We start from the raw sequence: 40,572 nt of genomic DNA on the forward strand, positions 1-40,572 counted from the left end.
TTCAATCGTTCATACACCGGACTTGTGTAACGAAACAATAAGTCGCACATCGCGTATGCTTCGCCAGCCAAGGGTCACATTAATGCTCAAGATATGATACGCCTTAGCACATTATTGAGTTCACTTCCTACAAAAGAGAATGAATGCAGTAATTTCCCCACACTGGGTAATCTCTTCATTGTAGCTACTCATGCTGATCCTAGTATCTCTGACAATCAGCTTAAAGAAATTCCTTCTAAAGCTGCAACCCGACTATATAAGCAACTTAATGAAGGGGTATTGAAACATCGTAGAGAGACAACAAATCGTGATATTTCTCAAGAAGATTTGCGAATAAGATTCTTCACGTTCTGGTCAGAAAGACCTGATAGATGTCAACAGCTATTTGATGATTTTACTAAAATACTAAGTGAATTTCTTCCTCAAGTGCATGTGTGCCGTGTTGAACGGGAAATAAATGCAATAAAGGAGTCTAACACAGAAAAGTATGCTAGACAAATTGAATCTTACCAAAGAACTCTTGCTGATATAGATTCACGGCGTAAGCAACTACATGCACTTAAAGATAATGAACCAATTCGTAAACAAGAAACTCAGCAGAAACGCAATAGGGTAAATCAACATATCCATGAGTTACAACGAGATAGCAGAACTTCGCTTCAAAGGTATACAGAACAACTTCTAACTGTCGATGCCGTAGAAAAAAATATTCGCAATCTCTACGATGACAAAAAAGAGGCAAAAGAAAGTATTGCTGGTTATCTTGTCGAGAAACTTCAACACGAGATGAAACAGATTATCAAAATAAATTCTGAGAAATTAACACCTGACATGGAAGCTTTTCTCGGTTCATACCAAGAGGCTTTACTTAAACTACCAAATTTAGATATATCTATGGAGATACCCTTCGATGCTAAAGGGGCTTTTTTAGGTGGTCTTACAGGTCTAACTAGCATCGGGGCTTTGTCTGCTTGGGCGGCAGCACTAGGAAATCTTGGCGGTTATATCCTAGTAGCTAAGTTAGTTAGTCTTTTGTCAGCACTGGGCATTAGTATTGGTGGTGGAACTGCTGCGGTAATTTCTTTTGTAGCAGCTATTGGTGGCCCTATAGTACTTGGTTTAGGTCTAGCTGCTGCATTAGCTTTCAGTGTGTGGAACTTATTTGGAGAATCTTGGCAAAAGCGTTTAGCAAAGGAAACTGTTAAATATTTTGAAAAACACCGTATACCTGAGAAGTTAACAGACGGAATTGATCAGTTTTGGCAAGACACAACTAAGACTTTTGAGATAGGTGCTAACGCAGTAGAAGCTGACTGGAACAAATATATTGAACACCTGCGTGAGATAACTTCACCTACAACAGAATCAAAAGACCGCATTGAGGAAATCATCAAAATATTGGAGGCAGGTAAGGATTTTTTCGGCGGAATTCCTTGGTCAATTAATACTTGACATATTCTGATGCGCGTTAGCGAAGCTCGCCGTAGACATCGCTCGTCCCAATACTCTACAGTTAAGGTAAAAATAAAGTAAGAAATTTCCACACAAAAACGGTAGAGTATTTATTGCTCTACCGTTTTCTAATTTTCTATCTGAGATTTAAATCTCAAACCCTAAATCTTACTCAACACCTTGGGGTAACAATTCCCGACGCTGTTGAGAACTAACTTGGACAATGCCATTTTCATCCACATCAACAAGAGCTGTATCGCCATCTTTGATACGACCAGACAGAATTTCTTCTGCTAGGCTATCTTCTAACAGGCGCATAATTGCCCGACGTAATGGCCTTGCGCCGTAGCTGGGACTGTAACCTTCTTGGATCAAACGATCTTTGAAGCGGTCTGTGACTTCTAAGGTGATACCCTTTTCCGTCAGACGACCAAATACTTCCTTGAGCATAATTTCGGCGATTTGGGTCACTTCCGGCTTGTTCAACTGACGGAAGACGATAATTTCATCGAGTCGGTTGAGGAACTCTGGACGGAAGTACTGCTTGAGTTCTTCGTTGACCAAAGAGCGAATCCGGTTGTAAGTTGACTCGCTGGCATCTTCGGAGAATTCAAAGCCGATACCGCTACCGCCTTTTTCAATTACCTTAGAACCAATATTGGAAGTTAAAATCAGCAAGGTGTTCTTGAAGTCCACCGTGCGACCTTTGGCATCAGTTAACCGACCGTCTTCCAAAATTTGCAGCAGCATGTTGAAGACATCGGGGTGGGCTTTTTCGATTTCGTCGAATAACACCACGGTGTAAGGACGCCGCCGCACGGCTTCGGTCAGCTGACCACCTTCGTTATAGCCAACATAACCTGGAGGGGAACCAATCAGTTTGCTGACGGTGTGACGCTCCATGTATTCGGACATATCTAGGCGGATCATCGCTTCTTCGGAACCGAAGAAGTAAGCAGCTAAGGATTTCGCCAACTCGGTTTTACCTACACCAGTAGGCCCAGAGAAGACAAAGCTAGCTATGGGTCGGTTGGGATTCTTCAAACCAACACGAGCGCGACGAATTGCGCGTGAAACTGCCTTCACAGCTTCATCCTGACCAATTAAACGCTGATGCAAGGTATCTTCCATGTGCAGCAGCTTTTCAGATTCAGATTCGGTGAGTTTGTTCACCGGTACCCCAGTCCAGGAAGCGACAATGTGAGCAATGTCTTCTTCTGTAACTACAGGTTCTTCACCTTCTGTGCCAGTTGCATTGGTCTTGCTTTGAGCGATCGCGCGGATTTCGGCTTTGATTTCCATTTCGCGATCTCGCAATTCCCCAGCTTTGTCAAAGTCTTGGGAGCGCACTGCATCATCTTTTTCTTTTAATATCTGACGCAGTTCTTTGTCTAACTCTTTGGCTGCGGGTGGCAGTTGAGAGTTAATCAAGCGCACTCTAGAACCAGCTTCATCAACTAAGTCGATGGCTTTATCTGGGAGGAAGCGATCGCTAATGTAACGGTCTGATAACTTCGCCGCCGCCACTAATGCTTCGTCGGAGATTTTCAGTTTATGGTGTTGCTCGTAGCGTTCGCGCAAACCATATAAAATTTCAATTGTTTCATCAACTGTAGGTTCACCAACCATTACTGGTTGGAAACGCCGCTCTAGAGCTGCATCTCGCTCGATGTGCTTCCGGTATTCATCTAGGGTTGTAGCTCCGATGCACTGCAACTCACCTCTGGCCAAAGCTGGCTTGAGGATATTCGCTGCGTCAATAGCACCTTCTGCTGCACCCGCACCAATTAAGGTGTGTACCTCATCAATCACGAGAATGACATTACCCGCAGAGCGGATTTCATCCATGATTTTTTTCAAGCGTTCTTCAAATTCACCCCGGTACTTGGTTCCTGCTACGAGCAAACCAATATCCAAGGTGACGACGCGTTTATCTTCGAGGATGTCAGGGACATCTTTGGTGGCAATGCGTGAAGCTAAACCTTCAGCGATCGCAGTTTTACCAACCCCTGGTTCCCCAATCAGCACTGGGTTATTTTTGGTTCGGCGACCCAATATCTGAATCACCCGCTCAATTTCCTTGGCGCGTCCCACCACTGGATCGAGCTTATTGTCTATCGCCATCTGGGTCAGGTTTGAGCCAAATTCATCCAGAGTCGGGGTTTTTGTGCGCCCAGATGAACCACCTGGTGAAACTTCGGCAGTTTCTCCCAACATACGGATGACTTGGGTTCTTACCTTAGATAGATCCACACCGAGGTTTTCTAGCACCCTGGCTGCGACGCCTTCCCCTTCGCGGATTAGGCCCAACAGCAGATGCTCGGTGCCAATGTAGTTATGCCCCAGTTGGCGTGCTTCTTCCAAGGAGAGTTCTAAAACTCGCTTTGCCCGTGGCGTAAACGGAATTTCCACGGCAACAAAGCCTGATCCCCGTCCTATAATTTTTTCAACTTCAATTCGGGCATCTTTGAGATTGACGCCCATTGATTTCAGCACCTTGGCAGCCACCCCAGTGCCTTCACCAATCAGACCCAGGAGGATCTGCTCGGTTCCAACAAAGTTGTGACCTAAACGGCGGGCCTCTTCTTGGGCCAGCATGATTACCTTAATGGCTTTTTCTGTGAAGCGTTCAAACATGGCATTTTTCCCATCACCTGCGGTCGTGCCGGTATGCTGATTTTAGCACAGGCAAAGCTTTTGGATGCCTGTATAACAGATTATAGACATCCTGAAGCTATGACTTGGGTTGATGGGCTAATTGTTAACTCTTGACTACTTTTATGTGGCTAGTGTACTGAGGAGCTTTAGTTCACCAGCGTTTTTGAGATTTACTACAAACAGTTCACTGCTTACATTGAGAGTTGATTTACTTAATCCCAAACATTTATATTTAACATATATATTTTTTAATATCAAGCAAAATTAATTTATATAGTTTTTTCTTATAAAAAGAAGAGTTTACATAAAATATTTATATAAAAAGAGGTGCAGCAAAGTTGCATTTTTTTGCTGAAGCTGATCCAAACTCCGATAATTCAAAATTAATAATTCTCAACTACTTAAAAATCAAGTGCCAAGAGGATTTGTCCAGGCGATCGCTAATCATGGAATGCCACTGGTCTAAAGTTGCTTGAAATTTGGGGTGTTGTAAATCTGGAAGCCAAAGAATGAGCGCGTCCTCATCGTTATCTTGGTAGTAACGCCGACGCCGCCCAGCTGTTTTGAAGCCAAATTTTTGATATAAAGATATGGCTCCCAAGTTGGAAGCTCGGACTTCGAGGGTAGCTCGCTCCATTTGGCGATCGCAAGCTGTCTTAATGAGTGCATATAATAAAGCCTGTCCCAACCCTTGACGGTGATATTGGGGATGAACCGCCAAAATTGTAATGTGGGCTTCGTCTAAAATTGACCAAAAGCAACCCATTCCCAGCAGCATCGAATTAGAGACAGGGGAAAATAAACCCAGCAGATCGCTGTTGGGGCTGTCCAACTCTCGTTGGTAGCCCTCCATTGTCCATAAACCACCAAAACAGGCTTGATCCAGTTCCAACAATGCACTCAGATGCTCTGCTGTTAGTAATTTAATTTCTAAGTCTAATGAGATCACATTTATTGAATAACGTTACAAACCCTTTGTAAACTGGGAATTGGGAGATAAACTCACAGCCCGTAAATTGAACAAGGAAAATTTTTATAGTTATGGTATCGACTCACCCCACTGGGGTTCAACATTCTGGAAGTCAATATTTACCTCAAAGGCACGACACCAACACAAATCCATCGCCCAATCAAGAACTTTTACCCTTGACTGCCAGAGTTCATAATCATGACCTCCTGGAAATTGGTGGGTGTGATGTCACAACCCTAGTTGAACAATTTGGTTCACCTTTATATATTTTAGATGAAGAAACCCTGCGTTCGGCTTGTCAGCAATACCGAGATGCTTTCAAGCAATACTACAAGGGTGAATCTCAAGTATTGTACGCCTCAAAAGCTTGGAATTGTTTAGCAGTTTGCGCGATCGCAGCTTCAGAAGGTTTAGGAATTGATGTTGCATCAGGCGGCGAACTATACACTGCGCTGCAAGCAGGCGTCAATCCTGAGAAAATCTATCTTCATAGCAACAATAAATCTCGTGAAGAACTGATTTTTGCCACAGAAGTCGGTTGCACTATTGTGGTGGATAACTGGCACGAGTTACGCACTTTGGTAGAAATTGTTGAGAGGGCAAATTCCCCCTCCGTACAGCCTCGATTCTTGTTGCGCTTGACTCCTGGTATTGAATGTCACACACATGAATATATTCGCACGGGGCAACTAGATAGTAAATTTGGCTTTGATCCGAATGAGTTAGAGGAATTATTTACTTTCGTCAGCAAACAGTCTTTCCTTAACTGCTTAGGGTTACATGCTCATATCGGCTCCCAAATTTTTGAGCGCCAACCGCATCGAGATTTAGCGGCTCTGATGGTACAGTGGTTACGTGATGCGGCGAAGTATGGGTTAAATTTTACAGAGTTAAATGTCGGTGGTGGTTTAGGGATTAAGTATATAGAATCAGACGATCCCCCCAGCATTGAAGAGTGGGTGAAACCAATTTGTGAGGTAATTCAAGAAGCTTGTGCAGCCGAAAATTTACCTTTACCAAAATTACTGTGTGAACCAGGGCGATCGCTAATTGCCACAGCTTGCGTCACTGCCTATACTATTGGTTCATCCAAAGTTATCCCAGAAATTCGTACCTACGTAGCGATCGACGGAGGAATGTCTGATAATCCCCGCCCGATTACTTACCAATCAGTTTATCGGGCAGTCGTTGCTAATAAAATGTCTTCTCCCTTAACCGAAACAGTCACAATTGCTGGTAAACATTGTGAATCAGGAGATATTCTGATTCATAACGCTCTACTCCCAAAGACTGAACCAGGGGATATTCTCGTAGTTATGGGAACTGGTGCGTACAATTACAGTATGGCATCTAACTATAACCGCTTGCCCCGATCGGCAGCTGTTGTTGTGGCGAATGGCGAAGCAAATTTAATTTTGCAACGTGAAACTTATCAAGACTTAATTCGACAAGATCGCCTACCAGAAAGATTAAAGAAATAGTCATTTGTCATTAGTCATTGGTCATTAGTCATTTGCAAATGACAAAGGACAAAGGACAAATGACTAATGACCAACCGTAAATTAGAGGCAAAAGTGTAATCCAGATGTCATGAGAGATTGGTGGAAGCAATGGCTGACAAACCTAGGATGGTCACAGTCCTTGCTACTTGGGACTCTGGATATTGTGTTGGTGCTGGCGCTGACTTACATGATACTAGTTATCATTAGTGAGCGGCGGACACTGTGGATGGTGCGGGGATTCATTATCTTAATGCTAGCCTCGGCACTAAGTGGCAGATTAGGACTACCTCTGCTAAGTTTTGTATTAGAAAAATTGGTAATTGGTTGTGCTGTAGCGATGGCAGTTGCTCTACAGTCAGAGTTTCGGCGATTTTTGGAGCAATTGGGGCGTGGCGAATTCCGCCAGCTATTTCAACCCGATCGGCTGGCAATCCCTAAATCTGATAGTGTAATTGATGAAATTGTTGAGGCTGTTAAAGAATTGTCAAAAAACCGCATTGGAGCTTTACTAATTGTGGAAACCACAGGGCCAATTGATGAGCGAGACTTTTCTGTGCCAGGAGTAAAGCTAAATGCGGAAGTTTCTAAAGAACTGATCCAGACAATTTTCCAGCCGAAAACTTTGTTACACGATGGGGCGACACTGATTCGTGGATCACGGATAGTGTCATCGGGTATAATTTTACCACTTTCGGGACGCACAGCCTCGCGCCAGTTGGGAACACGCCATCGGGCGGCAATGGGAATTACTGAGCGGGTCGAAAATTGCATTTGTGTCGTTGTATCTGAAGAAACGGGTTCTATTTCCTTAGCGGAACGGGGAACCCTAAATAGACCGCTGACGATTAGAAAGCTGAAAGAGTCATTAGAGGCTCTTTTGTCCCCAACCGTGGATCGGGAAGCTGTTGCTCCTGGTGTGTTGAGTTTTGTTCGTCGGACAGGTGGGAAGACACTAGCACTGGTTTCACGTTTACTCGGATTACCATCGACCGCTTCTCGAGATAAAAAATGACAGCACAACAAACTAAACTGCAAGATTTGCCTACTGACTTAAAACGAGAACTATTGCCGCAGCACGTTGCAGTGATTATGGATGGCAATGGTCGATGGGCTAAACGTCAGGGTCTACCCCGGATTATGGGTCATAAGCGAGGAGTAGATGCTCTCAAGGATTTACTTCGCTGTTGTCAGGATTGGGGAATTCAAGCGCTGACAGCTTATGCTTTTTCAACGGAGAACTGGAAAAGACCGCAGGAAGAAGTGGATTTTTTGATGACTCTTTTTCAAAGAGTTTTGCGGCAAGAACTGCGGGAAATGGTCGAAGAGAATGTTCAAATTAAGTTTGTCGGAAATTTGCAAGACCTGCCGCGATCGCTTCAACAAGAAATATCCCGTTCAATGGAAGAAACTAAGGATAATCGCGGTATCCGGTTTTCGGTAGCAACTAATTATGGTGGACGACAGGAAATTTTACAAGCTTGTCAGGCGATCGCCAAACAAGTCCAGCAAGGTCTGCTACAACCCAATGAAATTAATGAACAGGTGTTTGAAAGCCACTTGTACACAGCCGGAATTAGTGACCCAGATTTGTTAATTCGCACCAGTGGAGAAATGCGCCTCTCAAATTTTCTTCTCTGGCAAATGGCTTATGGAGAAATTTATATTACCGATGCTCTCTGGCCAGATTTTGACCGGGCCGAGTTTCACCGCGCCTTGTGCGCCTACCAACAACGCGAACGGCGATTTGGGAAAGTTTAAGGGAGGGGCATGGGGCATTGGGCATGGGGCATTGGGCATGGGGCATTGGTTATTCTCCTCATCTCCCTCATCTCCCCGCATTCTTGCGGGTCATGCTTTGTCTAAAACACCATAGCGCGAGCGCACATTGGTGCGAATTTGAGCCATTGCAGTCGAGCCATCAACAACTTCACCCCGCTCGGATGCTTCCCATCCAATCCGCGCTTCTTGTTGCAAGTCTTGTAGTCGTCCTTGATAGATGTCTTCTTGCTGTTCCAGGAGTTTTATGCCTGCAAGAATAACTGCGATCGCGTTCTGATACTTACCGCTAGTGAGTTGGCGTTGAACTAGGGCTTCTACTTCAGGTGGCAGAACGATTTGCATGGGTTTTTGTCAAAGTAGGAGTAACTTTAATTGTAAGCGATCGCTTTGGATGGGCGTTTTTTGTCTGATGGCAGTTGCTATGAAGCAGAAAGATCCAAGAAGTGATTTTTGGAATCCCCACGCCTTGAGGCTGGGGAGGATGTCAAATAGGAGTCTATATCAGTGAAACCAATTTTAGGTTTAGCGATCAGTTCCATATTTATTTCTTCACCAGCTTTTGCACAGGTACAATTACCACCCTTATCTGGGATCAAGATTTTAGTTAACCCAGGACATGGAGGGCAAGAAACTGGCGCGGCTGGGCCAACAGGATATTTAGCTAAAGATGTCAGCTTGACAGTATCTAAGTTGCTGCGTGATGAACTGGTCTTAAGAGGCGCGTTAGTAGTGATGACGCGAGAAGATGACAGAGAAATAGCTTTATCTACTCGCCAAGCCATGATCGAGCAACAACAACCAGCGATCGCTCTCACTATACATTACACAGCAGTACCCGATGACGGAGATGCAGAGAATAGCAAAGGCATTAGAACTTTTTGGTATCATTCCCAAGCCCATAGCCTAGCCGTTTTTCTCCACAATTATCTAGTTAAGCAGCTAGGACGTTCATCAATGGGGGTGTTTTGGAATAACTTGGCGCTAACTCGTCCCTCTACAGCACCATCAGTGGTAATGGAACTAGGTTTTATGACCAACCCCGAAGAATTTGAATGGATAGCCAACGCCGATGAACAAAAAAAATTAGCGCGAGTCTTGGCAGATGGTGTTGTTGAGTGGTTTCAGGGTGCAATCACTCTGCGATCACCTAAATAGCTCTATGCAAATCAATTCAGAAGTCAGAATACAGAATTCAGAATTCAGAATACTCTATCCCTTTATGGGTAGAGTTTTAAGGTGAGAATATTTTAATTTTTTTCGCCCACCATTCCACTGGCTTTTAACGAATATTCAGACGCGACTCGAAAATACTCGCTAACGCTGCGCTATCACTGACTCGCATTCCGCAAGCTATCACCCACTCGTACAGAATTCATACTGAATACTGAATTCTGACTCCTGAATTCTTCTTATAAAGTTAATTGGAGAGGATCGTACTCAGCAATTCCTTATGGCCCAGAAAACACTGCTTGTTCTACATCATCTCGACTCAGAGAATACTTGAATGAACGTTGAATATCCTGCCCATTTTCCCCAGATTGGACATATCGCACTACGATTTGCTCAACGTCGAGCCATAATTCAGCTTGCCAACTAGGCCGCTGCACATGCCAGCAATGCCTCTGTGTGTCATCTTGTTGACAGCCTTGGTCTTTTAGCCACTGTTCAATTTGTGGCAGGGGATGATTATATAGGGGGGTATCAGAGGGAAGAAGAGGCATAGGAATTTTAGATTTTGGATTAGGAAATTTTTTAATTTTTAATTATTTCAGATGGGTAGTTAGTTGCGACATATAGGTAATCTGCTGTTGTACAAATGCAGTTGGTTGCAGCAAATGGTAATGGATAGCAGCCTCGCCACGAGTTAAGGCAATGGCAACTGCTAATAATAGACAACCTACAAATGTTAACACCAGCATAAATAAGGCAAAGATTTCGCCAGATGATAAGGGGCGATCGCTCGCATCAAGGTATGCTGATTTTGAAAAATCATAGGAACGTGAGACGGGATGATTCAAATCAGGGGGTGGTTGAATCACTCCAAAGCGGGAATAGCCAATTTTTAGATCATAGCTTAACCGACGTTCTGGATGGCTAAGGGTGGCGTAGGCTTCGTTGATTTGCTGGAATTTGGGAGTGGCGATCGCAGTCGGCAAGTCTGTAGTATCAGGATGATAGAGTTTGCTCAGTTGCCGATAAGCGCGACGAATATCGATTACCGATGCCCAGGGATGCAGTCCTAGCAGGGAGTAATAAGTTGGTTCACTGCTTTGTGGCATTGCCCTGTTGTGATTCACGGCTGTTTGAGTCACTTTGCTCAAAGATATTTTTTATATTTTAAATCCTTTGTGAATTCGAGAAGACAGAAGAAGACACAACAGGTATAGCATCTGATAAAATATTTTATAAAGCATTTAATTAGATGCGATGCACATCAAAATTAATCTCGAAAATATTCAAACTCTTACCGACTTCAAGCGCAATGCCAAGGATTACGTAGAACGGATCAAGGCTACAAAGTCCCCGCTTGTACTAACTGTGAATGGTAAAGCTGAGGTTGTGGTACATGAAGCACAAGCGTTTCAGCAGATGATAGATCAACTTCAGCGCCTTGAAGAAGAACTGCAAAAATTTAAGCTAGAAGCGTTACGCAGTCAGATTGACATTGGTATTAAGCAACTTGAAAGCGGTCATTATACTGAATATAATGAGGAGTCAATTTCAGCTTTTTTTGCCAATATTAAAGGGCGAGTACAGCAAAATTCTGCTGATAGCGATTCTCTATGAATCGATTTCGGATTTCTACTCAAGCAGCGCGAGATATTGAGGATATATGGGAATATCTCGCGCCAAGTAACTTAAAAGCTGCTGACACACTTTTTGATACTCTGCGAGAAAATTTTCCGAAACTGGCTAAATTTCCCCAAATGGGCAGACTACGAGATGAGTTGGCTCCTTTTTTGCGAAGTTTCCCAGTGAAAAATTATTTAATTTTTTATCGTCCAATAGACGAAGGTATAGAAATTGTACGTATCTTGCATGGCTCACAAGATATAGAAACTATTTTTCAAGATGAAGACTGAAGTCCAAAATAATTACGAATTATTCATTATTTTGGTCAATAGCTTTATATACAGATGATTTCAAGTTATTAAAGTACACAAACTAAGTCTAAAAACCAGATATAGAGCCTGTTTTACTTCTGACTCCTGAATTCTGAATTCTGAATTCTGAATTCTGCTGTATTATCCCTAACGGATTAAATCAGCACGGGGTTTAAAGGTTTCAATTTGCCGTAACTTTTCGTAAAGTTCCCGTTCTTCTTGACTAATATTTTTCGGTGTAACTATTTGAATTTCTACTAATTGATCCCCACGTTTACCGTCATCACTGGGATAGCCTTTATTACCTAGTCGAAATTTTTGACCAGACCTAACTCCGGGAGGAGTAGTCATTTTTACAGGGCCATCAAGAGTAGGTGCTTCTACCTGTCCTCCTAAAACTGCCTCGCTGGGAGTAACTGGTACTTGGCAGAGGATATTTGCACCTTCTAGTTTAAATAACGGATGAGGCTCAACGGTAATTTTTAAATAGAGATCGCCACCACCAACGCCTTGATTCCGCAAACGAATGGTTTGACCTGATACCATACCTGGAGGCATATTAACCTCTAGCGATCGCCCATCTTCTAAGCGAATGCGTTCATTACCACCTTGATAAGCTTTTTCTAGTGGCAGCGTTAATCTGGCTTCTATATCCCGGCGGGTTGTGCGAGGTGGGGGAGTATTAACGGTATAAGCAACTTTTGTTCTGGGGGAACGAAAGGGATCGCTATTGTTACCATTACTAGAATTACTGGCCCCACTCTTATTTTTGACGCCGATAACTTGATTAATAAAGCTTTCAAAATCAGAGAATTGGCTGGGATCTACATCCTGATTGCCGTTGCGATCGCTAGTGCTACTCTGCCAAGTTTTAGCCTTTGGCGTCTGTTTATTGCCGGCAAAGCCTTTTTGCTTCCAGTAGCGGCTAAACTGGTCGTACTGCGATCGCTTGGCTGAGTCCGAAAGGACTTCATAAGCCTCGCCAATATCCTTAAATTTTTCCTCAGATTCTTTGTTACCCGGATTTAAATCGGGGTGATATTGCCTTGCTAACCGCCGATAAACCTTTTTAATTTCCTCGCCAGAGGCATCTTTAGACACTCCTAAAATCTCGTAGTAATCGCGAAAGTTCGGCAAATTTTGCATAGTTCAGTTATTTAAATTTTAGGTTTTAGATTTTGGATTAATCATGAGTTAGGAGTGAAGAGTTAGGAGTTGAAAGATTTAATTTTTAACTTCTACTCTTAACTCTTATCAGAAGTACTAATTAGGTAGACATAATTAAACATAAAATGCTAGCCAGTGAAATCATTTTCCTGAACAGCTTTTACCTCTTGCCTCCTGCCTTCTGCCTCCTGCCTCCTGCCTTCTACTTATAACCAATCATTGTCTTCTTCATCATCCCAGTTATCTTGGTAGCTGGGACGGGATTTGCTGCGTGGAGGACGGCTTTCGTAAGAGGGAGAACGACTGTCTCGGCTATAGTCTTTGCCGTAATCTTTGCCGTAATCTCTGCCATAGTCTTGACTGTATGAGTCGCGTTCCCGATATGTATCTCTGGGAAATTCGCGTTCTCGTTCCTTATCACCGCCAGTAAAGATGTCACGGATGGTACCAAACAAGTCGTCATCTTCATCTTCAGCATAAGTCTGGCGGACTTCCCGATTTAGCTCATAGAGAGCATCTTGTAAATCGGCGTAGGCTTGATCAATACCGCGATCGCTATTTTCCTTAAGACTCTCTTTTAAGTCTCGACAAATATTATCAATTCTTTGGCGGCGGTTGCGGGCAAACTGCATACCAAATTCTAAAGCTACTTCTCTAAGTTGCCGTTCTGCTTGGAAAATCAACGCTTCAGAACGAGTCCGCTTTTCTACTCTTTCTTTACGTTCGCGATCGACATCAGCATATTTTTGAGCATCTTGAATCATCCGATTCACTTCCGACTCGTTCAAAGTGGAAGCACCTTGAATGGTGATACTCTGTTCTCGCCCAGTGGTTCTATCTAAGGCTGTTACCTGTAAAATACCGTTAGCATCAATATCAAATGACACCTGAACTTGGGGAATTCCTCGTGGCGCTGGCGGGATGCCATACAGCTTGAAACGTCCTAAAGACTTATTGTTTGCTGCCATTTCCCGTTCGCCTTGGACTACGTGAATTTCCACAGTATTTTGGTTATTTTCAGACGTAGAAAAAATGTCAGAACGCCGGACTGGTATGGTGGTGTTGCGGGGAATGAGTTTTTTCATTACGCCGCCGATGGTTTCCAATCCCATAGAAAGGGGTGTGACATCTAAAAGCAGCACATCTTTGAGTTCGCCGGCGAGAATTCCTGCTTGAATTGCTGCACCCACTCCCACAACTTCATCGGGGTTGACGTTTTCGTTGGGTTCCGTACCAATCAAGTCCCGCACTAGCTGCTTCACCATTGGCATCCGTGTAGAACCGCCAACTAACACAACTTCTTCAATATCTCTAGGTGAGAGTCCGGCATCTTTTAGGGCGCGTTTCACTGGTATCCGCAAACGCCCTACCAAATCACCACACAAACCTTCAAACTGGGAACGCGTTAGACGAGTTTCCAGATGTTTGGGGCCTTCCTGATCGGCAGCTATAAAAGGTAAGTTAATATCGGTAACGCTAACAGAGGAAAGTTCAATTTTTGCCTTTTCCGCAGCTTCCATTAGGCGTTGTAAAGATTGTCTCTCGCGTCTTAAATCTATGCCTTCGACTTCCAGAAATTGCTCTGCTAACCAATCTACTATTATTTTGTCAAAGTCATTACCACCAAGTTGCGTATCTCCACTGGTAGCTTTGACTTCAAATATCCCATCGCCAACTTCTAAAATTGACACGTCAAAGGTGCCACCACCCAAGTCAAATACTAAAATGGTTTCCGTGTCACCCCGATCTAATCCATAAGCCAAAGATGCAGCAGTCGGTTCATTAAGAATTCGCAACACCTCTAAGCCAGCAATTCTACCAGCATCGCGGGTTGCCTGCCGCTGAGAGTCATTAAAATAAGCGGGTACTGTAATCACTGCCCCTGTGACTGGTTCACCCAAATAGCGACTAGCATCGTCTGCCAATTTCTTCAGCACCATTGCCGAAATTTCTTCTGGGGCGAAATCTTTATTGAGACGGGGACAAGCAATTTTAATATTACCTACTTCGTCTTTGCGGATGGTGTATGGTACACGCTTGGAATCTGGATTAAGTTCGCCATACTTCCGCCCAATGAAACGTTTAACTGCAAAAAAGGTATTTTGTGGATTGAGGACGGTTTGTCGCCGTGCCATTTGCCCAACCACCCTTTCGCCATCTTTGCTGAAGCCAACTACGGAGGGGGTTGTTCGCATTCCTTCTGCATTGGCAATCACCACCGGCTTGCCACCCTCCATAACGGCGACTACTGAGTTGGTTGTACCCAAGTCGATGCCGACTACCTTGCCCATGCGTTACTCTTCTCCTAAAGTGTCTTATACATTTATTATGATTGGGCGGAACTACCTTTAGCTTTGTGCTACAGGATGAAACACCTCAATGGTATAATAGTCATCATTAAGGCAGTAAGCTAAGAAGTGTAGCTAGAGGAGATAGTTGCAAGACTAGGATAGCATTGAGATGGTTGGTGTGCCCAAGCAGCCTCAATTCTTGTTATCTGCCTACTTCTGTTTACGGTATCTGCAAGTTGGGTAAATGCACCTTAGTAATGCTTGCTCTGCTCTTTTGAGTGCCTGAAAAGTCTAATATTGCCACTAGTTAAAAGATTTGAATTTAACAGAGCGATTAAAAAGTTCCCTGAGTGCGATCGCGCGAGAACGCGATCCTTACATGGCAACGGCTGGGCATTTTTTTGTCCAAGAATACATCCGCCAGCAATTTTCCCAATGGGGGAGTGTGGAAATCCACACCTTTGAAGTCAGAGGTAAAGCTTGTAATAACTTGATATTAAATTTACCTTCCCAAAGGAGAGGGCAAAAAAAGGATTTGCTACCAATTTTAATTGGCGCTCACTATGATGGTGTTCCGGGAACATCGGCGGCTGATGATAATGCTACAGGTGTGGCGGTGTTGCTGGAATTAGCTAGAAAGTTTGCTGCCCAAGCTGTTAGATATCCCTTAAGGCTAGTTGCTTTCGATATGGAAGAATATGGCTTACTGGGTAGTGCTGACTATGCAGCCTTGTTGCATCAACAAAAGCAACGGCTACGCTTAATGATTTCCCTAGAAATGCTGGGTTATAAGGATTCTACACCTGGCTCCCAAAGTTACCCTCCTCCTCTGGAACGCTTCTACCCAGACAGAGGTGATTTTATTGCTTTAATTGGGAATTTGCGGACATTGCCTGACTTAATTGGGATGAGCCGTAATATTCGCAAAGCTGGCGTACCTAGTCAATGGCTACCCGTGCCGAATCGAGGTTTAATAGTCCCCCAAACCAGACTTAGTGATCATGCACCTTTCTGGGATTTGGGTTATCCGGCAATGATGGTGACAGATACGGCATTCTTGCGGAATCCACATTATCACAAACCTAGTGATGCGATCGCTACTTTGGATTTAGATTTTCTTACTGGTGTATGCGAAGGTTTAGAGATGGCAATTCGGCAGTTATAAAAAGATTATATTTTATATTTTTTTGTTAATCAATATTCTGAAATTTTTTCAATTGACTATACTATTATCTTTACGCGATCGCACATTGGGAGTCAAAGTAATTAAATCGTCAATATTGCGTTTCATTGTCTCACAAATTGCATCTAATGGTAAATCGTTGGCGTCATAACCAAAGGGGTTTTCTATCTCTAAGCCAATAGCTTCAATGCCAAACACAGTAAACCCAACCAAAGCAGAAACTAAACCTGTCCACCAACCGAGTTCTTTTACTATTTGAAATGGTAGCAGGAAGCAATATAGTATTAGCAATTGCTTCAAATGAAAAGCATAAGCAAGGGGCATAGGCGTTTTTAAAATACGTTCGCAAGCACCTAAATTATCCACAAGATTATTCAACAATTCTTGCATAGAGGTTAGCTGGTAGCTATTAATGCAATTACGTTTATACTGTTCCTGTAAATAATCTCCTATCCAAAAGGCAACCTCTATAGGAGGATTATTCATAATTTTCAGTTTTATATACTTAGTAGATGGCACTAATTCTTCTAACTCGCTATTGACAACTTCTCCTCGCAAATGTAGTTTAGTTGTTATAGCAAAAGCTGCCAATAAGTTTAATGTCGTGATTTTATTGTCTTTATCTTCTGGTGAAATTTCATCAACTGATACCCAAATTTGCCGAGCTAGATTTCGGACGTTATTTACTATAGAACCCCAGCATTTTCTCCCTTCCCAAAATCGTTCATAAGCCGTATTTGTACGAAAGACAAGTAACAAACCTAAAACAATACTAGGGATAACACTTCCTAAAATAGGCTGGGATACAGGTTTGTCAAAATGGTAAAGCAGAGAAATCAAAAATCCGAAAGCTCCACACCATAAAATATGTTTGGAAATTGCTTTCATTACTGAACCTTTAGGTTGTAATGCTGTGCTTACCCACTTGAGTTTTTCGGCTATCATTTAGTTTCCTTAATAAAATATTTATTGAACCGATATAGAAATTAGTCAGACATTATATAAAAGTCAAAAGCGACGCCTACGCAACAATTGTAAAGAAATGTAGAGATTTCGCCGTGACTGCATAAATTCCGCATTCCATCTTGATAAATCTATAGAAGAAAAGATACATGCTTGTCGATGATGGTCATACAGCATTGTGTATCCCAGTAAATCAAAAAGTTCTAATCTGTACAAATCCTGCCCTGTCAATTAAACGTTTAGACATAACTTATTTAGTTATGTCTTTTTTTTGTCGTTAGTCTCGAAACGTTGAATTTCAATCAAATAACCATCAGGATCGCGGAAAAAACAGTGGTAAATGTTATATTTTTCGTTTAGCATGGGTGGCTTTTCAAATTCTATGCCACGTTCTTTGAGATATTCAAACCACTCATCCACCTGCTGTGTTACCAGGGTAAAAATGACACTTGATTGCTTGTCGGCTGGAGGAGTCAATATTTCGCTTGCTTGACACAATCCTAAGTATCCAGAGCCACTAATAGTATAAATACGACAAGTTCCTTGGTCAAGCCATAACTCCAAGCCCAGTTTTTGTTCGTAGAATTCTGTAGATATATTCAGGTTAGAGGTAGAAAAAAAGGTAACTTGTTGTTCGATTTGCGGATGAGTAGACATAAAACACATTTGAGTATATACCCTAACGACATTAGGCGATCGCATAGGTAAAAATTAATTGATGTTAGAAACCTGTTACTGCTCCAGAATGCCTTAAGGGCATCTGGAGTTTCTTTTTGGAAAAAACCATTAAAATTTTCCCAATCATCCTGATATGCCAAAACGTGACTGAATAAGGATGCATACTGAATTATCTATATTTAACACGGGCATCACTAATTGATGTACCCTTCCTGCCAAACAACTCTCGCAAAACAGCCTCAGTTAATCTGGGGCTATTTTGTGTGACTTTCAACAGAGAAGGTGTGTAAACGAGAATCTTCAAACACTTTTATCTGTATTTGAGTGTATACCCTGATGACGTAGGATTTTCTCAGGGTGAAAATTTGGTATAGGTAAATGCGTATCTTTCCTGACTCCAGAGTTGTCACAAACATTTCTGGAGTTTTTTCATTATTTAATTAAGCGATCGCACTCCTAATTTTGAATAAATAAAAGTGCGACACACTTAATATAAAAGCTTATTTCGTTGTATATGTCACAAAAATATCCTTTTTCATCTCTACTTCTGCTGGAGCATCTGGATCATAAGCTGGTGATAATAAAAAACTAGCAAATGACGGTAAAGGAACTCCAGTTTTAGAACTACATGAGGGATAAAGTAATGTGTAAAATGGCTCGGCGACGGAAGGAGTACTAAGTTTAACTTCCATAGCAGTTGCTAAAGCCTGAGCGCGGCTTTGAGCATCTTTCATCGCTGATTGATAAACTGAACTCTGCAAAGCTTGACAGTCATTGACTGCGTACTCAACACCGACACTCTTGACAGAAAGGTTTTCAATTTGGCTTGTGGACTTGTTCGCTGTAGCAACAATTTCCTGGACACGATCGCGTGTTGGTTTTTCCAGTCTCACCAATATTTTGGCGTTATTTTCACTGGAATTAGTGCTAATTTGCACTTGGATTTTATCAGCCCTAATTCCTTTGGCAACTAGACTATTAACTACAGGCTGGAGAGTTGCTTTCGTTAGGGATTTTGTGTTTGGTAAAGATTCTGCTGCTGTTTTGTAATTTAAGAGTAGAGTCCGTGAGGACAAGCGACGGGCTTCAGGGATGGCTGATGGTTGAGTTTCTAACTCATTATTGCTACCTCCGCTACTGAATACCAATTCAATATCAGCTGTATCTGCTGGCACTCTCACTACCCCTTGACCGATTACCATTAATGAATGGCGATCGCTTGCTGGTGGATAAAATAATTGGGCATTAGTGACTTTTGGTGTTATTACTCCCACCCCGACAGTCGCAGTAATACTTACCAACATTAGAGCAGCTATTTTTCTCATATCCTGGGAATGTCCTTTGAACCTGGTAATTGTCAAAGTTTACACCTCAAGAGCAGGATACTTAAAAAATATTGAGCTAATCCCACGAAGGCTATAGGATTAGCTCAAAAATTCAAAATTCACTGCGAACTATTAACCAAACCAGTGAGAGGGTTCACAAGCTGGTTGAACTGTTTCACAAACATGATGGCTAATCCAATCTGACTTTTCTTGAACGATTAAACAAATGCCTTGGTGAATCAAATTCTGTAAATGTAGTTGCTGTTCCAAAGGTTTCCGAGGCAATTTGTAATAAGCCAAGCTTCCTTCTTCAGCCTCCGCTAAGGGAATCTGTCTATCAGACATCGCGGTGTAAAAGGAAGGAATACGATTGAGGACGAAAGCAATTAGCTCTTGGCGTAAGTCAGGAATCGCAAAGGCTTCTTGATATGGATGGTATGGATATGTATCCAAAACGCTTTCAATCTCTCCTACTATTGATTGTTGTGTTAAATTAACTACCGTTTTCATGATTTTTAAACTCCTTTTTTAATCCAGTCAATGATTGATGGAGAAAACAACTTTTTTAGATGGCGATGTCGTCATGATAATCATTTAAAACTGATTCAACTGACGGATGTAATAGACACTGAAACTAGCCTTTTATCTTAGTAGAATATTAGACATTTGGCTCTGCTTGTTTTAGTTAAAATTTATACTGTTTTACAGCATGAATTATTAAAGCAGCGTCCAATATCTGGTAAGTTTGCGACATTTTATATTTATAATCCTAATTATTTCAAATTTCTGCCAAAAAGGCAGAAATCTACATAAAACGCAGCACGAAGGCTAGGGGATCAAGATTAACGGCAATAAAACAACTTGAATTAGGAACAAGTTTTTAATGAAGTTAAGCTTTGTTGGTAATTTACATCACATTTTGCATTTGCTGCAAAATTTGCTGTTTCATCTAAAAAACTTATTTGTTGCACTTTGATTTAGCAAGTCATAAAAATAGCGACTCGCTATAGTGCAAAATCAGTCTAGCGACAGATGAAGGGATCAGACAAAAACGTTTAGAAAGTTCACATTATCTAAAGGGAGATGACGCAACTGATGATTAATTTCATCAGCCGCAGCTAATCCAGAAAGCATCGCACCTTCGGCAAGATTGCCGCCACACCAATCACCACAACAAACTAAAGGTAGGGGAGTTCCGGCAGACAAAAAAGCTTCATGCCAAGGACGGCTAGGAAAGGCATAACGCCAACGATGTACTTGCATCCATTCGGGAATATTTAGCCAAGGGAGGGACAGAGATTCAGATGCTTGTTGCAACATAAGCTGTCCGACAGGTTGTAAATCTTGGGATTCTAGATGACGTTGGGCAAAACCAGCGCTACTTTGAACTACAAAATGTGGCTGCTGAGGGTTGGAACGCTTGCTACTGTCCAAGCCAATCCAGGCTAAATCGATATCATCCACAAAAGTTAGAGCTTTCCACTGAGGGAGGGGTTGGGATGTGAGAGGATATCCAGCGATCGCACTAATTGAGGGATAAAATTCTACAGAACGCAAGTTATCAAGGAAGACTGCATCCAGTACAGTTTCGCCCAAAGGTTCTAACAGCATCACAGCTTGGGGTGCAGGAATGGCGACAACTAAAGCTTTTGCAGTTAATTCTTCGTTACTAGATTCGAGAGTCAAACGCCAACTATTTTCGGGAATTGGGGTAATAGCGATGACACGCTGATTCAGTAATATTTCTAAACCTGGGGCGAGGGATTTAGCGATCGCACTCATTCCCTCAGGTGCAATATATCGGGGACTGCGGTTTTTCGGTTCAGATAAAGGAATACCTGCTGTGAGTTCGTAAACCTCCTCCGTCCAAACTTCCAGGATATGACGCGATCGCAATATCTCCACAAAACGTCTAAATAATTCACCCTTTGGCTTCAGATAACAAGCCCCATGATCCGCGCAAGTTCCATGCAAGCGGCGTGTAGCTAGTCTTCCTCCCAAACCACGGGACTTTTCCACCACTACCACCGAATATCCAGCTTGACTTAACTGCTGGGCGCAAACTAAACCGGCGATTCCAGCACCAATTACTGCAATATCAGTCATGAGTCAATATTCCCTAGTAGTTTTTGGTCATTAGTTAGTTATTATCAAAGGACAAAATTACTACTAATGACTGCTGAAAGCTAATAGTAGAATAAGGTACAGAAAGCTGCATGGAAGGGAGGATGGGAAATTGGATGAAATGAGGGCGGCGCTAGAGTTAGCGACCGAAGAGGAATTGCAAGACTTAACGGCAATTCTGTTTAGTCGTAAGTTCAATCCCTTAGACTATGTACAAACACCCGAACCCATCGAAGTGCAAAGCCAAGACCGAAAAGCTTGGTTAGATTCACTAGAGGGTCGCTTTCGCTTTTTGGCGGCAGATGGGATGACTGTATTACGGGGACGCACAGGCCAGGTAACTTACCGACAAGCCTTAGTTCAAGTATGTAAGTATCTAAAAATTCCCTATTCTAATCAGCTGGCAACTATTGATTTAGAAGCAGAAGTATTTTTACATCTGCTAGGACAGGTGTGGAAAAAATTGCCGGAACAGGAAAAACAAAAATTGACTGTACGGGTACAGCGTCAGCTGCTCAAGTCAGAACTCAAACAACCGCTACCACTTTTATTGCAACGTGATCCCTTGGGGTTACTTTTCAAAGGCGGTAGTGCGATCGCAGTTACTTCTCTTCTCCAGCCACTTGTACTGAAGCAAATTGCCCGTCAATTTGCCATCCACTTTGCTACTTATGAAGTAGCAAAACAAGCGGCGATTAAAGGCTCAGAAGCAGCTACGAAGCAATTCCAAAGCTATGTAGCTATGCAAATGGCGCAACGGGGTATGACAGTAAATGCAGCTCGTTATGGAGCAGCCCGCACTATGTTTGCCGTGATTGGGCCGATGATGTGGACTTGGTTTTTTGCAGATTTAGGGTGGAGAGCGATCGCCACTAACTATGGTCGAATCATTCCTACCATCTTCGCCTTAGCTCAAATTCGCCTCACTCGTGAGGAATGTTGGGAGCCAGCTTGAACAAGGTTTTTAACTATTTCAAATCTCGTTGGCAATCTTCTTGGAACTACTCTCTATGGGCACTATTCATCTTCCCATTGAGTCCCTTAGTGGGGGCTGTGACTTTAGGAATTGTATCATTAATAACTTGGCTGAAACAATCCCGCAAAATTAGTCGCCGCCCCCTCAACTGGGGATTTGCCCTTTTGAGTCTCTTGCTAATCGTGAGTGCTGGGTTTGCCCAAGACAAGACAACAGCTTTCCTCGGCTTATTTAATTTATTACCATTCTTTTTACTTTTCGCAGCTCATAGCGATTTGATTCAAACATTTGCTCAATTGCGGCAAATGGCTTGGATTTTGGTGATCGGTTCTATGCCAGTGGTAATTATCGGCTTGGGACAGTTATTTTTAGGCTGGAGTTTGAAATTCGAGATTTTGTGGATTGTCTTAGCTTGGACAATCAGACCAGGAGGAAATCCGCCAGGTCGCATCGCTTCACTTTTCTTGCACGCTAACACCTTCGCAGCTTATCTAGCAATAATTTTCATCCTTGCTCTAGGGTTGTGGCTAGAACAATGGCGATTGGGTATTGGGTATTGGAGATTGGGTATTAGTAAGAATTCAGTCCCCAATCGCCAGTCCCCAGTCACCAGTCCCCAGTCCCCACTCCCCTTCCTCTTCCTAACCGTGGCGGTGATTACAAATTTCATTGCCTTGATTTTCACTAACTCGCGTAATGGATGGGCGATCGCTATTTTTGCCTGTTTAGCTTATGCACTTTACCAAGGTTGGCGCATTCTTGTGGGTGGTGTTGCTGCGATCGTTTCTAGTGTGCTTTTGGCAGCTTTTGCTCCCTTACCAGTCGCTCAAGTTTTTCGTCGGGTAGTTCCTGCATTCTTTTGGGCAAGGTTAAATGATGATATGTATCCAGATAGACCAGTCGCTTTAATGCGAAAAACTCAGTGGGAGTTTGCCTGGTCTTTAGCTCAACAACATCCTTGGACTGGCTGGGGATTACGCAGTTTTAGTCAAATCTACAAAGCCCAGATGCAGATTCCTTTAGGTCATCCCCATAACTTGTTTTTGATGTTATCTGCTGAAACTGGTTTTCCTAGTGCTTTTTTATTTTGTGGTTTACTTGCTTGGATTTTGATTACAGGTATCCAATTACTGCAAAAGTCAAAATATATAAATACAAAGGACAGATTGATATTTTTCAGTTATCTTTTAGCTTTTGTTGGCTGGATTTTATTGAACATGGTAGATGTAACTCTCTTCGATTTCCGTTTGAATGCGCTTTCATGGTTAATTTTGGCTGCCATTTGTGGAGTAGTACATCATTATCATGAACAAGAAAGGTTTGTATCTCGTTAATAATTAGTTAGTGAATGACAAACAGTAAGTATGTACATGATAAAAAGCTAAATTCATCTAAGTATTAAAGGATCAAACGATGTCTACCACGGGCTATGCCTGAGCAGGCATAGTAACTTATAATTGCAATGATTAGTTTTCAGTGTATGCACTGGGGACATTTAGAGTTTTAAGTTAATAAGATTACTATATTCACGTCTGTGACTGTGAGTGTGACTAATACCTAATTAGTCACTGTTGCTGATTGTTGGGAAGGTGTAGGAATAACCCTTTGGGATTTTCCTGCATGACGGGCATCTCTTGTAGATGCCCTTTTGTATATTTATTATTTTCCTCAGTTAAACATAATTTAAATAAAGATTTAGCTTCATAAAAAAACGGAATTTATTCATGAAATTATCCTTACAAGGCTTTGTATTTATAACTTCTTCATTAGGATTATCTACAATAAATTTTGCTTTTACTCTGCCTGCTAAAGCAGCAATTGAGTGTGAAGCAGGAAATATAATTTATTATCCCAATGGTTCACTGTTAACTTGTATACTTGAACAAAATATTACTGTGCAAGTTTCCAGTTCTCTTTCAGGGATATCTAATTTTCCCTGCCGAGGAAAAAGTTATATATCTTTCGATGAAAAAGGACAATTTCACACTTGTGAGCTTGCCGATGACATCCAAATCACAACAGGTAATTCATTTGAAACATGTTCGGCAGAATATAGGATATATGTTTCAACTTCAGATGATGGAAATAAATCTATTATTTGTCGGCAATACTAAATAATTCGTAATTCGTAATTCGTAATTCGCAATTTGTAATCAGTGGTTGCTATAAAACCTCCACGGTTTTGTTGTTGCTCACTAAAATATTTATCACTTTTTCTAATACACTCGCATCAAGCAATGGTTATGAGAACCCTTATGGTGTAAGCTCTCCGGTAAAATGGGTGTGTCGGTAACGAAAAAAAGACGCATCCATAACCAACCTTATGCTCACAACAGCTAACTTTCTTCAGTACACCCAATGGTCAGGTATAGCTACCTTGGTATTTGCTGCCTTAACAGTTTTGGCTTTTATTCTCAAATGGGGCATCCGCTTTCGACTAGTGGGTACGACTGGCTTTATGCTGGTGCTGACTGGTGGTTTATTTGCACTCTCAATAGTCCCCTTGAGTCGGACTGTGATTCCAGGAGCAGCCAGGTATACTTTAGTTTATGACAATGGGTCAACCCAAGCAGTGATTGCTACATCAACTCAAATTACACCCACACAATTAGAAGCAACTTTACGTCAAGCAGCTAGTAATTTGTTTTCTTATGGTCGTTCAGGTACGCGGGAAGACGACAAGTTGACAGTTCGCGCCCGTACCATTATCCACCCGGAACCAGGGACTTCTGTACCAGTTTACTTGGGTGAGGCCAAGCGATCGCTCGTTTCTCATCAAAATTCTCCAGTAACAGTCGAAATTTACACAGACAATTTTGCCCAATTGCCAAAACCCAACGCTTAAGGAGCAGTGGAGCCGGGGGAGATGAGGAAGACAAGAGAAAATTATTGAACAAGTTTCTTCCTTGTCTCTTCCCAATCCCCAATCCCAGAAAACAAAATTTATTTACCTGTTATCAGGATGACAAAATTTATTTTGTATTTACTGATACATTAATAGTTATTTTTAGATTAAGATATTCACACTTTAGTGGTTTCACTGTGGTAAAAGGTTAATCAGAGTGTGGGTAATTGGTACTGACAGTTGTGATTTGTCAGTTGTTTTCCTAATTACCATTGTTGCCATTTTCACAAGTCTTTGCAGTAAAGGAATCAGTTGTAGGGGCGTATAGTTACACACCCCTAAGTATGTATCTGTAGCTAAGGATTGGATGAAATAGCATGATCGCCATGATCGCCTACACATTATCGATTCTCAATTGCTTTTCTTGAGAATCTGACAATGGTAATGTTAATTAGTTATACGGTTATTCAAAACTTTGATAGTTCGGAATTTCAGGTCAATGGGCATTATAGATTCAAGCAACGTCGTCAAACTACTCAATCAGTCGGCTATAGGCTTTGTCTATTTCATTACTTAGCTCAAATCTAGATGAGTCAGGTGTCAGGTTGGAGTCATTCTAAAACCAGCTTGGCAACAAGTATCCTTGATCACTAGTCTATTTGATTAAGAAATATCAAAGTTTTGGCAAACTAGATTATATGCACAATAATTCTACTACTCAACCTTCTTTGTCTACTCAAAACTCTAGTTCATTATTGACACTCACAGTTGCCCCAGCAAAAGTAATTCGTGGTTCTGAGGTGTTGCAAGCAGCCGCAGCCGAAATCGCCCGTTTGGGAAGTCGTCCCTTAATTGTGGCAGGTGAGTCTACTCTCGCCATCAGCCAACAAAATTTGCAACCAGTTTTAGAAAGGCAACAGTTAAAAACTGTCCAAGCTACATACGGTGCAGATTGCTGTGAAGCTAGCCTGAAGTCTTTACAAAAGGCGGCAAAAGAACATACAGCTGATGTGATTATTGGTTTTGGTGGGGGGAAAGCCCTAGATACAGCGAAATTACTCGCGCAGCAGTTACAGTTGCCTGTGGTGACAATTCCGACATCAGGGGCTACCTGTGCAGCCTGGAGTGCCTTGTCGAATGTTTATTCGGAAGAAGGGGCGTTTCTCTACGATGTGGGGCTATCTCGTTGTCCCGATTTATTGATACTTGATTATGACTTGATTAAAACTGCACCACAACGGACTTTAGTCGCTGGAATTGGTGATGCGATCGCTAAATGGTACGAAGCCTCTGTTAGTAGTGGACACTTGCAAGACACTTTAACAATTGCTGCGGTGCAACAAGCACGAGTTTTGCGAGATATCCTTTTGCAAAAGTCAACCGCCGCCCTGAAAGAACCAGGTAGTGAAGTTTGGCGAGAAGTTGTAGACGCCAGTGTTTTACTCGCCGGGGTAGTTGGCGGACTTGGCGGGGCGCAGTGTCGCACAGTTGCCGCCCATGCCGTGCATAATGGTTTAACTCATATTTCGGGACATGGCAGTATTCATGGCGAAAAAGTTGCTTTTGGAATTTTGGTGCAACTGCGTTTAGAAGAAATGCTACAAGGCAATCAACTAGCAGCATCGTCACGACAACAGTTGTTAAAGTTCTATACAGAAATTGGACTGCCCCAAAAATTGAGTGATTTGGGATTGGGCAATATTACATTAGGCGAGTTGCAAACAGCCGCTGAAATTGCTCTAGTTCCTAATTCTGACATTCATAGACTACCGTTTAAAGTCGCGCCAGAACAGTTGATGGCGGCAATGGTTTCTACTACTGCACCTATAGATAGTAGAGACATTACAAATCGAGTTTCGCCCAAGGGAATGAGTGACGAGGTTTTATGAGTTTAAATTGGATTGTCCCAGCAGAACGCATACAAAAACTGCCACCTTATGTATTTGCCCGTTTAGATGAACTGAAAGCTAAAGCACGGGAACAAGGGTTGGATTTAATTGATTTGGGCATGGGAAACCCCGATGGTGCAACACCAGCACCAGTTGTAGAAGCGGCGATCGCAGCCTTGAAAGATCCCGCCAATCACGGTTATCCGCCTTTTGAGGGCACAGCTAGTTTCCGCCGCGCGATCACCAACTGGTATCATCGCCGTTATGGTGTGGTTCTCGATCCTGATAGCGAAGCTTTGCCACTGCTGGGTTCTAAAGAAGGATTAACCCATTTAGCGATCGCCTACGTTAATCCTGGCGATTTAGTTCTCGTTCCTTCCCCGGCTTATCCCGCGCATTTTCGCGGCCCTGCGATCGCAGGTGGGAAAATCCACAGCTTGATTCTTAAACCAGAGAATGATTGGTTAATTGATTTAGCTGCCATTCCTGACGAGGTTGCAAGACAAGCCAAAATTCTTTATTTCAACTATCCCAGCAATCCCACCGCCGCCACCGCACCCCGCGAATTCTTTGAAGAAATCGTCGCCTTCGCCCGCAAATATGAAATTTTGCTGGTGCATGATTTGTGTTACGCCGAGTTAGCTTTTGATGGTTATCAACCCACTAGCTTGCTAGAAATTCCTGGCGCAAAAGATATTGGTGTAGAATTTCACACCTTATCTAAAACCTACAATATGGCTGGTTGGCGCGTTGGGTTTGTGGTGGGGAACCGCCATGTAATTCAAGGTTTGCGGACACTGAAAACTAATTTGGATTACGGCATTTTTTCCGCCTTGCAAAAAGCAGCCGAAACCGCTTTGCAACTGCCAGATGTGTATTTGCACGAAGTACAACAACGCTACCGTACCCGCCGCGATTTCCTGATTGATGGGTTAGGAGAGTTGGGTTGGGATATTCCCAAAACTAAGGCGACAATGTATCTTTGGGTGAAATGTCCTGTCGGCGTTGGTTCCACGGATTTTGCCCTGAATGTGTTGCAGCAAACTGGCGTTGTTCTTACCCCAGGTAATGCTTTTGGGGTTGCAGGTGAGGGTTATGTAAGGATCAGTTTGATTGCAGACTGCGATCGCTTGGGTGAAGTTTTACATCGCTTCAAGCAAGCCGGCATCCGCTATCAACCTGAAGCTGTAGTCTCTGCTTCACAATAGAGATAGATAGCATCCCCTTATCGAAATCTGATTCATGCAAACCCCCTCTGCTACTATTCCTCATTTAATTGCTGCTGGCTTTCATGCTCTTTCTGATCCACTCAGGATTAGTGTGCTAGAACTCTTACGACAGCGAGAATTATGTGTATGTGATTTGTGCGAAGCCTTGGGGGTAAATCAGTCCAAACTATCTTTTCACCTGAAAACCCTCAAGGAAGCTGGCTTAGTTAACTCCCGTCAGGAAGGACGCTGGATTTATTACAGTTTAAATTTGCCCCAATTTAGTATTTTAGAGGAATATCTGGCAGATTTTAGCCACAATCGTGTAATTTTATCTGCCCGTTCTTGCTGCGATTAAGAATAAATTTATCTATGCTTGGGACTGATTTTCTCAAGTGATAAGGTGGCAATACGGTTCGGTTAAAGGGGAAAGGGGAAAGGTTTTAAATACATCCTTTACCCCTTTCCCTTTTCCCAGACCACAAGGAAAGTCAAGAGTGCTTATCCAAACCTTATTGGCTTATAGGACGGTTGTTTTCCACAACCTTGATAAATGCATCAACTTTTTTTGATGAATTTTTATGTATAGTGCTATGCTTTATATTGACACATCAAGTTTTTTTGAAATGATATAAACATACTTTCAAAATTACCCCTAAAGGTGAGGTCAATGAACGCAATAGCAAAGAATTTGGCTCTTGTATTTGGAGTGTTGGCTTTTGCGACAAGTTGCACAGCCACGCCTAATTCATCTACTCAAACTCAGTCTTTGCCAAAGGTTGCAGAAGTCAGTGATGCGACAAAAGTGAGGGCAATAAAGATTGATGGTTCTAGCACAGTGTATCCAATCACCGAAGCGATCGCTAACCAGTTTCAACAAAACAAGCAGCAGTACAAAGGACAAGTTCTCCTAAGCTTTTCCGGTACTAGTGCGGGATTTAAGAAATTCTGTAACAAAGAGACAGACATCAGCAATGCCTCGCGTCCCATTCTGAAAGCAGAGATAGAAGCTTGCAACAAAAATGGTGTCAAGTTTATCGAGCTTCCCGTTGCCTTTGATGCGCTGACTGTTGCGGTGAATTCCCAAAATACCTGGGCAAAAGATATTACCGTAGCCGAATTGAAAAAGCTTTGGGAGCCAGAAGCCCAAGGAAAAATCACTCGCTGGAACCAAGTGCGATCGTCTTGGCCGGATCAACCAATTAACCTGTATGGTGCTGGCGGTCAGTCTGGTACTTTTGATTACTTTACAGAAGCTATTGTTGGTAAGACCAGAGTCAGCCGCACTGATTATATCTCCAGTGAAGATGATCTCGTCTTAGTACGCGGAGTCGGCACAGATCCTAATGCCTTGGGTTATTTCGGGCTTGCTTATTACGAAGACAACAAAAGTCGGTTAAAGCCTCTTGCAATTGATAGCGGCAAAGGGGCAGTATTGCCATCACCTGAAACTGTTGAAAAAGCTGAATATCAGCCATTAGCTCGACCTTTGCTGATTTATGTTAATGCTCAGTCTTTACAAAATCAGCCAGAACTCAAAGAATTTGTAGATTATTACCTCAAGTACGCACCGATAACAACCAGTTCGGTTGGGTATGTGCCTTTACCTAGTGAAGCTTATGAAGTGGCAGAAAAAAACTTTCAAGCTGGTAAAGAAGGAACAGTATTTGCAGGTAAGGAGCAGATCAACTTCCAAATTAGTGATTTGTTGAAGACACAACAAAAGTAGTAATTTTACTCAAAAAAACTGACTTTTCAAAAGTAATAGTGGTCTATCGAAAAAGTTCTGAGAAGTTCGTAGTAAGCACTTTAGTGCTTAAAAAATTAAGGACTGAAGTCCTTACTACAAACACACTATGGAATCAGTTTACTGCTACCCATTAATTTAAATAAACTTAGGAAAACTGATGAGAATACGTGTTGGCATCAACGGATTTGGCAGAATCGGACGGCTAGCTTTGCGGGCTGCCTGGGGTTGGTCAGAACTTGAGTTTGTTCATATCAATGAGATTAAAGGTGGGGCAGTAACAGCCGCTCATTTGCTCAAATTTGATTCTGTCCACGGGCGTTGGGCATCAGAAGTAGAAACAGAAGGCGATGAACGCATCCTCATTGATGGTATACCCCTAAGCTTTAGCGAACATTCCCAACCTGGTGAAGTCCCTTGGGAAGAGTTGGGTGTTGATATTGTGCTGGAATGCTCCGGTAAATTTAGGACTCCCGCCACCTTAGACCCGTATTTTAAGCGGGGAGTACAGAAGGTAATTGTGGCTGCTCCGGTGAAGGAAGAAGCCTTGAATATTGTCATGGGAGTTAATGACCAACTTTATGAGCCGGAAAAGCATCATTTACTAACTGCTGCTTCTTGTACAACTAACTGTTTGGCTCCAGTCGTGAAGGTGATCCATGAAGGTTTGGGCATTAAGCATGGAATCATTACCACAATCCATGACAACACCAATACTCAGACCATCGTAGATGCCCCTCACAAGGATTTACGCCGCGCACGGGCTACCAGTCTGTCTCTGATTCCTACCACAACTGGATCTGCAACTGCGATCGGGTTAATTTATCCCGAACTCAATGGCAAACTCAACGGTTTGGCAGTACGAGTACCGCTGCTCAACGCTTCTTTAACAGACTGCGTGTTTGAAGTTGTGCGACCCACAACCGTAGAAGAAATTAATAGCTTATTAAAAACAGCTTCAGAACAAGCACCGCTCAAAGGAATTCTGGGATATGAAGAACGTCCTTTAGTCTCTATCGACTACAAAGACGATCCTCGGTCTTCCATCATTGATGCCCTCTCCACAATGGTGGTAAACGAGACGCAAGTGAAAATACTCGCTTGGTATGACAACGAATGGGGCTATGCCAACCGGATGGTTGAACTCGCCCGTAAAGTAGCTCTGAGTCTGAAAAAGTAATGGGCATGGGGCATTTGTCAAACAGCTTATTCTTTCTCCCTCTGCTCCCCCTGCCTCCCCTGCTCCCACTGCCCATCATCTCCCCACTCCCTCATGGTTTCTACTACAGCTCATAGCGCCAATTTTAAGAACTATATCCTAGTCACCCTCGCCTACTGGGGTTTCACACTCACCGATGGTGCCTTGCGAATGCTGGTGTTGCTATATTTCAACCAAATTGGCTATACACCGATTCAAATTGCCTTTCTGTTTTTGTTCTACGAAGTCTTTGGAGTTGTCACAAACTTTTTAGGCGGTTGGATTGGTTCTCAGTTCGGATTGAAGGTAACACTTTATAGCGGCATCGGATTACAGATTTTTTCTCTAGTCATGCTGTCATTCCTTAATCCAAATTGGGCACAGTGGATTGCAGTCAGTTATGTGATGGTGGCACAGGCATTTTCTGGGATTGCCAAAGACTTAACCAAGATGAGTTCTAAAAGTGCCATTCGGTTAGTGGTGCCTCAAGATGCTCAATCATCTTTGTTTAAATGGGTGGCGGTGCTGACGGGTTCTAAGAATGCTCTCAAAGGAGTTGGCTTTTTTATTGGTAGCGCTCTTTTGGCTGCGGTTGGCTTCATCAATTCCCTGTGGATTATGGCAGGGGGACTTTCCCTGATTATGTTTTCTGGGCTGATGCTGCCTAAAGGTATGGGCAAAATCAAGAAGAAGATCAAGTTTAGCCAGCTGTTTTCTAAGAGCGAAGAGATTAATATTCTCTCAGCGGCTCGATTTTTTCTCTTTGGTTCTAGGGATGTATGGTTTGTTGTGGGATTGCCAGTATTCTTACGTGGAACCTTGGGCTGGTCATTTTATCAGGTTGGTGGATTCTTGGCTTGTTGGGTAATTGGCTATGGCGTTATTCAGTTCTTAGCACCAACACTGATTCAGCGATTTGGTTCTGGTCGTCCACCGCAATCAAAGACCATCCAGTTTTGGACATTTACTTTAACAGTAGTTCCAGCCGCGATCGCTCTTGCTCTCCAATTAGGTATACCTGCAAACATTGCGATCGTTGGTGGACTCCTGGTTTTTGGCGTCGTGTTTGCCTTCAACTCAGCAGTTCACTCTTATTTAGTGTTGGCATTTACTGACGATGACAAAGTAGCGCTAAACGTTGGTTTTTACTACATGGCAAACTCAGGTGGTCGATTAGCTGGAACTGTTTTGTCAGGTTTGGTATACCAGTTTTTCGGGTTAGTGGGCTGTCTGTGGACATCCATGTTCTTTGTACTAGCAGCAGCATTAATTACTCTGAAGCTACCCGATCCTCAACCTAGTAAAGCGATCGCTTGGAAAGCGGGAGATGGGGATTAGGTCATTTGTCATTTGTCATTTGTCATTGGTCATTCCCCTCATCTCCACAACAATATTTCAGGCTTCACATCAATGAGTACGAATCCGCAAGCGAATAAAGCCCCAGTACAAGCAGGGAGTAATTTGAGTTTTTTTGAAAAATACCTTACTGTTTGGGTGTTTCTGTGCATCTTGGCGGGAATTGGACTAGGAAGATTATTTCCAGGTGTGGCGGTGACGCTGGATGCGTTGAGTGTTTATCAAGTGTCAATTCCCATTGCAGTTTGTCTCTTTTTCATGATGTATCCCATCATGGTGAAAATTGACTTCACCCAAGCTGCAAATGCTATCCGCGCTCCAAAACCTGTAATTCTCACTTTGGTTGTCAACTGGTTAATTAAACCATTCACGATGGTGGTATTTTCTCAGTTTTTCTTAGGTTGGTTATTTCGCCCGTTAATTACAGGCACAGAATTAATTCGCGGTGACGAAGTTGCGATCGCTAATTCCTACATTGCAGGTACGATTTTACTGGGAATTGCTCCTTGTACTGCAATGGTGCTGTTGTGGGGTTATCTTTCCTACGGCAATCAGGGGCACACCTTGGTGATGGTGGCGGTTAATTCTCTGACAATGTTGTTTTTATATGCACCTTTAGGTAGGTGGTTACTGGCGGCAAATGATTTAACAGTGCCGTGGCAAACGATTGTTTTGTCGGTGCTGATTTATGTCGGATTGCCTTTAATAGCAGGAATGTACAGCCGTTATTGGATTTTTCAGAACAAAGGTAAAGAATGGTTTGAACGGAGATTTTTAAAGTATCTCAGTCCAATTGCCATTACCGCCTTGCTGATGACTTTGGTTTTGCTATTTGCTTTTAAAGGTGAATTGATTGTTAAGAATCCCTTGCACATCTTATTAATTGCCGTGCCACTATTCATCCAAACTAATTTTATTTTCTTGATTAGTTATGTAGCAGCCTTAAAACTGAATATATCTTATGAGGACGCCGCGCCCGCAGCATTAATTGGAGCTAGTAATCATTTTGAAGTGGCGATCGCAACTTCTGTAATGCTGTTTGGCTTAAATTCTGGTGCTGCACTTGCTACAGTGGTAGGTGTTTTAATCGAAGTGCCAGTAATGTTGATGCTGGTTGAAGTTTGTAAGCGAACGGCATTTTGGTTCCCACGGGAGCCAGAAAAGGCAACATTGCGAGATCCAAGGTGTCATTGGTAATTCGTAATTCGTAATTAGGAATCAATATTGACATATATAGCCATTTTCAATTCGGTGAGGTACAGGTGTTCAAATAGACCTAACCCCCTAACCCCCTTCCCGAAGGCGGGAAGGGGGGAACAATTCAAAGCCTCTCTCCTCTTAGGAGAGAGGTTTGGAGAGAGGTCAAAATTGTACTTCACGCTTGTCGAGAATCGATATTTTGAAAATTCTACAAGGAGCAAAATCATGGCAGTGCTGAAAACTCATGTGGCTTTGAATGTTACTGACGTTGAAAAATCTGTAGCATTTTATCGGGCAATGTTTGGTGTAGAACCTGTGAAGTATAAAGATGACTATGCCAAATTTGATCTTTCTAGCCCAGCGCTAAATCTCACACTGAATTTAGCTCCTAGCATCCAGGCTGGTGGTGCATTGTCTCATTTGGGTGTACAAGTTGAAAGTACAGAAGAAGTACGAGCGGCTATACAAAGGTTTACGGAGTCAGGATTAGCATTATTTACTGAAGACAATACTGATTGTTGCTATGCTTTGCAAGACAAGGTTTGGGTAACAGATCCAGATGGAAACCGCTGGGAAATTTTTGTGGTGAAGGTGGGAGATACCGCGCCAGAAAAGAATTTGGTGACTACAGTTAATTCGACTGAGGTAGTCAAGGCTGTTAATAAGCCATGTTGTAGTTAGAGGAAACCTAACTATCAAAGTCACCAGAGGCAAAAGCCGCTTCTGGTGACTTTGATAGAGGAAATACAGGGGCAGGAATTATGAAAAAAGTAATGTTTGTTTGTACGCATAATTCCCGCCGTTCCCAAATGGCGGAAGGATTTGCAAGAACGTTAGGAGAAAATAAAATTGCTGTTACAAGTTCTGGTTTAGCACCAAGCGAGATAGATCCGATCACTGTTGAAGTGATGTCAGAAATTGGCATTGATATTAGCAATCAAACTTCTAAGCCTTTAAGTGATTTCAATGCCGATGATTATAATGCTGTGATTTCATTATGTGGTTGTGGTGTTAATTTACCCCAAGAGTGGGTATTAAGAGATGTGTTTGAAGATTGGCAACTTGATGATCCAGCAGGGCAATCAATTGAATATTTTCGTCGGGTTCGAGATGAAGTTAAAGAACGAGTTATAAAGTTAATTGAGAGACTTAATTAACAATTACTACAAGTATAAATTAGGTTAGCGATCGCTCGAAGTAACTTAGCTGGCTCCACAGGCTTGGTGATATGCTGCCCAAATCCGGCGGCAATTGCTTGTTGATAATCAACCTCACCAGCATAAGCGGTTATGGCGATCGCAGGAATTTTCCCGCCAAGTTCTGGTGACATAGCTCTGATTTGACGCATCAGCATATAGCCGTCTACTTCCGGCATTCCAATATCGCTTAACAGCAGATTTGGCTGGAACTGAGGCATAATTCGTAATGCTTCCATCGCAGATGCGGTCTGGATTACTACCGCGCCAGACTGCTCTAGAATGAAAGTAATTAACTCTCGTGTATCACGCTCATCATCCACCAGCAGAACTTTCAACCCATTTAGATCAGGTGAATCATCAAGTTGAGAGACAATCTGGTGGCTATTTAGATGAATCTTGAGCAACGGTAGCATGACTGTAAAGGTTGCTCCCTGTTCTTCACCCAAACTTTCTGCTTTAACTGTGCCGCCATGTAGCTCGACAATGTGACGAACAATAGCTAATCCTAATCCCAGTCCGCCGAATTTTCTGGTAGTTGCACCATCAGCTTGTCGGAAGTAGTCAAAGACATAAGGTAAAAAATCAGGGCTAATTCCTTTACCTGTATCACTGACTCGCAGCTGAACTTGAGAACCAACAGACTCTAAACTGATTTCTACCTCTCCACCTTGGGGTGTAAACTTAATAGCATTGGAAAGTAAATTCCAGATAACTTGCTGCAAGCGATTGGAATCACCTGTTACTAAGAATTTGGAGTCGCCACTTTGGTTCGCTTCCAGCGCAACTTGAATTTGAGAATTTTCTAATCCAAAATCTAAAATCGTAAATCGCAAATTGATCGATTTGGCTTCAGCCGCTAGACGTACAGTTTCTATGGCTGAAGCGATCGCAGTTGCCAGATTTACAGGAGCAATATTCAGACTAAGTTTACCTTGCAGAATGCGAGAGACATCCAGCAAATCTTCAATTAATTGGGTTTGCAACTTGGCATTGCGCTCAATGGTTTCGAGAGCGCGAGTGGTGGTTGCTTCATCATACTTTTTGGTTTGCAGTAACTTCGACCATCCCAGGATCGGGTTTAGCGGCGTGCGAAGTTCGTGAGAAAGAACCGCCAAAAATTCATCTTTGATCCGATTAGCTTGGATCAATTCCTCTTTCCTTCGCTGTAACGAAGCCATTAAATGAGAGCGTTCCAGAGCAACCGCTACCTGATCGGAGGTTGCTTGTAATAGAGTAATTTCCCCAGAAGTAAAGTGAGTACGGGTGCGACTGGCAAAAGAGAGAACACCAAGTAGCTTTCCTTGAGCAATTAATGGTTGACCGGCATAGGCTGTGATTTCCAAAGCATGGAGAATGTGGGCATGTGGATCGGTAGAGTGCAGCACATCGTTGATGACAATTTGACGGCGTTCTTGTGCTACCACTCCGCACATGCCATGATTAAATTCCAGATATTCAATTGCTTGAAATACTTCATCAGTAATGCCGTTCCAAGCTACTAACCGAAGTTTTTGCTTATTTTCGTGTGTATCGATTAGATAGTGGAAGTAAAAGTGCAAATCCATCTGCGCCGAGAGTTTGCTAAACAAGCTGTTCATTAAATCCAAAGGGCGCTCAGTTGAAAGCAAATCACTAGTTGTTTCCGAGAGCAATTTGAGTCTTTCGCTACGTTCTTGTAAAGCTTGTTCTGCAAGCTGACGTTCCCGAAGGGCGCGTTCGCGTTCGGTGATGTCAATTGCAACGCCTCCTACTAGACGTTGCCCAGATGCATTGGCAATGGGAAACTTATAGACTAAAAATTCGCCGAGAGTGCCATCTGTGCGTGGGGCAGACTCAATCGTTTGAACAACCTGATTCGTCTCGGCAACCATTCTAATGTTATCGAGGAGAGGTTGAGCGATTTGGGCTGGGTATAGCTCAAAAATATTTTTATGAATCGCTTTATTTACTGCTAAGTCAAATGTACTCAAATAAGTTGGACTGAGGTAAACTACACGCCCATCTACATTCGTAATCCATGCTGCGGCTGGAATATTGTCCATAAAAGCTTGGAATTGCTCTTGACTCTGACTCAGTGCTTTTTTAGCTTGTTTGAGATCACTAATATCCAGAATAAATGCGACTGATTTCTGTCGAGATTCTCCTAAAAGAGAGTAACCAACTACAACTGGGACAATAGAACCATCCTTGCGAATAAATTCTTTCTCATAAGGAGTACAGGTTCCCTTTGCTGTTGCCTCGGTAATAGCCAGTTCATCTAAATAAAGATACTCAGATGGCGTGATATCAGTCCACCGTAATCTACCTGCTTGGATATCCTCCTGGGTATAGCCGACAATTCGCAAAAACTCGTCATTGGCTTCGGTGATATTACCATTCACATCACCAAAAAGAATACCAACTACATTTGCTTTTACAAAACTCCGAAGCCGCTCCTCACTTGCTTGGACTGCCTTCTCTGCCTGCTTGCGTTCGCTAATATCTGTAGTGCTGCCAACTAAGCGTAGTGGGTTGCCATCAGCATCTCGCTGCACTATTATCCCCTGATCTAACACATAGATGTACTGATTGTTTTTATTGCGAATTCGATACTCGGCAGTATAGCGATCGCTATTTGCCAAAGCAACTCCCGCCTGATCTTCCACACGTTGCAAATCCTCTGGATGCACAAGTTCGCGCCACCAATTACCATTTGCTTCAGCTTCAGCGAGAGAATAGCCCAAAATTCGAGTTAATCCCTCAGTTCTTTCAACAGTATCCTCTTTTAAATTCCAGTCATAAATGAGACAGTTTACCGCAGATGCAGCTAACTCAAATCGTTCGTTAGCTAACCTCAGACGCTCCTCCTTCTCTCGCAAAGTTTGTTCTACTTGTTTGCGTTCACGTAGTGCAGCTTGCTGTTCGCTCAAATCAACAACGAAGCCAATAACCGTTTCTTCAGCATCTCCCACAAGGACAGAACCGAGCAAAACGGGAACTCTTGTACCATCTTTGCAGATATATTCCTTCTCAAAGGGCTTACATACTCCGGTGGTTTTCAGTTCTTGCACTGAACGCTCACTCAAAAGAAGATACTCTGGTGGGGTAATCTCGCGCCAGTTCATTCGGTTAGCGGACAAATCTTCTCGCCTATAGCCGAGCATTTTCAGAAAAGCATCATTGGCTGCCATGATGGAGCCGTTCTTCATATCAGTGACAATCACTCCAATGATGTTAGATTCTGCCAGTCGGCTAAACCGCATCTCGCTATTTTGCAACAACTTTAGGCTTGTCTCTGCCTTGCGTCTAGCAGTTCGCAACTCTGAAGAAAGGGCGGTAATTAAGAAGGATACTAATGAAAACGTCGTTAATCTTACCAAAACGTTTTGGCTGAAGAAATCGAAGGAGTAGACTGGCTCAATTAAAAAATATAGCGCAGTTGTCACAGAAAGAGCGATCGCTAACACTCCAAGTCTCATGCCGCCATACCAAGCGCTGACTGCCACCGCAGCATAAAATAATGTAAATACGCTCGGATCAAAAACTGGCAGCAGCAGTTTTGTCAGCAGCAACGCCGCTATGACTGCCACAATCATCACACCACAAGCTATGAACCGAGAACGCATCATCAAAATTTTTTCGGGTACTTTCACCATCATCTTAAGAGTCCTCCCGTTGCTCCGCTTTTGAGAGATACTCTTTCACTAGTGTTTTACCTGGTTTGCCCATTTTCTGTAACATTTCTTCAATTAGCTTTAGTGCCATCTGTGAAGGCACTGTAGATCCGTTCTCCCAGCGATTGATTGTTCGCAGAGAAACTCCCAACTTGGCTGCAAACTTTTCCTGAGAGAGATCGAGCTGCTGCCGCAGTTCACGGATTAAATCTGAAATTTTTAGTGGCTTTCCTAGTTCCATAGTAGGAAGATTAAGACAGGTGTCTCGCCATTTGTCTCCAGCTTGAGGAAGAATTTAAATAGTCATTAGTTATTATCAATTTCATCTTTTGGCGAAATACCAATATTCATTTATCAATGTTCACTGGTTATTGTTTACTGCAAAACCTATCTATAGTAATCCTATTTGATTTATGAAAATGCGCGGTGTCTGAGATCCCCGACTTCTTTGAGAAGTCGGGGATCTAATTTTTCACAAATGATTTACGATTGCTATATAAAATAAATATTAAATTTATCTGATATGTGACGCCACAATAGTATTCTTTAAGGCGATTTAATGATTATTAGCCATCACACACCGCCAAAAATTTATGGGTGGTGTGTTACATTCTCGTGCTTTCTACGCAACTTAATTTTTTATATATTAGGACTTACGCAAAAATAATTGAAAAGCCGATTATTCCGTAGCGGTAATTCATGAATTACCGCTACTTACGACGTATTTTGCGTAAGTCCTATATATAAAGGATATCTATATATAAGTTTTGCTTAATGTTTTCCATTGATAAATTTTTCAGTTGGTAATTTTGGCAACCAAATCTGAAACGGGTTTCCAAGTCTGTAGTTAATTTTACTTCTATGGTAAGATGCTAATGGCAAAATTATATAGCTATGATGCACTTTTAATAAAAATTTTGCCTGATTTTTAACCGTTTTGATTAATCAACATTCCGAAAAACTCCTAAACACTCAACTGGAAAATTTACCAGGTGAAGGTTATGTATTTAACTGGTTTGACTGGTTTTGTCTTTGGTATCCTCCAGGTTGGCTAATTTTATTCAACCGCCATTGGCAGCACTATCACGCCGACCCCGATGGTTGGAATTGGCTAGAGTATGGATTATTTTTAATTCCTGGCGGATTTTATCTAGCATTGCTGAGTCGCTGGTTGCGTCTGGGTTTTCGTTCACCCCGAAAAGAAGTTGGTGAATTTGATCCCAAATATCAACAAGCTTTTCGCCAGGAAGTTCTTGGCCCCATCGTTAAATCATATTTTCGGGGAGAATTGCAACAAGTTGAAAACTTGCCGCCAACAGGGCCATTGATTGTGGCAATGAATCACGCGGGGATGTGTTTTCCTTGGGACTTTTTGACCTTGGGTTATTTATTAAGTGAAACCAGAGGATGGGTGGTACAACCCGTAGCAAGTCCAGCATTATTTGAGCATCCTTGGGTGACTTGGTGGCTACCACCTAAATGGTCGCAGGTTTTAGGTGGTGTGCGAGCCGAATTAGATAATTTTGAGTCAGCGATGGCTGCGCCAACGCCTACAGCGAACGCTCAAGGTAAAATTCTCTTATATGCACCCGAAGGTATCCGCGGCCCTTTGAAAGGTTGGAAAAGACGCTATCAACTAGAAAAATTTGATGTGAGTTTTATTCAGTTGAGCGATCGCTATCATATTCCCATTCTCCCAGTAGTTTGCATCGGTAGTGAATCTCTACATCTTTGGGCTGTTAATTTCACCAAATTGCAACGAGTAGTCAAATTACCATTCTTGCCTTTCTCGCCTTTGATGCTAGTCTTACTCCTGTTTCCATCAATGGGAATTTGGGCAATGAGAACTCGTCTGCGTTATTTTATTCAGCCTTTAGAACCAGCAGGATTAGACGCTGACTCAAATAAAGGACGTACAGCAGCTTATCGACAGGCGCAGCAATTACGAGAAAAACTGCAACTTCAAATTCATCAGTTTTTGGGTAAATCTTAATACTACAATCTTAAATTCGTTGATTCTATCACAACACCGTTCATTTAAGACAAAAAGCCTCATGTAGAGACGCGATTTATCGCGTCTTCAAAGACCAATTACCTACACCAAT

The 40,572-nt window shown here is 42.5% G+C and carries 35 protein-coding genes and 1 pseudogene; 22 read left to right on the plus strand and 14 right to left on the minus strand.

The features are described from left to right. The first annotated feature begins 93 nt into the window (after positions 1-93). On the plus strand, positions 94-1,452 hold the full coding sequence (locus ABF638_RS19100; RefSeq protein WP_435024588.1) for a hypothetical protein: 1,359 nt from the start codon (positions 94-96) through the stop codon (positions 1,450-1,452). Positions 1,453-1,620: 168 nt separating this feature from the next. Here ABF638_RS19100 and ABF638_RS19105 read toward each other — a convergent pair whose 3' ends face one another. Together ABF638_RS19105 and rimI are read right to left on the minus strand one after the other, a co-directional pair. Next, positions 1,621-4,089 carry an ATP-dependent Clp protease ATP-binding subunit gene (locus ABF638_RS19105; RefSeq protein WP_069071487.1) on the minus strand — a complete coding sequence of 823 codons (2,469 nt, stop codon included), beginning with the start codon at positions 4,087-4,089 and terminating at the stop codon, positions 1,621-1,623. Between the two features lie 418 nt (positions 4,090-4,507). Next, a complete protein-coding gene (gene rimI / locus ABF638_RS19110; protein WP_435024589.1) occupies positions 4,508-5,059 on the minus strand; it encodes a ribosomal protein S18-alanine N-acetyltransferase in 552 nt (183 codons plus the stop codon). Positions 5,060-5,151: 92 nt separating this feature from the next. Here rimI and lysA point away from each other — a divergent pair, with 92 nt between their 5' ends. The 3 genes from lysA to ABF638_RS19125 all read left to right on the plus strand — a co-directional run bounded on the left by lysA (position 5,152) and on the right by ABF638_RS19125 (position 8,340). Further along, positions 5,152-6,561, plus strand: a complete 1,410-nt coding sequence (gene lysA / locus ABF638_RS19115; protein WP_435024590.1) for a diaminopimelate decarboxylase — start codon at positions 5,152-5,154, stop codon at positions 6,559-6,561. A 109-nt stretch (positions 6,562-6,670) separates the two neighbouring features. Then, positions 6,671-7,594: a diadenylate cyclase CdaA gene (gene cdaA / locus ABF638_RS19120; RefSeq protein ID WP_181932421.1), complete on the plus strand. Its 924-nt coding sequence runs from the start codon at positions 6,671-6,673 to the stop codon at positions 7,592-7,594. Then, positions 7,591-8,340, plus strand: a complete 750-nt coding sequence (locus tag ABF638_RS19125) for an isoprenyl transferase (protein ID WP_069071491.1) — start codon at positions 7,591-7,593, stop codon at positions 8,338-8,340. The genes cdaA and ABF638_RS19125 overlap by 4 nt, the downstream gene beginning before the upstream one ends. A gap of 90 nt (positions 8,341-8,430) precedes the next feature. Here the strand turns inward: ABF638_RS19125 and ABF638_RS19130 are convergent, their stop codons facing one another. Continuing rightward, positions 8,431-8,703 carry a ribbon-helix-helix domain-containing protein gene (locus ABF638_RS19130; protein ID WP_435024591.1) on the minus strand — a complete coding sequence of 91 codons (273 nt, stop codon included), beginning with the start codon at positions 8,701-8,703 and terminating at the stop codon, positions 8,431-8,433. Positions 8,704-8,940: 237 nt separating this feature from the next. Here ABF638_RS19130 and ABF638_RS19135 point away from each other — a divergent pair. Continuing rightward, positions 8,941-9,516, plus strand: a pseudogene (locus ABF638_RS19135) (N-acetylmuramoyl-L-alanine amidase family protein); the annotation flags it as partial. A gap of 293 nt (positions 9,517-9,809) precedes the next feature. On the opposite strand, the gene ABF638_RS19140 reads toward ABF638_RS19135, so the two are convergent. Beyond that, entirely contained in the window at positions 9,810-10,082 is a 273-nt protein-coding gene (locus ABF638_RS19140) for a DUF3143 domain-containing protein (RefSeq protein WP_435024592.1), read from the minus strand. 42 nt (positions 10,083-10,124) lie between these two features. After that, positions 10,125-10,640: a J domain-containing protein gene (locus tag ABF638_RS19145; RefSeq protein ID WP_435024616.1), complete on the minus strand. Its 516-nt coding sequence runs from the start codon at positions 10,638-10,640 to the stop codon at positions 10,125-10,127. Between the two features lie 148 nt (positions 10,641-10,788). On the opposite strand from ABF638_RS19145, the gene ABF638_RS19150 reads away from it, so the two are divergent. Continuing rightward, on the plus strand, positions 10,789-11,148 hold the full coding sequence (locus tag ABF638_RS19150; protein WP_069071495.1) for a type II toxin-antitoxin system Phd/YefM family antitoxin: 360 nt from the start codon (positions 10,789-10,791) through the stop codon (positions 11,146-11,148). Further along, positions 11,145-11,444, plus strand: a complete 300-nt coding sequence (locus ABF638_RS19155) for a type II toxin-antitoxin system RelE/ParE family toxin (RefSeq protein ID WP_435024593.1) — start codon at positions 11,145-11,147, stop codon at positions 11,442-11,444. Before ABF638_RS19150 ends, ABF638_RS19155 begins: the two co-directional genes overlap by 4 nt. Before the next feature lie 168 nt (positions 11,445-11,612). Here the strand turns inward: ABF638_RS19155 and ABF638_RS19160 are convergent, their stop codons facing one another. Both ABF638_RS19160 and dnaK read right to left on the minus strand, forming a co-directional pair. Further along, positions 11,613-12,611, minus strand: coding sequence for a DnaJ C-terminal domain-containing protein (locus ABF638_RS19160; protein WP_435024594.1), 999 nt, complete (start codon positions 12,609-12,611; stop codon positions 11,613-11,615). Between the two features lie 227 nt (positions 12,612-12,838). Beyond that, entirely contained in the window at positions 12,839-14,923 is a 2,085-nt protein-coding gene (dnaK, locus tag ABF638_RS19165) for a molecular chaperone DnaK (protein WP_435024595.1), read from the minus strand. Positions 14,924-15,239: 316 nt separating this feature from the next. On the opposite strand from dnaK, the gene ABF638_RS19170 reads away from it, so the two are divergent. Next, the gene (locus ABF638_RS19170) at positions 15,240-16,088 is read left to right on the plus strand and encodes a M28 family peptidase (RefSeq protein ID WP_181932425.1); all 849 of its coding nucleotides are present in this window, start codon (positions 15,240-15,242) and stop codon (positions 16,086-16,088) included. Between the two features lie 48 nt (positions 16,089-16,136). Here the strand turns inward: ABF638_RS19170 and ABF638_RS19175 are convergent, their stop codons facing one another. The 5 genes from ABF638_RS19175 to ABF638_RS19195 form a co-directional block, all read right to left on the minus strand. Further along, complete coding sequence (locus ABF638_RS19175; RefSeq protein WP_435024596.1) at positions 16,137-17,051, minus strand: bestrophin family protein; 915 nt, start codon at positions 17,049-17,051, stop codon at positions 16,137-16,139. A gap of 276 nt (positions 17,052-17,327) precedes the next feature. After that, positions 17,328-17,726, minus strand: coding sequence for a VOC family protein (locus ABF638_RS19180; protein ID WP_181932427.1), 399 nt, complete (start codon positions 17,724-17,726; stop codon positions 17,328-17,330). A 521-nt stretch (positions 17,727-18,247) separates the two neighbouring features. Beyond that, positions 18,248-19,108, minus strand: a complete 861-nt coding sequence (locus ABF638_RS19185; RefSeq protein ID WP_435024597.1) for an SIMPL domain-containing protein — start codon at positions 19,106-19,108, stop codon at positions 18,248-18,250. Between the two features lie 96 nt (positions 19,109-19,204). Next, a complete protein-coding gene (locus ABF638_RS19190) occupies positions 19,205-19,582 on the minus strand; it encodes a hypothetical protein (RefSeq protein ID WP_435024598.1) in 378 nt (125 codons plus the stop codon). A 531-nt stretch (positions 19,583-20,113) separates the two neighbouring features. Then, positions 20,114-21,178: an NAD(P)/FAD-dependent oxidoreductase gene (locus ABF638_RS19195; protein WP_435024599.1), complete on the minus strand. Its 1,065-nt coding sequence runs from the start codon at positions 21,176-21,178 to the stop codon at positions 20,114-20,116. Between the two features lie 130 nt (positions 21,179-21,308). Between ABF638_RS19195 and ABF638_RS19200 the strand changes: the two genes are divergently transcribed. From ABF638_RS19200 to arsC, 13 genes are all read left to right on the plus strand, one after another. After that, positions 21,309-22,151 (plus strand): YaaW family protein, encoded by an 843-nt coding sequence (locus tag ABF638_RS19200; protein WP_435024600.1) that lies wholly within the window; start codon positions 21,309-21,311, stop codon positions 22,149-22,151. Beyond that, positions 22,133-23,506: an O-antigen ligase family protein gene (locus tag ABF638_RS19205; protein ID WP_435024601.1), complete on the plus strand. Its 1,374-nt coding sequence runs from the start codon at positions 22,133-22,135 to the stop codon at positions 23,504-23,506. The genes ABF638_RS19200 and ABF638_RS19205 overlap by 19 nt, the downstream gene beginning before the upstream one ends. A gap of 390 nt (positions 23,507-23,896) precedes the next feature. Beyond that, positions 23,897-24,286 (plus strand): hypothetical protein, encoded by a 390-nt coding sequence (locus ABF638_RS19210; RefSeq protein WP_435024602.1) that lies wholly within the window; start codon positions 23,897-23,899, stop codon positions 24,284-24,286. A 209-nt stretch (positions 24,287-24,495) separates the two neighbouring features. Further along, positions 24,496-25,017 (plus strand): Ycf51 family protein, encoded by a 522-nt coding sequence (locus tag ABF638_RS19215; RefSeq protein ID WP_435024603.1) that lies wholly within the window; start codon positions 24,496-24,498, stop codon positions 25,015-25,017. A gap of 698 nt (positions 25,018-25,715) precedes the next feature. Further along, complete coding sequence (locus tag ABF638_RS19220; RefSeq protein ID WP_435024604.1) at positions 25,716-26,906, plus strand: iron-containing alcohol dehydrogenase family protein; 1,191 nt, start codon at positions 25,716-25,718, stop codon at positions 26,904-26,906. Further along, positions 26,903-28,114 (plus strand): aspartate aminotransferase, encoded by a 1,212-nt coding sequence (locus ABF638_RS19225; protein WP_435024605.1) that lies wholly within the window; start codon positions 26,903-26,905, stop codon positions 28,112-28,114. Before ABF638_RS19220 ends, ABF638_RS19225 begins: the two co-directional genes overlap by 4 nt. A gap of 34 nt (positions 28,115-28,148) precedes the next feature. Continuing rightward, positions 28,149-28,472 carry an ArsR/SmtB family transcription factor gene (locus tag ABF638_RS19230; protein ID WP_435024606.1) on the plus strand — a complete coding sequence of 108 codons (324 nt, stop codon included), beginning with the start codon at positions 28,149-28,151 and terminating at the stop codon, positions 28,470-28,472. 312 nt (positions 28,473-28,784) lie between these two features. Next, positions 28,785-29,843: a PstS family phosphate ABC transporter substrate-binding protein gene (locus ABF638_RS19235; RefSeq protein ID WP_435024607.1), complete on the plus strand. Its 1,059-nt coding sequence runs from the start codon at positions 28,785-28,787 to the stop codon at positions 29,841-29,843. Positions 29,844-30,021: 178 nt separating this feature from the next. Beyond that, positions 30,022-31,041: an ArsJ-associated glyceraldehyde-3-phosphate dehydrogenase gene (locus ABF638_RS19240; protein WP_435024608.1), complete on the plus strand. Its 1,020-nt coding sequence runs from the start codon at positions 30,022-30,024 to the stop codon at positions 31,039-31,041. A 93-nt stretch (positions 31,042-31,134) separates the two neighbouring features. Next, complete coding sequence (gene arsJ / locus ABF638_RS19245) at positions 31,135-32,397, plus strand: organoarsenical effux MFS transporter ArsJ (RefSeq protein WP_435024609.1); 1,263 nt, start codon at positions 31,135-31,137, stop codon at positions 32,395-32,397. A 72-nt stretch (positions 32,398-32,469) separates the two neighbouring features. Then, positions 32,470-33,612, plus strand: a complete 1,143-nt coding sequence (arsB, locus tag ABF638_RS19250) for an ACR3 family arsenite efflux transporter (RefSeq protein WP_435024610.1) — start codon at positions 32,470-32,472, stop codon at positions 33,610-33,612. 228 nt (positions 33,613-33,840) lie between these two features. After that, positions 33,841-34,296, plus strand: coding sequence for an ArsI/CadI family heavy metal resistance metalloenzyme (locus ABF638_RS19255; protein ID WP_435024611.1), 456 nt, complete (start codon positions 33,841-33,843; stop codon positions 34,294-34,296). 80 nt (positions 34,297-34,376) lie between these two features. Continuing rightward, positions 34,377-34,772, plus strand: a complete 396-nt coding sequence (gene arsC, locus ABF638_RS19260; protein ID WP_435024612.1) for an arsenate reductase, glutathione/glutaredoxin type — start codon at positions 34,377-34,379, stop codon at positions 34,770-34,772. Here the strand turns inward: arsC and ABF638_RS19265 are convergent. Both ABF638_RS19265 and ABF638_RS19270 read right to left on the minus strand, forming a co-directional pair. After that, on the minus strand, positions 34,769-38,452 hold the full coding sequence (locus tag ABF638_RS19265) for a PAS domain S-box protein (protein WP_435024613.1): 3,684 nt from the start codon (positions 38,450-38,452) through the stop codon (positions 34,769-34,771). The genes arsC and ABF638_RS19265 overlap by 4 nt on opposite strands. Position 38,453: 1 nt before the next feature. Beyond that, positions 38,454-38,708 (minus strand): helix-turn-helix domain-containing protein, encoded by a 255-nt coding sequence (locus ABF638_RS19270; protein WP_435024614.1) that lies wholly within the window; start codon positions 38,706-38,708, stop codon positions 38,454-38,456. A 696-nt stretch (positions 38,709-39,404) separates the two neighbouring features. Here ABF638_RS19270 and ABF638_RS19275 point away from each other — a divergent pair. Then, positions 39,405-40,460 carry a 1-acyl-sn-glycerol-3-phosphate acyltransferase gene (locus ABF638_RS19275; protein WP_435024615.1) on the plus strand — a complete coding sequence of 352 codons (1,056 nt, stop codon included), beginning with the start codon at positions 39,405-39,407 and terminating at the stop codon, positions 40,458-40,460. Positions 40,461-40,572: the final 112 nt, after the last annotated feature.

This window comes from Nostoc sp. CALU 1950, assembly GCF_051172895.1.
In the GTDB taxonomy this organism is placed as follows: domain Bacteria; phylum Cyanobacteriota; class Cyanobacteriia; order Cyanobacteriales; family Nostocaceae; genus Nostoc; species Nostoc edaphicum_A.

Excerpts from the sequence above, each read along its gene's own strand:
- ABF638_RS19100 (WP_435024588.1), top strand. The coding sequence starts at position 94 with ATGATACGCCTTAGCACATTATTGAGTTCACTTCCTACAAAAGAGAAT.
- ABF638_RS19105 (WP_069071487.1), bottom strand. The coding sequence starts at position 4,089 with ATGTTTGAACGCTTCACAGAAAAAGCCATTAAGGTAATCATGCTGGCC.
- lysA (WP_435024590.1), top strand. The coding sequence starts at position 5,152 with ATGGTATCGACTCACCCCACTGGGGTTCAACATTCTGGAAGTCAATAT.
- cdaA (WP_181932421.1), top strand. The coding sequence starts at position 6,671 with ATGAGAGATTGGTGGAAGCAATGGCTGACAAACCTAGGATGGTCACAG.
- ABF638_RS19125 (WP_069071491.1), top strand. The coding sequence starts at position 7,591 with ATGACAGCACAACAAACTAAACTGCAAGATTTGCCTACTGACTTAAAA.
- ABF638_RS19130 (WP_435024591.1), bottom strand. The coding sequence starts at position 8,703 with ATGCAAATCGTTCTGCCACCTGAAGTAGAAGCCCTAGTTCAACGCCAA.
- ABF638_RS19140 (WP_435024592.1), bottom strand. The coding sequence starts at position 10,082 with ATGCCTCTTCTTCCCTCTGATACCCCCCTATATAATCATCCCCTGCCA.
- ABF638_RS19145 (WP_435024616.1), bottom strand. The coding sequence starts at position 10,640 with ATGCCACAAAGCAGTGAACCAACTTATTACTCCCTGCTAGGACTGCAT.
- ABF638_RS19150 (WP_069071495.1), top strand. The coding sequence starts at position 10,789 with ATGCACATCAAAATTAATCTCGAAAATATTCAAACTCTTACCGACTTC.
- ABF638_RS19155 (WP_435024593.1), top strand. The coding sequence starts at position 11,145 with ATGAATCGATTTCGGATTTCTACTCAAGCAGCGCGAGATATTGAGGAT.
- ABF638_RS19160 (WP_435024594.1), bottom strand. The coding sequence starts at position 12,611 with ATGCAAAATTTGCCGAACTTTCGCGATTACTACGAGATTTTAGGAGTG.
- dnaK (WP_435024595.1), bottom strand. The coding sequence starts at position 14,923 with ATGGGCAAGGTAGTCGGCATCGACTTGGGTACAACCAACTCAGTAGTC.
- ABF638_RS19175 (WP_435024596.1), bottom strand. The coding sequence starts at position 17,051 with ATGATAGCCGAAAAACTCAAGTGGGTAAGCACAGCATTACAACCTAAA.
- ABF638_RS19180 (WP_181932427.1), bottom strand. The coding sequence starts at position 17,726 with ATGTCTACTCATCCGCAAATCGAACAACAAGTTACCTTTTTTTCTACC.
- ABF638_RS19190 (WP_435024598.1), bottom strand. The coding sequence starts at position 19,582 with ATGAAAACGGTAGTTAATTTAACACAACAATCAATAGTAGGAGAGATT.
- ABF638_RS19195 (WP_435024599.1), bottom strand. The coding sequence starts at position 21,178 with ATGACTGATATTGCAGTAATTGGTGCTGGAATCGCCGGTTTAGTTTGC.
- ABF638_RS19205 (WP_435024601.1), top strand. The coding sequence starts at position 22,133 with ATGTTGGGAGCCAGCTTGAACAAGGTTTTTAACTATTTCAAATCTCGT.
- ABF638_RS19210 (WP_435024602.1), top strand. The coding sequence starts at position 23,897 with ATGAAATTATCCTTACAAGGCTTTGTATTTATAACTTCTTCATTAGGA.
- ABF638_RS19215 (WP_435024603.1), top strand. The coding sequence starts at position 24,496 with ATGCTCACAACAGCTAACTTTCTTCAGTACACCCAATGGTCAGGTATA.
- ABF638_RS19220 (WP_435024604.1), top strand. The coding sequence starts at position 25,716 with ATGCACAATAATTCTACTACTCAACCTTCTTTGTCTACTCAAAACTCT.
- ABF638_RS19225 (WP_435024605.1), top strand. The coding sequence starts at position 26,903 with ATGAGTTTAAATTGGATTGTCCCAGCAGAACGCATACAAAAACTGCCA.
- ABF638_RS19230 (WP_435024606.1), top strand. The coding sequence starts at position 28,149 with ATGCAAACCCCCTCTGCTACTATTCCTCATTTAATTGCTGCTGGCTTT.
- ABF638_RS19235 (WP_435024607.1), top strand. The coding sequence starts at position 28,785 with ATGAACGCAATAGCAAAGAATTTGGCTCTTGTATTTGGAGTGTTGGCT.
- ABF638_RS19240 (WP_435024608.1), top strand. The coding sequence starts at position 30,022 with ATGAGAATACGTGTTGGCATCAACGGATTTGGCAGAATCGGACGGCTA.
- arsJ (WP_435024609.1), top strand. The coding sequence starts at position 31,135 with ATGGTTTCTACTACAGCTCATAGCGCCAATTTTAAGAACTATATCCTA.
- arsB (WP_435024610.1), top strand. The coding sequence starts at position 32,470 with ATGAGTACGAATCCGCAAGCGAATAAAGCCCCAGTACAAGCAGGGAGT.
- ABF638_RS19255 (WP_435024611.1), top strand. The coding sequence starts at position 33,841 with ATGGCAGTGCTGAAAACTCATGTGGCTTTGAATGTTACTGACGTTGAA.
- arsC (WP_435024612.1), top strand. The coding sequence starts at position 34,377 with ATGAAAAAAGTAATGTTTGTTTGTACGCATAATTCCCGCCGTTCCCAA.
- ABF638_RS19265 (WP_435024613.1), bottom strand. The coding sequence starts at position 38,452 with ATGATGGTGAAAGTACCCGAAAAAATTTTGATGATGCGTTCTCGGTTC.
- ABF638_RS19270 (WP_435024614.1), bottom strand. The coding sequence starts at position 38,708 with ATGGAACTAGGAAAGCCACTAAAAATTTCAGATTTAATCCGTGAACTG.